The following is a 57,671-nucleotide window of genomic DNA, read 5'->3' on the forward strand; positions in this document are numbered from 1 at the left end:
GTGTGGTGTTGACTCGTGTTCTCCTCCGACCCCCCCCCGCCCCCCCGGGCGGGGGCTCCGCCCCCACACCCCCGGAGGACGACGGGGGCCGCCACCACGGCCTGGCCGTGTCTAGCTCGCCTGAGAGACAGTTGACATGTTGAAGTCGGCCACGCGCAGTGCGGGCATGGCGGCGCGGGTGAAGTAGTCCGACCATTCGCGGGGCAGCGTCGGGACGGTCTCGCCGACCTCGGTGAGGCGGGACAGCAGGTCGACGGGGCTCTCGTTGAACCGGAAGTTGTTCACGGCGCCGACGACCTCGCCGTTCTCGACGAGGTAGACGCCGTCGCGGGTGAGGCCGGTCAGCAGGAGGCTCTGCGGGTCGACCTCGCGGATGTACCACAGGCAGGTGAGCAGGAGTCCCCGCTCGGTGCGGGCGATCATCTCGTCCAGGGACGCGCCGCCGGGGCCGGTCATCGACAGGTTGTCGATGGACGGGGTGAGCGGGAGTCCGGTGCGTTCGGCGGAGTGCCGGGTCTGGGTGAGCGAGGTGAGGGTGCCGTCGGTGATCCAGTCGGTGGTGCCGAGTGCGAGGCCGTTGTCGAACACGGACGCGTCGCGGCTGGAGGCGTGCGCGACGACGAACGGCGCGCATTCGAGGCCGGGTGCGGCGGGGTCGCTGGACAGCGTGACGGGCAGGCCGGCGAGCTTCTCGCCGACGCGGGTGCCGCCGCCGGGGGCGCTGAACACGGTGCGGCCGTCGGCGGCGTCCTGGGCGCCCGCGGACCAGTACAGGTAGATCATCAGGTCGGCGACGGCGGACGGCGGCAGGATCGTCTCGTAGCGTCCGGCGGGCAGGTCGACGCGGCGGGAGCCCCAGTCGAGCCGGCGGGCGAGGCCGGCGGCGAGGCCGGGGACGTCGACGTCGGCGAAGTCGCGGGTGCCGACGCCCGTCCAGGCGGAGCCGCCGGCGCCCTTGGCGTTCAGCTCGAGCAGCCCGGTCGGCTGGTCGTGGCGGAGCCGCAGCCCGGCGGAGGTGCCGAGGTAGGTGGAGGTCTGGACGTGGTTGGCGAAGCCGTAGAGCCGGTTCCCGGCGGACTCGGCGGCGGCGAACGCCTCGCCGAGGGCGGGGGCGACGCCTTCGAACACGCCGATGCCGGTCTCGGCGGGCGGGTCGTCCCAGCCGGTGGCGGCGGGCGCATCGGCGATGAGCGGCGCGGCGTCCTCGGCGGCCTCGTTGCCGGCGGCGTCGGCCTCGGCGGCGCGGACGAGGTCCTCGATGCCGTCGGCGGCGACGGCGGACCGCGACACGACTCCGGCGGCGACGCCGTCGCCGGTGCGGCGCAGCGCGATCACGGTGAGCCGGGTGGAGCGGGTGACGCCGTTGGTGGTGAGGGTGTTGCCTGCCCACCGCAGGTTCGCGGTGGTGGACTCGTCGGCGATGACGATGCAGTCGTCGGCGCGGGACAGGGCGAGGGCCCGTTCCACGGCCTCCTGCGGCCTGATGGTGCTCACTGGCCGGCCTCCTGCAGGGTGTTGAGGATGTTGACGCCGCGGAACAGCGCGGACGGGCAGCCGTGGCTGACCGGGGCGACCTGCCCGGGCTGGCCCTTGCCGCAGTTGAACGCGCCGCCGAGCACGTAGGTCTGCGGGCCGCCGACGGCCTCCATCGAGTTCCAGAAGTCGGTGGTGGTGGCCTGGTAGGCGACGTCGCGGAGCTGGCCGGCGAGCCGGCCGTTCTCGATCCGGTAGAACCGCTGCCCGGTGAACTGGAAGTTGTACCGCTGCATGTCGATCGACCAGCTCTTGTCGCCGACGATGTAGATGCCGCGGTCGACGCCGGAGATCAGCTCGTCGGTGGACGGCCCGTCCGGGGCGGGCTGCAGCGACACGTTCGCCATCCGCTGGATCGGCATGCTGGACGCGGCGTCGGCGAACGCGCAGCCGTTGGAGCGCTCCGCGCCGGTGAGGCGGGCGATGCGCCGGTCGGTCTGGTAGCCGGTGAACAGGCCGCCGGACACGATGTCGAACCGCTGGGTCTCGACGCCCTCGTCGTCGTAGCCGATGGTGGCGAGGCCGTGCTCGGTGGTGCGGTCGCCGGTGATGTTCATGACCTTGGAGCCGTACTGCAGGTTCCCGAGCTTGTCGGGGGTGGCGAACGAGGTGCCGGCGTAGGCGGCCTCGTAGCCGAGCGCGCGGTCCAGCTCGGTGGCGTGCCCGATCGACTCGTGGATGGTCAGCCACAGGTTGGACGGGGCGACGACGATGTCGTACGCGCCGGCCTCGACGCTGGGCGCGGCGAGCTTCTCGGCGAGCAGCTCGGGGATGCGGGCCAGTTCGCCGTCCCAGTCCCAGTGGGCGCCGGTGAGCCACTCCCACCCGTATCCGGCGGGCGGCGCGAGGGTCCGCATCGTGTCGAAGACCCCGTCGGCGATGCCGACGGCGTTCACGACCGGGTGCAGCCGGACCCGCTGCTGGGTGGTGACGGTGCCGGCGAGGTCGGCGAAGAACTTGTTCTCCTTGACCTGCAGCAGCGTGGCGTCGACGTGGTCGACGCGGTCGTCGGCGAGCAGCCCGCGGCTCCAGTCGGCGAGCAGCGCGATCTTGTCGCCGGTCGGCACGTCGAACGGGTCGGTCTCGTAGGAGGACACCCAGGTGCGCTCGCCGTGCGCGGGTTCGGGCGCCAGCTCGATGGGCTCGCGGTTGACGGCGCGGGCGACGGCGGCGACCTCCACGGCCTGCTCGGCGACCCGGGCGGCGCCGGCCGCGGTCAGGTCGATGCCGGCGGCGAAGCCCCAGGTGCCGTCCTTGACGACGCGGACCGACAGGCCCACGTCGTCGGCGTCCAGGGCGGTCTCCAGGGCGGCGTCGTGCAGCCGGAGGGTCTGGCTGCGGATGCGTTCGAGGCGGAAGTCGGCGTGCTCGGCGCCGAGTTCCCTGGCCCGGGTCAGGGCCGCGTCGGCCAGCGCGCGCAGCGGCAGCGCGGTGAAGGCGGGATCGATGTCATGCACCTTTCGCAACCTACCCCGGAGATCGCTCCCGCCCCACCGGTGCGGGCGGGCGAACAAAGCGGGGGTGCGGATCTTGTCGGTAAGGCACATCCTGTTCCCGCACGGGGGCCGCTAGGGTCAGGCGATGTCGTCCCAGGACGGCGACTCCGGGAGCGGCCGCCCCGACCGCGGGCGGCCCCGCGCGCACCGCGAGCCGCGCGCCGGAGCTCGGATCAACAACAGCCTACGAGAGGGTCGTGATGAGTCGCTCTGTCCTCGTGACCGGGGGGAACCGGGGCATCGGCCTGGCCATCGCCCGCGAGCTGGCCGCGGCGGGCGACGCCGTCGCCGTCACCTACCGGTCGGGCGAGCCCCCGGAGGGGCTGTTCGGCGTGCGCTGCGACGTGACCAGCGCCGAGGACGTCGAGGCGGCCTTCGCGAAGGTCGAGGCGGAGCAGGGCAAGGTGGAGGTGCTCGTCGCCAACGCGGGCATCACCAAGGACACGCTGCTGGCGGTGATGAGCGAGGAGTCGTTCACCTCGGTGCTCGACACCAACCTGACCGGCGCGTTCCGGGTCGCCAAGCGGGGCGTGAAGGGCATGATGCGGGCCCGCAAGGGACGCATCGTGCTGGTGTCGTCGGTGGTCGGGCTGCTCGGCTCGCCGGGGCAGGCGAACTACGCCGCGTCCAAGGCCGGGATGGTCGGGTTCGCCCGGTCGCTGGCCCGCGAGCTGGGGTCGCGGAACATCACGGTGAACGTGGTCGCGCCCGGGTTCGTCGACACCGACATGACCGCGGTGCTGACCGAGGACCAGCAGAAGGGGATCACCGCGGCGATCCCGCTGGGCCGGATCGCGCGGCCCGAGGAGATCGCCAAGGCCGTGCGGTTCGTGGCGAGCGAGGACGCCGCCTACATCACCGGGGCCGTGATCCCGGTGGACGGCGGCCTGGGAATGGGGCACTGACGGTCATGGGAATCCTCGAAGGCAAGCGCATCCTGGTCACGGGCGTCCTCACCGACGCCTCGATCGGCTTCCACGTCGCGCGGGTCGCGCAGGAGCAGGGCGCCGAGGTGGTGCTGACCGCCTACCCGCGGCCGACCCTCACCGCGCGGACCGCGAAGCGGCTGCCGTCCGGCCCGGAGAACCCGCCGCCGGTCATCGAGCTCGACGTGATGAACACCGAGCAGCTGAACGCGCTCGAGGGCAACCTGCGCGAGCACGGCTTCGACCACCTCGACGGCGTCATGCACGCGATCGGCTTCGCGCCGCAGACCGCGCTCGGCGGCAACTTCCTCGAGACGCCGTGGGAGGACGTCGCGACGGCGGTGCACGCCTCGACGTACTCGCTGAAGTCGCTGACGATGGCGTGCCTGCCGCTGATGAAGGGCGGCGGCTCCGTCGTCGGCCTGGACTTCGACGCGACCAAGTCGTGGCCGGTGTACGACTGGATGGGCGTGGCGAAGGCGGGCCTGGAGTCGTGCGCCCGCTACCTGGCCAAGTACCTCGGTCCGCAGGGCATCCGCGTCAACCTCGTCGCGGCGGGCCCGCTCGCGACGATGGCGGCCAAGAGCATCCCCGGGTTCGAGGGGATGACGGAGCTGTGGCCGAAGGCGGCCCCGCTCGGCTGGGACATCAAGGACAGCGAGCCGACCGCGCGGGCGTGCGTGGCGCTGCTGTCGGACTGGTTCCCCGCGACCAGCGGCGAGATCGTCCACGTGGACGGCGGCCTGCACTCGATCGGCGCGCCGGACGTGTGACCCCGCGCCTTCCGCGCGGCCCGTGCGAACGGCGAGGCCCCTTCCCCGAGCCGGGGGAGGGGCCTCTCGCGTTCAGGTTCGCGTCAGCGGCGCCGGGCGGCGGCGGACCGGCGGAGGGACCGGCCCGCGACGCTGATGTTGAGCGCGGCCACGGCGCCCGCGGCGCCCGCCGCGGCGGCGACCCAGAGCATCTGGTTGCTCTCGTGCTCCGAGGACGCGACGGGCGAGATGAGGCGCGTCTGCGGCATGGTGGCGCTGCCCGGGGCGGCCCGGTAGGCGTTCGGGTCTGCCGCGATCTCCGGGGTGGGCAGGACGCCCGGCAGCCCGGAGGAGGGCAGGGGCGCCTTGTCGTCGTAGGGCTTGAGGCCCGAGCCGCCGGTCATCGCGGACGGCCCGCTCCCCGCGCCGCCGCCCGACGGGACGGAGCCGGATCCGCCGGAGCGGGCGGGCGCCTTGGTCTTCTTCGGCGCCGGCGCCTTCGGGGCGGCGGGCTTCTTGGTCTGCTCGGTGGGCGACGGCTTCGGCGTGGGCGTCGGCGTCGGGGTCAGCGCCTTGCGCAGGTTGCCGAGGTTGCACTTCCAGTTCTCGATCGTGCTGGCCGGGTCGGTGCCCTTCTTGCAGGTCTCCGCCGCCGCCTCGCCCGCGGGCGCGGCCAGGACCAGGACCAGGGCGCCCGCCGAGACCGCGGCCGAAGCCGTACCGAGCCGCCTGAGCCGCTGGGGCATGTCGCTCCTCCGCCTACCGGTGATGCTGTTGTTGACATCTGGTCCAACGAAAGGAGGACACAGAGGTCACGGTCAAAACGCGCGCCAATTGGTCAGATCGTGCCCCATGCGCGCCCAGCCGTAAACCGCGACACGGCGGTTTCTTTACCGCATCACCAAGCGCGCCAGCCGCGTCCGCCGCTCCCGCGACCCGGTCTCCTTGACGGCCCTGGCCAGCACCGGTCCGGCCGCCTGCACCACCGACAGATGCCGGCGCGCCAGCCCGAACGCCGTGGCCACCAGCGGCCGCGACAGCCCGTCCGGAACCAGCACCGCGACGACCGCCGGACGGCGCGTCCCGCGCGCCTGCGCGACCGGCACCGCCCACCCGTGCCGCAGCCGCGCCGCGTCCGCCGGCGCGATCGTCACCGCGCCTCCCGGGAACTCCACGTCCAGCCCGTGCGGGCCGCCTCCGGTCACCACGCCGGTCTCGCCGACCGCGGCCACGGGGAGCGGCGCCGCCACCACGACCCGGTCGCCGGGGTCCATCCCGCCGAACGCGCCGGGGCCGGGGTTCAGCCGCGCCTTCAGCGCCGCGTTCAGCGCGGCGGTGCCCGCCTCGCCGCCCGCGGCCGCCGCGACGACCTGGACGTCCTCCACCGGGATCCCGAGCGCCCGGGGGATCGAGTCGGTGACCAGCTGCACCGCCCGGTGCACGGCCTCGGCCGGGTCGCCCGCGGGGACGATCACCACCTCGCGGCCCGGCGCGTCCACGGCCGCCAGCTCCCCGCCCCGCACCGCCTCGGTGAGCGCCGCGACGGGACCGGCAGGCGGCTCGGCGTCCAGCTCGACGACCGGGACGGTCTCGGACGCCTCCAGGTCGTCCAGCGGGCGGCCGGGACTGGCGGGCGGCGGCGAGCCGGGCTCGGCGCACAGGACGAGGTGCGCGCCGTCCGGGCACGCCTCGACCAGCACCGCGCACAGCTCGACGTCGAGCGCCGCCGCCTCCGTCACCACGATCAGGTCCAGCTCGAAGGGCCGCTGCTCGCCGCGCCCGTAGACGACGGCGCCGGGCGCCGCCGCGGCGCCCTCCTGCGGCTCCAGCAGGCGGTGCAGGCTCGCCACCACCGGCGCCGGCCCCTCATTGGGGAGCGCGTCGGGGAGCGCGGCGGCGAGGTCGGCGGCGAGGTCGGCGGCGGCCCGCTCGGTCGGCACGGCGACCGCCGCACGCAGGCCCCGCGACGCGGCGGCGGCCGCGATGCCCGCGGCGACCTCACCGAGGGCGCCGGGCGTGCCGCGCAGCACGCTGACGCCGGTGCGCAGCGCGGCGGTGAGCGCGAGCGAGCGGTCCTCGGGCAGCCCGGCGCGCAGCTCCTTGACGGCGGCGTCGTCGAGCAGGGGGGCGGCGGTGAGCGTCAGCCGCTGGAACCCCTCGGCCGCCGCCTCCTCCGCCAGCGCCCACCGCGCGGGCCCGAGCGTCTCCTCCGGCTCGGGCGGCTCGGCGTCCTCGTCGAAGGACTCCTCGTCGAACTCGGGCTCCTCGGTGAGCGTGACGACCTCGCCGCCGTCGAGCGCCGCCTCGACCGCGGCACGCGCGTCGGCGACCCGGGCGCGCTCCAGCGCGGACACCACGTCGGCGAGGGGGGTGACGGTGTGGCCGCGGCGGGCCGCCTCGGTGAGCAGGTGCAGGACGAGCGCGCCGCCGCGCCTCGGGTCGTCCGGGCGGGCGTCCGGGCCGAGCAGGGCGCGCGCGAAGTGGTCGGCCTGCGCCGGCTGGACGCCGGGGACGCTCAGCAGCCGCCACGGGTCCTCGCGCAGCCGCGCGGCGGCGCCCGGGCCGAGCCGCGCCGCCGTCCGGGCGGCGAGAGCGGCGGGGACGCCCGCGGAGGCGAACAGCTCGTCGAGCGCGGCCCGACCCTCGCGGGCGTCGGCGGGAGCGGCGGCGGGAGCGGCGGCAGCCTGCGGGCGGGCGGGCTCCTGCCACCCGGACTCCTGCGGGCCGGCGGGGCCCTGGGGGCCGGGGCCCTGCGGGCGGGCGGTACGCCCGGCGCGGGCGGCCTCGGCGGCGCGGGCCCCGGCGGCCTCCGCGGCGCGCAGCGCCTCGGCGGCGCGGGCGGCGCGCTCCTGCGGGGACTCGGACGAGGGGCGGTCGATGTCAGGTGGGGTGTCGGTCACGGGCTTCCCGTCGCGGCTTCTCACGGTTGGCGGTGGACCGTCCCGAGCGTGCCACGGACGGCCCGCCCGGTCACGGAGGCGGGCGCGCGAGCGGTCACGGCACGGACGGTCACGGGCGGGATATGGTCACTGGTGCGCCGGGGACATGTCGGAGACGTCGTCCAGCGCGGACCGGATCTCGTTCGGCAGCGTCAGGTCCTCGCTGTCCAGGATGGCCTCCAGCTGCGCGGCGGTGCGGGCGCCGACGATCGGGGCGGCCACCCCGGGCCGGTCCCGCACCCAGGCCAGCGCCACGCTCAGCGGCGACACGCCGAGCCCCTCGGCGGCGGTCACCACCGACTCCACGATCCGCGCGCACTCCTCGTCCAGGTACGGCTGGACGAAGTCGGCGAAGCGCGGCGCGGCGGCCCGCGACCCGGCGGGGATGCCGGTGCGGTACTTGCCGGTCAGCACGCCCCGCCCGAGCGGCGAGAACGGCAGCAGCCCGGCCCCGGCGTCCAGCGCCGCCGGCACCACCTCCCGCTCGATGTCGCGGCTCAGCAGCGAGTACTCCAGCTGCGCCGACACGATCGGGGCGCGCCCCGGCCAGGCGCGCTGCCACGCCGCCGCCTTGGACACCTGCCAGCCCGCGTAGTTGGACACCCCGACGTACCGGGTCCGGCCGGACGCCACCGCCTCGTCCAGCGCCGACAGCGTCTCCTCCAGCGGCGTCGCCGGGTCGTACACGTGCAGCTGCCACAGGTCGACGTGGTCGAGGTCCATCCGGTCCAGGGACGCGTCCAGGGCGCGCAGCAGGTGCCGCCGGGACCCGTCGTAGCGGCCGTTCGGCCGGATCGCCGCCTTCGTGGCGACGACCAGGGAGTCGCGGTCGACGACCTCGCGCAGCAGGGCCCCGAGGATCCGCTCGCTGTCGCCGTCGCTGTAGACGTCGGCGGTGTCCACCAGCGTGCCGCCGGACTCCGCGAACGCCACGAGCTGCGCCGCGGCCTCGTCCGGCTCGGTGTCCTGGCCCCACGTCATGGTGCCCAGCCCCAGCCGGGACACCAGCAGCCCGCTCCGCCCGAGGTGACGCTCCTTCATAGGCGGTCAATGTAGCGGTCATCGCGGGCCTCCCACGGCGCCGTCACCGTCCGCATCGGCCCGGTGACGTGCGCGGAGACGGGTGGACGGCGGGTGACGGGAAGGTGAGCATGATCCGTCCCGCAGGTGACGGGCGGGGGTGTCGCCGCAGGTGGCCGGGGATGCCGGGCGGGCGGCGGGGGCGGGCCGGATCCGGGGCGCGGCGCGCGGCGGATACGCTTCACCGGGGTCGGCGCCGTGGCCGATCTCGCATTCGGAGGGAACCCGCCGCTCGTGAACGTCGTGGAAGCGACCGTGCTCGGGATCGTCCAGGGGCTCACCGAGTTCCTGCCGATCTCCAGCTCCGGCCACCTGCTCATCGTGCCCAAGCTGCTCGGCTGGAAGGACCCGGGCGCGGCCTTCACCGCCGTCATCCAGCTCGGCACCATGGCCGCGGTCGTCATCTACTTCTGGCGCGACCTCGTCCGCATCCTCACGACCTGGACGAAGAGCCTGTGGACGCCGGAGCTGCGCCCGCAGCAGGACGCGCGGCTCGGCTGGTACATCGGCCTCGGCACCGTCCCGGTGGCCGTCATCGGCCTCGCCCTCAACGGCTTCATCGAGGGCGGCGCCCGGAACCTGTGGCTGAACGCGTCGTCGCTGATCGTCCTCGGGCTGCTGCTGATGGTCGCCGAGTGGGCCGGCATCGGCAAGCGCGAGGTCGCCGACCTGAACATGCGGGACGGCCTGATCATCGGCGGGTTCCAGGCGCTCGCGCTGATCCCCGGGTCGTCGCGGTCGGGGTCGACGATGACCGGGGCGCTGTTCCTCGGCTACACCCGCGAGGCCGCCGCCCGGTACTCCTTCCTGCTGTCGATCCCCGCCGTGGTGCTGTCGGGTCTGTTCGAGCTGCGCAAGGCGTTCGACGGGTCGCTGCAGGTCGTCCCGACCGCGATCGCGACCGCGGTGTCGTTCGTGGTCGGCTACGCGTGCATCGCCTGGCTGCTGAAGTTCCTGACCCGGCATTCCACGAACGTGTTCGTGTTCTACCGGGTGGCGCTCGGCGGCGTCCTGCTCGGCCTGCTCGCGGCCGGCGCCATCTCCGCGACCTGACGCCCGCGGCGCCGCTCCCGCGCCGTACCCGCCGCCGCCCGGCCCGGCCGGACGAATCGGCGGCACGAAGATCCTGGTGGGATCTGTTCCGGCGGGTCGCCACCGGGCTAAAGTGCCGGGCCATGGCCCCACCCCCGTACTCCAAGCACCTCCCGGAGGGCGACGGCGGCCCGTCCGCCGACCCGGTGTTCGGCGCCGGTCCCGGCGACGACCCGGGCTACCTCGCCTCGCTCCGGGACGCGACGGTGCTGGGGCGGATGCGGCTGATGATGCTGGTGCTCGTCGTCGCGCCGGTGCTGATCCTGGCGCTGACCCCGCTGATCGTCGACAATCGCGGCGGCGCCGCGGGGGACGCCCCGCCGTGGATCTACGCGCCGCTGCTGCTCGCGGCGGCGGTCGCCGCCCTGGCCGGGCCGCGCGCCCCGCTGGCGATGGCGCCGGGCGCCGAGCCGCCGGCGGCGGCGCGGCTGGCGCTCACGCAGTTCCGGCAGGCGGTGCTGCTGCGGTTCGCGCTGGCCGAAGGCGTGATCCTGCTGGGCCTGCCGCTGGCGATGATCGGGCACGCCGTCGTGGTGTTCGCCGCCGGGTTCGCCGTCGGCTACCCGCTGCTGCTGTGGCTGGCGCTGCCGACCAGGGGCGGGGTGGAGCGGGTACGCCGCCGGCTGGAGTCGCAGGGCGCCGAGTCGCACCTGTGGGCGGTGCTGCTGGCCGCGCCGCCGCCCGAGCTGCTCCCCGGCAGGACGCCCGGCCGCGACGCCGCGTAGCAGCCCCGGGCGGGTCTTACAGCCAGCCGCTCTTGCGGAGCCTGAGGTAGAGCAGGACGCACACGGCCGCCATCACCACCAGCACGACCGGATAGCCCCACGACCATTTCAGCTCCGGCATGTGCGTGAAGTTCATACCGTAGATCCCGGCGATCGCGGTCGGCACCGCGATGATCGCCGCCCACGCGGAGATCTTCCGCATGTCCTCGTTCTGCCGCTTGCCGAGCAGCGCCAGATGCGCGTTCAGCACGCTGTTCAGCAGCTCGTTGTGCGCGTCGACCTGCGCGTCCACCCGCAGCAGGTGGTCGAGGACGTCGCGGAAGTACTCCCGGGTCCCGGCGCACTCCGACACCCGGCCCTTCACGATTTCCTGCAGCACCGGGACCAGCGGGTCCTCGGCGGTGCGGAACTCCAGCACCTCCCGCTTGAGCGAGTAGATGTCGGCGGTGACGTCGCGGGCCCGCGGGTCGAACACCGCCCGCTCCAGCCCGATGATGTCCACCTCGACCTCGTGCGCGACCAGCCCGTACCGGTCCACCACCTCGTCGCACACCGCGTACAGCACGGCGGTCGCGCCGTGCTTGAGAAGGTCCTTGTCCTCCTCCAGCCGCCGGCGGACGGGCCCGAGCGGGTTCCCGGCGCCGTGCCGGACGGTCACCGCGAAGTCCGACCCGAGGAACACCATGATCTCGCCGACCTCGATGTCGGAGGTCTCGTCGACGTAGGCGAGCGTCTTCAGCACCACGAACAGGGTGTCGTCGTAGCGCTCCATCTTCGGCCGCTGGTGCGCCGACACCGCGTCCTCCGCGGCGAGCGGATGCAGCCGCAGCTCGTCCTTGACGAGCTCGAACTCCTCCTCGTCCGGCTCGTAGAGACCGATCCACAGGAAGCAGTCGCCGTCCGCGCGCGCCAGGTCGAAGGCGTCGCTGATGTCGCCGTCGATGTCGCTGCGGACGCCGCCCGCGTAGATGGCCTTGTCCACGATCACGCTAGGCATTGTCGCGCATGCGGCGCGCCGCGCGGAATCGCGCCGGTGATCACATCCGGTCCGCGCATCTCCTACAGTGGCCAGTTGTGACGACCCTTCTCCTGGTAAGGCACGGCCTGACCGCTATGACCGGGCCGGTGCTCGCCGGCTGGACCCCCGGCGTGCGGCTGGACGGGCGCGGCCGCGCGCAGGCCGCCGCGGTCGCCGGGCGGCTGGCGGCGCTGCCGCTCGCCGCGGTCGTCTCCAGCCCCCTCGACCGGTGCGTCGAGACCGCCGAGTCGGTCGCCGCCCCGCACTCCCGCGACGCCGGCGGCACCGTCGACAAGGTGGAGATCGACGAGCGGTTCGGCGAGGTCCGCTACGGCGACTGGACGGGCCGCCCGCTCAAGGAGCTGGCCGAGGAGCCGCTGTGGCGGGTCGTGCAGGCCCACCCGAGCGCCGCCCGGTTCCCCGGCGAGGACGGCGAGGCGATGGCCGACGCCCAGCACCGCGCGGTCGCCGCCGTCCGCGACTGGAACGAGCGCGTCGCCGCCGCGCACGGCCCGGACGCCCTGTACGCGGTGTGCAGCCACGGCGACATCATCAAGGCGATCGTCGCCGACGCGCTCGGCCTCCACCTGGACCAGTTCCAGCGCATCCAGGCCGACCCCGCGTCGGTGACCGCGATCCGCTACACCGAGCTGCGGCCGTTCGTCGTCCGCGTCAACGACACCGGCGGCGACGTCGCGGGTCTGCTGCCCAAGCCGGACGAGGGCGATGACGGGAAAACCGGATCCGGGGCGAGTGACGCGGTCGTCGGCGGCGGCGCGTAGGGTCGATGCCATGCCCGTCATCTCCTACGACCTGCCGGAGCGGTTCGTCGCCGGCGCCGTCGGGCGCCCCGGCGACCGCGCCTTCTACCTGCAGGCCCGCGCGGGCCGCCGGGTCACCAGCGTCGGCCTGGAGAAGTTCCAGGTGACGCTGCTGGCGGAGCGGCTCGAGGAGCTGCTGGACGAGGTGCTGCGGCGCAGCGGCGGCGAGGCCCACGTCCCCGCGGTCACCCCGTCGGAGCTGCGCGACGACGGCCCGCTGGAGCAGCCGGTGGAGGAGGAGTTCAAGGTCGGCACGATGGCGCTGGCCTGGGACCCCGACGACGAGCGGGTCGTCATCGAGGCGCAGGAGGTCACCGAGGGCGAGGACGACGCCGAGGTCGGCGAGGACGACCCGGCCATCGCGGTGCTGCGGGTGCGGATCAGCGCCGCGCAGGCCCGCGCGTTCGCCGAGCGGGCGCTGCAGGTCGTCGCCGCCGGGCGGCCCCCGTGCCCGCTGTGCGGGCTGCCGCTGGACGCCGAGGGCCACGTGTGCCCCCGCCAGAACGGATACCTGGGCTGAGATGGGCGCGGTCGGCACGCCGGGCCGGGTCGCGGCCGCCCCGGACCGGGACCCGCACTGGATCAAGGACGGGCCGCCCGGGAGAATGAGCGCATGACGCAGTCCTCCCGGGACCGGGCCCCCGCCGGCGAGCCCGCCGGCGACCGGGTCTCCCCCCGCGACGTCCCCGCCGCCGAGCGGCTGCTGCTGGGCGGCCGGCTGGCGATCGAGGGCCGCCTCGTCCAGGCCTCCAACGCCACCCTGTACTGCACGGTCGAGCTGGACGGCGTCAGCGCCGCCTGCGTCTACAAGCCCGTCGCGGGCGAGCGGCCGCTGTGGGACTTCCCCGACGGCACGCTCGCCGAGCGCGAGGTCGCCGCCTACGAGGTGTCCAAGACGATGGGCTGGGGGACCGTCCCCCCGACCGTCCACCGCGACGGCCCGTACGGGCCGGGCATGGTGCAACTGTGGGTGGAGCCCGACCCCGACATCGACCTGGTCGCGCTGTCGCGCTCCGACGACGACGCGATCCGCCGCATGGCGGTGTTCGACGCCGTCGTCAACAACGCCGACCGCAAGATCGGGCACCTGCTGCCGCCCGGCGACGGCCTCGTCTACGGCTGCGACCACGGCGTCTGCTTCTCCGTGGAGTACAAGCTGCGGACGGTGCTGTGGCAGTGGCGCGGCAAGCCGCTGACCTCCGAGGCGGTAGAGGCCCTCACCCGCGTCGACCGCGCGCTGCGCGACGGGCCGCTCGCCGCCCGCCTCGCCGAGCTGCTCACCGGGGAGGAGGTCAACGCGACCCGCCGCCGCGTCGAGCTCATGCTCAAGCACCGCATCCACCCGTACCCGCCCGAGGACTGGCCCGCCATCCCCTGGCCGCCGCTGTAGTCCCCGGACCCCGGCGTCCGGGTGGGTTCGGGGGAAGTGCTCCAATTGGGGGCATGTGCACGGCGATCATCAGTGTCGACCCCTCAGCCGCCGTCCCCGTGCTCGTCGCGGGCGTGCGGGACGAGTTCATCGCCCGCGAGTGGGAGCCGCCGGGACGGCACTGGCCCGACCGGCCCGGCCTCGTCGCCGGCCGCGACCTGCGGGCCGGCGGCACCTGGTTCGCCGTGGACCCGGCCGCCCCGCGCGTCGCGCTGGTCCTCAACGGCCGGGGCCGGATGGCGCCCGAGGACGGCCGCGCCACCCGCGGCGAGCTGCCGCTGCGGATGGCCGCCGACGGCAAGCTCGGCGAGCTGGAGCTCGCCGCGTTCGACCCGTTCCACCTCGTCGGCGCCGAACCGGACCGGGTGCGGCTGTGGAGCTGGGACGGCCGCGACCTCACCGAGCGCGGCCTCGGACCCGGCCTCCACATGATCGTCAACAGCGGGCTCGAGGGCGAGGGCCAGCTGGAGGGCGAGACCGAGGACGCCTACATGGCGGCCCGCCTCGCCCACTTCCGCCCCCGCCTGGCCGCCGCCGCAAGGCCCGAGCCCGGGCCGGCCGAGGACGTCCGGGCGGCGTGGGGCGAGTGGCTGCCGCTGCTGGAGGGCGACGGCCTGCCGCGCGCCGACCACCGCGCCCTGCTGCCGATGCTGGACCTGGGCGACGGCCGCGTCTGGGGCACCACGTCCGTCAGCCTCGCCGCGCTCACCCCCGGCGCCGTCCGCTACGACTTCTCCGCCGCCCCCGGCGACGCGGCGGCCTGGTCGCGCGTGCTCTGACCGGCGCCCCGCCGCGGCGTTTTCCTCCCCGCATCCTCGCGATCATGACGCTGGGTGCTAATTTGACTACCTAATGCGATCTTCGCGGCCGCCCGCGCGGGCCCGGCCCCGCGGATCGCCCGGGCAGTCGGTCATCAGCAGACGGGGGAGTGCGCAGATGACAGCAGTGAGACGGGGGGCGGCGGTCTCCGCCGGGCTCGGCGCGGTGGTGCTCGCGCTGGCGTCCTGCGGAAGCGGCGGCGGTGGCGGCGGCGGAGGGAGCGCCGGCGGGACGCTGAAGGTCGTCGGATCCTCCGACGTGGACCACCTGGACACCTCCAGCGTCTACACGACCTGGGGCAACATGCTCGCCCGCCAGTTCGCCCGGACGCTGTTCGGGTTCAAGGCCGCCAACAACTTCGACGACGCCATCAAGGTGCAGCCGGACGTCGCGCAGGAGCTCCCCACCACCCAGAACGGGGGCCTGAGCCAGGACGGCAAGACCTACACCATCAAGCTGCGCACCGGCGTGCTCTGGAACACCAACCCGGCCCGCGAGGTGACCGCGCAGGACTTCGTCCGCGGCATCAAGCGGGTCTGCAACCCCGCCAAGCCGTCCGGCGGCAAGGCGTACTACAGCGAGACCATCGTCGGGATGAGCGCGTTCTGCAAGGGCTACGGGAGCGTCGACCCGAAGAGCGCGTCCGCCATGGCCGCCTACCAGAACGACCACGACGTGCCCGGGCTGACGGCCAAGGACGACAAGACCCTCGTCATCAAGCTGACCCAGCCCGCGAGCGACTTCACCAACATCCTCGCGCTGGAGTTCGCGGCGGCGGCCCCGGCCGAGTACGACGGGTACATCCCCGACAGCCCCCAGTTCCGCCAGCACACGGTGTCCGACGGCCCGTACCAGATCGTCTCGTACACGCCGAACAAGCAGTACGTCCTCGACCGCAACAAGAACTGGAAGGCCGCCTCCGACCCGACGCGGGCGCAGAACCCCGACCGGATCCAGGTCACCATGGGGCAGGACTCGCCCGACGTGGTCCAGCAGCAGATGGAGCAGGGCTCCGCCGATCTCGCCTGGGACCAGCCGGTGCCGACCTCGCGGATCCCGAGCCTGAAGTCCAACCCGAACTTCAAGATCATGGAGGGGTCGACGAGCAACCCCTACATCGTCTTCAACACCCTCAGCCCGAACAACAACAAGGCGCTGAGCAAGGTGCAGGTCCGGCAGGCGATCAACTACGCGGTCGACAAGACCGCGCTGATCCAGATCTACGGCGGCCCGGACGTCAGCGAGGTGCTGAACCAGGTCATCCCGCCGCGCAGCGTCGGCTACCAGCCGTTCAACCTGTACCCGACGCCCGGCAACGCCGGCGACCCGAACAAGTGCAAGCAGCTGCTCGCGCAGGCCGGGTACCCCAACGGGCTGACGCTCAAGTTCCCCTACCGGGTGTCCAGCAACCACCCGAAGGTCGCGCAGTCGGTCCAGGCGAACCTGAAGGCGTGCGGGATCACCGCGAACCTCACGCCCGACACCAACGGCACCTTCTACAACACCACGCTGGTGACGCCCGCCGACGCCAAGGCCGGCAAGTGGGACATCGCCGGCCCCGGCTGGGTGCCCGACTGGTACGGCAACAACGGCCGCACCAACATCGTGCCGCTGTTCGACGGCCGCCAGTACGGCCCGAACTCCACCAACTACGGCGACTACAACAACCCGAAGGTCAACGCGCTCATCGACCAGGCGCTGAAGGCCAAGGACGTCAACACGGCGGCCGGGTTCTGGGCGCAGGCCGACAAGCAGATCATGCAGGACGCCGCGGTCGTGCCGCTGATGAACCAGAAGTACCCGATCTTCCACTCGTCGCGGGTGAAGAACGCGCAGTACCTGCCGCAGTACCAGGCGTACGACCTGAACCAGGTCAAGCTCTCGTAGCCGGCGGCGCCCGGGCGCCCCGCCGGCGGCGCCGCGCCCGGGCACCGGCCCGTCCCCGCCCGCGCGGGCGCGGGCCGCCGGCCGGCCGGATGCAGGACGCGAAGGGGCGTCGATGAGTCTTCTCGAGGTGACCGACCTGCGGGTCTCCTTCAGCACGCCGGACGGGGTGGTGCGCGCCGTGCGGGGCGTCTCGTTCGAGGTGGACCGGGGCCGCACGCTCGGCATCGTCGGGGAGTCCGGCTCGGGGAAGAGCGTCAGCACCCAGACGCTGATGGGCCTCACCCCGGGCGCGAAGGTGACCGGGCAGGCCCTGTTCGAGGGCGCCGACCTGCTCACCGCGGGAGAGCGGCGGATGCGCCAGATCCGCGGCGCCGAGATCGGCATGATCTTCCAGGACCCGCTGTCCAGCCTGCACCCGCTGTACAAGGTGGGCCGGCAGATCGAGGAGATGATCCGCGCGCACGAGCCGGACACCGGCCGGGACGCGGCCCGCAAGCGGGCGGTCGAGATGCTCGGCACCGTCGGCATCCCGCAGCCGGCGCGGCGCGCCGAGGAGTACCCGCACCAGTTCTCCGGCGGTATGCGGCAGCGCGCCATGATCGCGATGGCGCTGGCGCTGAACCCGAAGCTGATCATCGCGGACGAGCCGACGACCGCGCTGGACGCGACCGTCCAGGCCCAGATCCTGGACCTGATGCGGCGGCTCCAGCGCGAGTACGACACCGCCCTCATCATGATCACCCACGATCTCGGCGTGATCGCCGACATGGCCGACGACGTGCTGGTGATGTACGGCGGGAAGGCGGCGGAGAAGGCGCGGCGGCGCCCGCTGTACTACCGGCCGCACCACCCGTACACCAAGGGGCTGCTGCAGTCGACGCCGTCGGCGGCGGCCGGCGCGGACCGGCTGCGGCCGATCCCCGGGCAGCCGCCGAGCCTGATCAACATCCCGTCGGGGTGCGTGTTCCATCCGCGCTGCGAGTACGTGATGGACCGGTGCGTCACCGACGAGCCGGTCCTGGACCCGGTCACCGGCGACGACGACCCGACACACGTGTCGGCGTGCTGGCTGCCGCTGGAGGCCCTCGGGCTCGGCGAGGACGCCGAACGGCTGCGGCAGAGGGCGGTCGAGGAGGGACGCGTGCGGGCGCGCCCCGCGGCTGCGGCGCGGAACGGCGCCCCGGAGGCCTCCGGCGCGGTCGACGCCACCGCCGGCGGCGAGGACACGGGCGCGGGCGGCCGGGACGGCCCGGCGGAGGGCGACGACGACGGCGGGACGCGCGGGGACGGAGGCGCCGCATGAACGGCGACATGAGCGACGTCCTGGTCTCGGTCGAGGACGTCTACAAGCACTTCCCCATCAAGCAGGGGATCGTGTTCAAGAAGGAGATCGGCCGCGTCCACGCGGTCGACGGTGTCGACCTGCAGGTCCGGCGCGGCGAGACGCTCGGCATCGTCGGGGAGTCCGGCTGCGGGAAGTCGACGCTGGCGCGCTGCATCACCGGGCTGCACCAGGTGACGGCGGGCCGGATCCTCTTCGAGGGTGACGACATCACCCGGCTCGGCAAAGCCGGCCTGAAGGCGTTCCGCCGCGACGTCCAGATGATCTTCCAGGACCCGTACGGGTCGCTGAACCCGCGCCGCCGCGTCGGCTCCATCATCGGCGACCCGTTCGCGGTCCACTCGATCGCGGGCGGCGCCGAGCGCAAGCGCCGGGTGCAGGAGCTGATGGAGCTCGTCGGGCTGAACCCCGAGCACTACAACCGGTTCCCCGCCGAGTTCTCCGGCGGGCAGCGGCAGCGGATCGGGGTCGCGCGGGCGCTGGCGCTCAAGCCGAAGCTGATCGTGTGCGACGAGCCGGTGTCGGCGCTCGACGTGTCGATCCAGGCGCAGGTCATCAACCTGCTCAAGGACCTGCAGGACGAGCTGGGCCTGACGTACGTGTTCATCGCGCACGACCTGTCGGTCGTCCGGTACGTCAGCGACCGGGTCGCGGTGATGTACCTCGGCAAGGTCGGCGAGGCCGCCGAGGCGGAGGTCCTGTACGGCCGGCCCCGGCACCCCTACACGGCGGCGCTGCTGTCGGCGGCGTCGATCGCCGACCCGGACGAGGCCGAGCGCGCCGAGCGGATCGTGCTGACCGGGGACGTCCCGTCGCCGATCGAGCCGCCGTCCGGCTGCCGGTTCCACCCGCGCTGCCCGAAGGCCGCGGACCGCTGCGTCCGGGAGGACCCGCCGCTGATCCCGCGCGAGGGCGACCCGGAAGACCACGTCACCGCCTGCCACTTCCCGGTGGAGCCGGGCGAGCGCCTCGCGCACAAGCACGCCGCGATCGCCCAGGTCTCCACCCAGCCGGAACTCCCGGAGGTCGAGGAATGAGCAGCTACACCGATCTCGAGGCACAGGAGGTCGACCCGACGGCGGGCACCGCGCCCGCCCGCGTGCAGGGCCGCACCCCGTTCCAGCTGGCGTGGGCGCGGTTCCGGCGCGACCGGCTCGCGGTCGCGTCCATCGTCGTGCTGATCCTGATCGCGATCTACGCGATCCTCGCGCCGGTCTGGGCGCACCTGACCGGCCACCCCTACGACGCGACGTTCCCCAAGACGGGCCTGGACGTCAACGGGCAGCCGCGCGGCCCGTCCGGGACGTTCTGGCTCGGCGCCGACCAGCTCGGCCGCGACGTGCTGGTCCGCGCCGCCTACGGGGCGCGGATCTCGCTGCTGGTCGGGATCCTGTCGGCGGTGCTCGCGTCGATCGTCGGGACGCTGGTCGGGGTGCTCGCCGGGTTCGTCGGCGGGGCGATGGACACGCTGCTGGCACGGCTGATGGACATGACCCTCGCGCTGCCCTACCTGCTGGTGGCGATCATGCTGGCGACCACGTTCCAGATCTCCTCGGTCGGCGCCAGCCTGACCCTGACGATCCTGGTGATCGCGTTCTTCTCGTTCGCGGCGTTCGGCCGGATCATCCGCGGGCAGGTGCTGTCGCTGAAGCAGAAGGAGTTCGTGGAGGCGGCCCGCTCGCTCGGCTCCTCCAACGCGCGGATCATGTTCGTGGACATCCTGCCGAACCTGGTCGCGCAGGTCACCGTGCTGACCTCGCTGCTGATCCCGACGTCGATCGTGTTCGAGGCGACGCTGTCGTTCCTCGGCGTCGGGGTGCGGCTGCCGATGCCGTCGTGGGGGTCGATGCTCGGCGAGGGCAGCGACGTGTTCCAGACCGCGTGGTGGCTGCTCGCGGTGCCCGGCGTCCTGCTGCTGCTGACCACGCTGTCGTTCAACCTGCTCGGCGACGGGATCCGGGACGCCCTGGACCCGCGCGGCGACCGGGCCACCGGGGGGAAGTGAGCGCCTGTGATCCGCTTCGTCATCCGCCGCCTGCTGTACGCGATCGTCGTGCTGTGGCTGGTGTCCACGCTGGTGTTCGTGTTCCTGCACGTCTCGCCCGTCCCGGTGGAGCGGGTCATCGGCGGGCCGCGCGCCACCACCGACACCCTCAACCAGATCCGCCGCAACCTCGGACTCGACCAGCCGGTGATCGTGCAGTACGGGCAGTTCCTCGGCCGGCTGCTGCACGCGAACCTCGGCGACTCCTACATCAACGGGGAGCCGGTGACGACGCTGATCGGGGACCGGCTGCCGACCACGCTGTGGCTGGTGTTCGGCGCCGGGATCATCTGGTTCGTCGGCGGCGTCGTCACCGGGGTGCTGTCGGCGACCCGGGCGCGCAGCCTCTCCGACCGGTTCGTCACGGTGTTCGTCCTGATCGGGCTGTCGACGCCGCCGTTCGTGATGGCGCTCGTGCTGCTGTACCTGTTCTCCACCAAGCTGAGCGAGGCGGGCATCTACTTCTTCGAGGCGGGCCCGCCGCTGCAGATGCACTTCTGGCGCCGGATGATCCTGCCGTGGATCGCGCTGGCGTTCCTGATGGTCGCGGCGTACACGCGGCTGACGCGCGGCGCGATGCTGGACGTGCTGGGGGAGGACTACGTCCGGACGGCCCGCGCCAAGGGCCTGTCGCGGCGCCGCGTCGTCTACCGGCACGGCCTGCGGGCGGCGCTGACCCCGGTCGTCACCCAGTTCGGCATCGACCTCGGCGCGCTGATCGGCTCCACGATCGTCACCGAGAAGGTGTTCGGCCTGCAGGGGGTGGGGCAGCTGGTGTACCAGTCGATCGCGCTGGGCGACACCCCGGTGATCATCGGCGTGACGCTGATGGTGACGTTCTTCGTGATCGTGGCGAACCTGCTGGTGGACATCGGCTACTCGTTCCTGGATCCGCGGGTCCGGCTGTCCTGACGGCGGTCCGGGGGCCCGCGGCGCGGCCGGGCACGGGCCCGGGCCGGGTCACGATGCGGACACTCGGGACGGTCAACGCGATCTCGGAGTAATGCCGCGAGGTGCGCATGGATAAGCTTTCCGTATGCGATCGTGGCCCGCTTCCGACGTCCCCAGCCTCACCGACGCGGGACTCCCCGCCGCGGCGCGGCGGCTCAGCCTGTACGACACCGGGACGGCCGAGGTGCGGCCCACGGAGCCCGGCGAGACCGCCCGGATGTACGTCTGCGGGATCACCCCCTACGACGCGACGCACCTCGGGCACGCCAACACCTACCTGACCTTCGACCTCGTCAACCGGGTGTGGCGCGACCTCGGCCACGAGGTCCACTACGTGCAGAACGTCACCGACGTCGACGATCCCCTCCTGGAACGTGCCCAGCAGACCGGCGAGGACTGGCGGGAGCTCGCCGAGCGGGAGATCCAGCTGTTCCGCGACGACATGACGGCGCTGCGGATCCTGCCGCCGGAGCGCTACGTCGGCGCGGTCGAGGCGATCCCGCTGATCGTCGAGATGATCGAGAAGCTGCGCGGCCGGGACGCCACCTACGAGGTCGACGGCGACGTGTACTTCCCGATCACCGCGGACCCCGCGTTCGGGCAGGTCAGCCGGCTGACGCAGGAGCAGATGGCGCCGCTGTTCGCCGAGCGCGGCGGCGACCCGGACCGGCCCGGCAAGCGCGACCCGCTGGACGCGCTGGTGTGGATGGCGCGGCGGCCCGGGGAGCCCGGCTGGGAGTCCCCGTTCGGGGAGGGCCGCCCCGGCTGGCACGTGGAGTGCTCGGCGATCTCCATCGAGTACCTCGGCATGGGCTTCGACGTGGAGGGCGGCGGGTCGGACCTGGCGTTCCCGCACCACGAGATGGGCGCCTCGCACGCGCAGGTCGCGACGGGGGAGCGCCCGCACGCCCGCGCCTACGTCCACGCCGGCATGGTCGGCCTGGACGGCGAGAAGATGTCGAAGTCGCGCGGGAACCTCGTGTTCGTGTCGAAGCTCCGCGAGGCGGGCGTCGACCCGATGGCGGTGCGGCTGGCGCTGCTGTCCCACCACTACCGGTCCGACTGGGAGTGGACGGACGCGGAGCTGCGCGGCGCGGGCGCCCGCCTGGGCCGGTGGCGCGCCGCCGTGGCGCGCCCGTCCGGGCCGCCCGCGGGACCGGTCGCCGACACGGTCCGCGAGCGCCTCGCCGACGACCTCGACGCCCCCGCGGCGCTCGCCGCGATCGACGCGTGGGCCGCCGCGGACGGCGCCGACGCGTCCTCGCCCGCGCAGGTGCGCGCGCTCGCCGACGCCCTGCTCGGCATCGCCCTCTGACGCGGCCCCGGCACCCGCCCTCACAGCAGCCCGGCGAGCTTGTAGAGGACGAGGGACCCGGCGACGGCGACGTTGAGGCTGCTGCCGTCGCCGACCATCGGGATCTCGACGGCCGCGTCCAGCAGGTCGAGGGCCTCGGCGGGGATGCCGTGCCGCTCGTGGCCGAGGACGGCGACGGTCCGGGTCCGCGCGGCGGGCAGGTCGGCGAGCCGCACCGCCTCGTCGGCCAGCTCGACCCCGACGACGCGGGTGCCGGGGTCGTCGCGGGCCCGCTCCAGCCAGCCGACCGGGTCGTTCACCCAGTGCACGCACGCGGGGCGGCGCAGCGTGTTGCCGCGCTCCAGCGCGGCCGGCACCCACGGGAACCGCGGCACGGCGAGGCAGGCGCCGACGGCGTCGCAGGTCCGCAGCAGGGTGCCGAGGTTCGCGCCGTGCAGCGGCCACAGCGGCGCGGCGATCAGATGGTCCCAGCAGGAATGGGCGCGGCCGCGGCGCTGCCGCCGCAGCTCGCGGGGGGTCCGCACGCGGATCGCGGGCGGCCGGGCGGCGCGGCTCACCGCCTCCGGGGGACGCCGCCCCTCACGTCGCTGATGCTCATGGTGGACGCACTTGTCGGCGTGCGCGGGCCATCACCGGCGGGTCGCTTACCCCCGCGAGTGTAGCGGGGTAGAGTCCGGCGCATGCGCATGGAACTGGTCTGGCTGATGCTGCCCGGCGTCCTCGTCGCACTGATCGTTTTCGCGTCCGTCAAGCGCCCGGACGAGCCGGGGGACTGACCGGCCGCCGCGGGTCAGCCGGGGTCGCGGCGCCGCAGGTACCGCTCGAACTCGCGGGCGATCGCGTCGCCGCTCGCCTCGGGCAGCTCGGTGGCGTCCTTCTGCTCCTCCAGCGTCCGCACGTACTCGGCGACCTCGGAGTCCTCCTCGGCGAGCTCGTTGACGCCGTTCTCCCAGGCCCGCGCCTCCTCGGGCAGCTCGCCGAGCGGGACGGTGACGTCCAGCAGGTCCTCGACGCGGCGCAGCAACGCCAGCGTCGCCTTCGGCGACGGCGGCTGCGCGACGTAGTGCGGGACGGCGGCCCACAGCGACACGGTGTCCAGGTCGGCCTTGGCGCAGGCGTCCTGCAGCACCCCGAGGATCCCGGTGGGGCCCTGGTAGCGGGCGGGCTCGAGGTGCAGGGTGCTGACCAGCCCGGCCTCGGACGCGGCGCCGGTGACCGGGACGGGGCGGGTGTGCGGCGCGTCGGCGAGCAGCGCGCCGAGCAGCACCACGTTGCGCACGTCCAGCTCCAGCATCAGCCCGACCAGCTCGCGGCAGAACGACCGCCACCGCATGTTCGGCTCGATGCCGTGGATCAGCACGACGTCCTTGCCGTTGGGGAGCCGCGCCCAGGAGATCCGCGTGGTGGGCCAGGTGATGTCGCGGGTCTCCCCGTCGACCATCTCCACGATGGGGCGGGTGACCTGGAAGTCGTAGTAGTCGTCGGGGTCGAGCTCGGCGATCGGTACCGCGTCCCAGCTGGACTCCAGGTGCTGGATGACCCCGCTGGCGGCCTCCCCGGCGTCGTTCCATCCCTCAAAGGCGGCCACGAGCACCGGTTCGACGAGCTCCGGCACGCTCTCCAGCTCGATCACGCGCTGCCTCCTTCCGACGCCTGGGTACAGCGTCACCGGCGGGGGTCTCATTCCCGGGGTCGGGGGCCCCGCTCATGATCGGTGGCTGTCAGCCTACGTCCTGACAGTGACCTACCCCACCGTTCCGCCGCCAGACCCCCGCGCTGTACGCCCGCGGCGGAACGGAGGTCACGATCGGATCACTTGCCGTCGGTGGTGTGCACGATCAGCACGTCGCACGGGGAGCGGTGCGACAGGTTCGCCGGGACGGACCCGAGGATGCGGCCGGCGAGGCTGTTGAGGCCGCGGTTGCCGATCACGACCAGCTCGGCGCCGCGCTCCTTGGCGAGGCGGCTGATGACGTCGACGGCGTCGCCTTCGACGGACTCCTGCTGGATGTCCCGGGCGCCCGCCGCGACGGCCCGCTCCCGCGCCGCGCGCAGCGCGTCGTCGGCGGGGGTGGAGCCCTGCACCTTGTAGGCCAGGTCGCCGAGCCGGTCGGCGGCGCTCGCGCGCTCGCGCTCGGGCATCGGGCTGTAGGCGGAGGCGAGCAGCAGGGTGGCGCCGGTCGCGGCGGCCAGCTGCGCGGCCCGGTCGACCGCGCGGAACGAGGAGTCCGAGCCGTCGGTGCCGACGAGGATCATGCGGTACGCGCTCATGCCGTTCCTTACCCGTTGGTAGTAACTGGGGGCACGTTATCGGTCGGGTGACCCATCCGTCACCGTCTTCTTGCACGGCCCGTCCAACGCACACGCGGGCCGGCGGGCCCGGGCGGGGGCGTGTTCCGCCATGTGGACGGATCGGAGGGCTCCGGAGGCCCGCGGATAGTCTGGGATCCCATGAGCACTCCCGTTCCGCAGTCCCTGCGTCAGGCCCTGAAGGAGCGCGTCGTCGTGGCCGACGGGGGCATGGGGACGATGCTCCAGGACGCGGGACCCTCCCTGGAGGACTTCCAGGGCCACGAGGGCTGCAACGAGATCCTCAACGTCACCCGGCCCGACATCGTCCGAGCGGTGCACGAGGCGTACCTTGCGGCGGGCGTCGACTGCGTGGAGACCAACACCTTCGGCGCCAACCTCGGCAACCTCGGCGAGTACGGCATCACCGACCGGATCTTCGAGCTGGCGGAGGCGGGCGCCCGGATCGCCCGCGAGGCCACCGGCTCCTTCGCGACGCCGGACCGGCCCCGCTGGGTGATCGGGTCGGTCGGCCCCGGCACCAAGCTCCCCACCCTCGGGCACGTGGCGTTCGCCGAGCTCCGCGACGCCTACCAGCGGGGCGTCGAGGGCCTGCTGGCCGGAGGCGTCGACGCGGTCCTGGTGGAGACCTGCCAGGACCTGCTGCAGGCCAAGGCGGCGCTGATCGGCGCGCGCCGCGCCATCGCCGCCGCCGGCGGCGACACGGTGCTGATCGGGCAGGTGACGATCGAGCAGAACGGCGCGATGCTGATGGGCTCGGAGATCGGCGCCGCGCTGACCGCCCTGGAGCCGCTCGGCATCGACCTCATCGGGCTGAACTGCGCCACCGGCCCTGCCGAGATGAGCGAGCACCTGCGCTACCTCGCCCGGCACGCCCGGATCGGGCTGTCGTGCATGCCGAACGCGGGGCTGCCGGAGCTGACCGCCGACGGCGCCCGCTACCCGCTCACCCCCGGGCAGCTCGCCGACGCGCACGACGCGTTCACCCGCGACTACGGGCTGTCGCTGGTCGGCGGCTGCTGCGGCACCACCCCCGAGCATCTGCGGCAGGTCGTCGACCGGGTCCGCGGGCGGGAGGTCGCCGAGCGGCGGCCCCGCCCCGAGCCGGGCGCCTCGTCGCTGTACCAGCACGTCCCGTTCCGGCAGGACACGTCCTACCTGGCGATCGGGGAGCGCACCAACGCCAACGGGTCCAGGGCGTTCCGGGAGGCGATGCTGGAGCGCCGCTGGGACGACTGCGTGAAGATCGCCCGCGACCAGGCCCGCGACGGCGCGCACCTGCTGGACCTGTGCGTCGACTACGTCGGCCGCGACGGCGTCGCCGACATGAAGGAGCTGGCGTTCCGGCTCGCGACCGCCGCGACGCCGCCGATCGTGCTGGACTCCACCGAGGTCCCGGTGATCGAGGTGGGGCTGGAGATGCTCGGCGGCCGCGCCGTCGTCAACTCCGTCAGCTTCGAGGACGGCGACGGGGCGGGCTCCAAGCTGCGGCGGCTGATGCCGGTCGTCCGCGAGCACGGCGCCGCGGTCGTCGTGATGTGCATCGACGAGGAGGGCCAGGCCCGCACCGCCGCCCGCAAGGTCGCGATCGCCTCCCGGATGATCGACGAGCTGACCGGCCGCTGGGGGATGCGGATCGAGGACGTCGTCGTCGACTGCCTCACCTTCACCATCGGCACCGGCCAGGAGGAGTCGCGCCGCGACGCGCTGGAGACGATCGAGGCGATCCGCGAGCTGAAGCGCCGCCACCCGGACGTGCAGACCACGCTCGGGCTGTCGAACGTGTCGTTCGGCCTGAACCCGGCGGCGCGGATCGTGCTGAACTCGGTGTTCATGCACGAGTGCGTCGACGCGGGGCTGGACTCGGCGATCGTCCACGCGTCCAAGATCCTGCCGATGGCGCGGATCCCCGAGGAGCAGCGCAAGGTCGCCCTCGACCTGATCTACGACCGCCGTTCGGACGGCTACGACCCGCTGCACGCGTTCATGCAGCTGTTCGAGGGCGTCGACACCGCCGCGATGAAGGCCGACCGCGCCGCCGAGCTGCTCGCGCTGCCGCTGTGGGAGCGGCTGAAGCGCCGCATCGTCGACGGCGAGCTCGACGGCCTCGACGCCGACCTCGCCGAGGCCTTGACGCAGCGCCCCGCGCTGGAGATCGTCAACGACGTGCTGCTGGACGGGATGAAGACCGTCGGCGAGCTGTTCGGGTCGGGGCAGATGCAGCTGCCGTTCGTGCTGCAGTCCGCCGAGGTGATGAAGACCGCCGTCGCCCGCCTCGAACCGCACATGGAGAAGACCGAGGACGGCGGCAAGGGCCGGATCGTGCTCGCCACCGTCAAGGGCGACGTCCACGACATCGGCAAGAACCTCGTCGACATCATCCTGTCCAACAACGGCTACGACGTCGTCAACATCGGCATCAAGCAGCCGGTGTCGGCGATCCTGGAGGCCGCCCGCGAGCACCGCGCCGACGTGATCGGCATGTCCGGGCTACTGGTGAAGTCCACCGTGGTGATGAAGGAGAACCTCGAGGAGCTGAACGCCCGCGGCCTGGCGGGGGAGTGGCCGGTGCTGCTCGGCGGCGCCGCCCTCACCCGCGCCTACGTCGAGCAGGACCTCGCCGGCCTCTACGATGGCGAGGTCCGCTACGCCCGGGACGCGTTCGAGGGGCTGCGGCTGATGGACGCGTTCATGGCCGTCAAGCGCGGCGTCGAGGGCGCGAGCCTGCCGCCGCTGCGCGAGCGGCGGGTGCGGCGGGGCGCGACGCTCCAGGTCACCGCGCCGGAGGACATGCCTGCCCGGTCCGACGTCGCGACCGACAACAAGGTCCCCGAGCCGCCGTTCTGGGGCGACCGGGTCGTCAAGGGCCTCGCCCTCGCCGACTACGCCGCCTTCCTCGACGAGCGCGCCACCTTCATGGGCCAGTGGGGGCTGAAGCCGTCCCGCGGCGGCGACGGCCCCACCTACGAGGAGCTGGTGGAGGCCGAGGGGCGGCCCCGGCTGCGGATGTGGCTGGACCGTGTCCAGACCGAGGGCCTGATCGAGGCCGGAGTCGTGTACGGGTACTTTCCGGCCGTGTCGGAGGGCGACGACCTGGTCGTCCTCAACGACGACGGCTCGGAGCGGCAGCGGTTCACGTTCCCGCGCCAGCGCCGCGACCGGCACCTGTGCCTCGCCGACTTCTTCCGGCCCCGCGAGTCCGGCGAGACCGACGTGGTCGCGCTGCAGCTCGTCACCATGGGCCCGCGGATCGCCGAGGCGACCGCGGAGCTGTTCGCCAAGAACGCCTACCGCGACTACCTGGAGCTGCACGGGCTGTCGGTGCAGCTCACCGAGGCGCTGATGGAGTACTGGCACGCGCGGATCCGCGCCGATCTCGGCTTCGGCGGCGAGGACTCCGGCGACCTCGAGGACTTCTTCAAGCTCGGCTACCGCGGCGCCCGGTTCTCCTTCGGCTACGCCGCCTGCCCCGACCTGGAGGACCGCGCCAAGCTCGTCGGGCTGCTGGACCCGGGCCGGATCGGGGTGACGCTGTCGGAGGAGCTGCAGCTGGCGCCCGAGCAGTCGGCGGACGCGCTGGTCGTCCACCACCCCGAGGCGAAGTACTTCAACACGTGACGGCGCGCGGGGCGCGCGCCGGCGGCGACGAGGAGGGATGGACGATCTTGGGGGACGGTCACGGGGGCCTTCAGGCCGTGCTGTTCGACATGGACGGGCTGCTCGTCGACTCCGAGCGGGTCTGGCTGGAGGTCGAGTCGCAGGTGGTCGCGTGGCTCGGCGGGGAGTGGGGCGAGGAGCACCAGAAGGCGCTGGTGGGCGGGTCGCTCACCGTCGCCGCCGACTACATGCTGAGGCTGACCGGCGCGGACGTCCCGGCCGAGGAGGTCGGGCGGCGGATGCTGGACGGCATGCACGAGCGGCTGAGCGAGAGCGTGCCGCTGATGCCGGGCGCCAAGGAGCTGCTGGTGGAGCTGAAGGACGCGGGCGTCACCGCCGCGCTGGTGTCGTCCAGCCACCGGCGGCTGATCGAGCCGGTGCTGGACGCCGTCGGCCGGGAGTTCTTCGCGCTCAGCGTCGCGGGCGACGAGGTCGCGCGGACCAAGCCCGACCCGGAGCCCTATCTGACCGCGACGGCGCGCCTCGGCGCGGAGCCGGGCCGCTGCGTCGTGCTGGAGGACTCCCCGAACGGGGTGGCCGCGGGGGAGGCGGCGGGCTGCGTGACGGTCGCGGTGCCGAGCGTCCTGCCGATCCCGCCGGCGCCCGGACGCACCGTGGCGGCGTCGCTGCGCGAGGTGACCCTGGAACGGCTGTTCTCGCTGGTCGGATGAGGTTCCGGCGGCCGCCGGGACGGCCCGCTCGACCGGTTCGACGTCCAACCGTTGCGCGATGTTGATCTCTGCCGGGCGGGTACGCCGGCGGGAGCACCGGCCGCGCCGCCGCCTGCTCCCGTGGCGGCAGGGCGCGCCCGCGACCCCGGGGGGCGGTCCCTAGGGGACGGATCACGCCGGAGGAGGAGACCGCAATGTCCGGAAACCGTCCGCCGGGAGGAGCGTGATCGGCGCCCGGACGTGTGACGATGGAGGGAGCAGCGCCGGCAGAGCAGCACCGTACGGAGTGAGGGGCCGACATGAGCGACACGGCGATCGATCTGATCAGCCTCGGGGTGACCCTGGTCGGGCTGGTCATCAGCTGGGGGGTCTACCGGCGCCGCGGGGCGGCGTCGGGGATGCGCGGCGCCGCGCTGTCGCTGGTGCCGCTGGCCGCGGCGATGACCGGGGTGACCGAGTTCTTCGTCGACCTGGCGTTCAGCCCGGTGAAGTGGGCCGGGGTCGGGGTGGCGGGGCTGGCCGTCCTGCTCTACCTGACCTCGGGTGCGATGCTGAGCCGCCGCGCCGGGTCCGGCGACGCCGGCGGGAAGGCCGCGGCGCCCGGCGCGGGCGAGCCGAAGGCGGCGGGCCGCGCCGGCCGCAAGCCCAAGGGCGCGGTGGGCGGCGCGCAGCCGTCCGGCGACCCCGAGATGGCGGAGATCGAGAAGATCCTGCGCGACCGCGGCATCTCCTGACGCCCGGTCCCGGCGGGCCTCGCGGCGGGCCGGGACGTCCCCAGCAGGGGGCGTCCCGGCCCGCCGTTTCTGCGTTCCGGGGCGCTGACCTGCGGACGATCGATCTCAGAACGGACTCAGTACGGTAAAGCTTGCCGGTCTAGACCGCGTTCGTGTTGCGGAGCACGCCACAGGCGAACGTACTATTCGGGCGATTTGTCCGACGTGATGCCGAGCACGTGTGCCCGAGATGACGACGAGATCACAACTCAGATACGGGTACTGGCGCAGCCCGTCTCACGGATGGACAGTCGTGGCCGAGGGGCTACCTTTCCCTTCAGCAAACGCGGCGTAACGGGCACGGGGTCAGCGGATGATCTCCGCGACCGCCGGTCACCGCGCCGGCGGCGGCATGGCCGAACCAGTGGCCGGACGGTAGGAGGTACAGAGCGTGGCCGCACCCCTTGAGGTGACCGGGTCCGACACCGAGGCGCAGCCGGAAGCGGTCCTCGCCGGTGTCGACGGCAAGGCGATCCAGGGACGCTCCCTGGGACAGATCGCCTGGATGCGACTCAAGCGCGACAAGGTCGCGCTCGCCGGCGGCGTCATCGTGATCCTGCTGATCCTCCTGGCGATCTTCGGGCCGCTGCTGGTGCAGTCGCCGCTGGCCTACCACCAGAACCTGATCGACCCGACGTACAACCGGCCGAAGACCGGCATCTGGCACACCGGCATCAGCGCCGACCACCTCCTCGGAGTGGAGCCCGGCACCGGCCGGGACCTGCTCTCCCGGATCGTGCACGGCGCCCGGATCTCGCTGCTGGTGTCGTTCCTCGCGACGCTGCTGTCGGTGGTCATCGGCACGATCCTCGGCATCACCGCCGGCTACTTCGGCGGCTGGGTCGACATGCTCATCAGCCGGGCGATGGACGCCTTTCTCGCGTTCCCCCTGCTGCTGTTCGCGATCGCGCTGGTCGCCGTCATCTCCGACGGCTCGTTCGGGCTGACCGGCAACGGGCTGCGCATCGGCGTCCTCGTCGTCGTCATCGGCTTCTTCAACTGGCCCTACATCGGCCGCATCATCCGCGGCCAGACCCTCTCGCTGCGCGAACGCGAGTTCGTCGACGCGGCCCGCAGCATGGGCGCACGGAACTCCTACATCCTGTTCAAGGAGATCCTGCCGAACCTCGTCGCGCCGATCCTGGTCTACGCGACCCTGCTGATCCCGACGAACATCCTGTTCGAGGCGGCGCTGTCGTTCCTCGGCGTCGGCGTCATCCCGCCGACGCCGTCGTGGGGCGGCATGCTGACCCTCGCGGTCCCGATCTACTCCTCGGACCCGATGTACATGATCGTCCCCGGTGTGGCGATCTTCATCACCGTCCTCGCCTTCAACCTGCTCGGTGACGGGCTGCGGGACGCTCTCGACCCTCGGGCCAAGTGACCTCGGGTTCATCCGACCCGGCGAAATGAATGGGGTGCGCCTGCACATGAACAAGATGAGACCAATCGCGGCCCTCGCCGCCGGCGTGCTCGCCGCGGCGGGCCTCGCCGCCTGCGGCGGCGGTGACTCGGGCGGCTCGGGGAGCGGGCCGGGCTACGGCGCGGCCATCGACAAGATCGTCAACCAGTCGGACAAGAAGGGCGGCACGCTCCGCCTCGCGATGTCCGACGACTTCGACTCGCCGGACCCGGGCAACCAGTACTACGCGTGGGACCAGAACTTCTCGCGCCTGTACGGCCGCGGCCTGATGACGTTCAAGCCCGCCGCGGGCAAGGACAGCCTGAACGTCATCCCCGACCTGGCGACCGCGCCCGGTCAGATGGCCGACGGCGGCAAGACCTGGACCTACAAGCTCCGCACCGGCGTGAAGTACGACGACGGCACGGCGGTCACGTCCAAGGACGTCAAGTACGCCGTCGAGCGCAGCAACTTCACCGACGAGATGCAGCTCGGTCCGAAGTACTTCAAGACCTACCTCGTCGACAACAAGCCCGCGTACAAGGGTCCCTACAAGGACAAGAGCGACGAGGGCCTGAAGTCGATCGAGACGCCTGACGACAACACGATCGTCTTCCACCTGTCGAAGCCGTTCGCGGAGTTCGACTACCTGGTGGCGATGTCGCAGACGATCCCGGTGCCGAAGGCCAAGGACACCGGCCTGAAGTACGAGTCGTCGATCGTCTCCAGCGGCCCGTACAAGGTCGACAACTACACCCGCGGCAAGTCGATGACGCTGTCCCGGAACCCCAACTGGGACCCCAGCACCGACCCGATCCGCAAGGCGCTGCCCGACAAGATCGAGCTGCAGCTGAAGCAGAACGCCGACGACATCGACAACCGCCTGCTGGCCGGTTCGCTCGACATGGACGTCGCGGGCGTCGGTGTGCAGTCCGGCACGCAGCCGAAGGTGCTGACGCCGCAGCAGAAGCCCTACACCGACAACCCGATCCAGGGCTACCTGCGGTTCATGTCGCTGAACCAGCACGTCAAGCCGCTGGACAACATCCACTGCCGGATCGCCGTGCAGTACGCGACCGACAAGGTCGCCGCGCAGACCGCCTACGGAGGCCCGCTGGCCGGCGGTGACGTCGCGACCACGATCCTGCCCCCGTCGGTCGACGGCTACCGCAAGTTCGACCTGTACCCGCAGAAGCAGGCGGCGGGCGGCAACGGCCTGGACCAGGCCACGCTGGCGAAGGCCAAGCAGGAGCTCGCGGCGTGCGGCAAGCCGAACGGCTTCAGCACCAAGATCTCGGCCCGGTCCGACCGGCCGAAGGAAGTCGCGATGGCGCAGGCCATCCAGCAGGGCCTGAAGAAGGTCGGCATCAACGTCAGCATCGTGCAGTGGCCGGCCGGCGACTACTTCAACAAGTACGTCGGCGTCCCGAACTACGTGCACCAGCACGGCGTCGGCATGATGCTCATGGCGTGGGCGGCGGACTGGCCGACCGGCTACGGCTTCCTCTCCCAGATCGTCGACGGCCGGGCCATCAAGCCCTCCGGCGGCAACAACCTGGCCGAGGAGGACAACCCGAAGGTCAACGACGGTCTGGACCAGGCGATCTCCAGCCCGGACAAGGCCACCCGCACCAAGCTCTACGGCGACATCGACCAGATGGTCATGCAGGACGCCGTCGAGGTCCCGCTGATCTACGCCAAGGCGCTGCTGTACCGGCCGAAGAGGGTCACCAACGTCGGTATCACCATGGGCTATGGCGGAATGTACGACTACCTCAACATGGGCGTGGAGAAGTAATTCTCCCTCCGTCCGTGCGTTCATCTGAAGGCAGGTGAAGGCGATGCCCGCCGGCCGGTACCGGGCCCACAGGTCCGGCCGGCCGGCGGGTGGGGCCGCGAAGTGTGCTCGCATACATCATCCGGCGCCTCGTCGGCGTCGTTCTCATGCTGTTGCTCATCACCCTGGTGACCTTCGGCATCTTCTTCGGGCTTCCGAAGCTGGCCGGTCAGACCACCGACCAGCTCGCGGCGTCCTATGTCGGCAAGGCCCCGACGCAGGAGGCGATCGAGGCCACCAAGGAGCGGCTCGGCCTCGACAAGCCGATCGTGGTGCAGTACGGCAACTACCTCAAGGGCATCGTCGCCGGTGAGGACTTCAAGGCCGGACCGGTCACCGACCACTGCCCCGCGCCCTGCCTCGGCTACTCCTTCCGCACCAGCCAGCCGGTGCTCCCGACGCTGATGGACCGCGCCCCGGCGACCCTGGGGCTGGCCGTGGGCGCCGCGATCGTCTGGCTGATCGTCGGCGTGTCCACCGGTGTCGTCTCGGCGCTCAAGAGAGGCAGCCTCTGGGACCGCGCCGCGATGGTGGTGGCCCTCAGCGGGGTGTCGCTGCCGATCTACTTCACCGGCCTGGTGTCGCTGGCGCTGTTCTCCTACAAGCTGGGCATCTTCCCCGGCGGAGGCAGCTATGTCGGCTTCAGCCAGGATCCGGTGAAATGGTTCGAGTCGCTGGTGCTGCCCTGGGTCACCCTGGCGTTCCTGTACGCCGCGATGTACGCACGGCTCACCAGAGCGGGCATGCTGGAGACGATGAACGAGGACTACATCCGCACGGCCCGCGCCAAGGGCTTGCCGGAGAAGACGGTCATCACCCGGCACGCGCTCCGCGCCTCCCTGACGCCGATCCTGACCGTCTTCGGCCTGGACTTCGGGCTGCTGATCGGCGGCGCGGTGCTCACCGAGAACACCTTCAGCATCCCGGGCCTCGGGCAGCTGGCGATCAGCTCGATCGGCACCGGCGACCTGCCGATGGTGCTCGGCGTCACCACCCTCGCCGCCGCCTTCATCGTCGTGATCAACCTGATCGTCGACCTGCTGTACGCCGTGATCGACCCGAGAGTGAGGCTTGGCTGATGACCGACACCACGCCGGCCACGGGGCCCGCCACGGGCGCCGGTGAGGCTCCCACGGCGTTCCTCGAGGTCCGCGACCTGAAGATCCACTTCCCGACCGACGACGGTCTGGTGAAGTCGGTCGACGGGCTGTCGTTCCAGCTGGAGAAGGGCCGCACCCTCGGCATCGTCGGCGAGTCCGGCTCCGGGAAGAGCGTCACCAGCCTCGGCGTCCTCGGGCTGCACAACCGCCACAACGCGAACGTGTCCGGCGAGATCTGGCTGGACGGCCAGGAGCTCGTCGGTGCCTCGCCCGGCGACGTCCGCCGGCTGCGCGGCCGCAAGATGGCGATGATCTTCCAGGACCCGCTGTCGTCGATGCACCCCTTCTACACCGTCGGCGCCCAGATCATCGAGGCCTACCGGGTCCACAACGACGTGTCGAAGCAGGTGGCGCGCAAGCACGCCATCGACATGCTCGGCCGCGTCGGCATCCCCAAGCCGGACAAGCGCGTCGACGACTACCCCCACCAGTTCTCCGGCGGCATGCGGCAGCGCGCGATGATCGCGATGGCGCTGTCCTGCGACCCCGAGCTGCTGATCGCCGACGAGCCGACCACGGCGCTGGACGTCACCGTCCAGGCGCAGATCCTCGACCTGATCCGGGACCTGCAGGAGGAGTTCAACTCCGCCGTCATCATGATCACCCACGATCTCGGGGTGGTCGCCGAGCTGTCGGATGACATCCTGGTGATGTACGCGGGCCGCTGCGCCGAGTACGCCTCGGTGGAGGACGCCTTCCACAAGCCGCTGCACCCCTACACCTGGGGGCTGCTCGGCTCGATGCCGCGGCTGGACCGGGAGCGCACCGAGCGGCTCATGCCGATCAAGGGCACCCCGCCGAGCCTCATCAACGTGCCGCAGGGCTGCGCGTTCAACCCGCGGTGCGCCTACAAGGACCTCAACGGCGACAAGTCGACGACGGTGCGCCCCGAACTGGTCGAGGCGGTCCCGGGCCACAAGGTGGCCTGCCATCTCCCGCTGGAGAAGAAGCAGGAGATCTGGGAATCCGAGATCCGGCCGAAGCTGTGACGAGCACGGGTGGGAACAAGACTGTGAGCACTTCTGACACCGCCGCGGCGGGGACCACCGTCCCCGGCGCCGCGGAGACCTCCGCCGACGCGGCGGCGCCCCGTCCCATCCGGGACGGGGAGATGCTGCTGGAGGTGGACAACCTCGGCAAGCACTTCCCCGTCACCGCGGGGCTGCTGCGCCGGCAGGTCGCGGCGGTGAAGGCCGTCGACGGCGTGTCGTTCTCGGTCCGCAAGGGCGAGACCCTCGGCCTGGTGGGGGAGTCGGGCTGCGGCAAGTCCACCACCGGCCGGATGATCATGCGGCTGCTTGACCCCAGCTTCGGGAAGATCACCTTCGAGGGCGAGGACATCACCACGATGTCCCAGGGGCGGCTCCGGCCGCTCCGCCGCGACCTCCAGATGATCTTCCAGGACCCGTACTCGTCGCTGAACCCCCGCAAGACGGTCGGCGCGATCGTCGGGGCCCCGTTCCGGCTGCAGAACATCGCCACCGAGAACGGCGTGAAGAAGGCCGTCCAGGAGATCCTGGAGCTCGTCGGCCTCAACCCCGAGCACTACAACCGGTACCCGCACGAGTTCTCCGGCGGCCAGCGCCAGCGCATCGGCATCGCCCGCACGCTGGCGCTCAAGCCGAAGCTGATCGTCGCGGACGAGCCGGTGTCGGCGCTGGACGTGTCGGTGCAGGCGCAGGTCGTCAACCTGCTGGAGGACCTGCAGGACGAGCTCGACCTCACCTACGTGGTGATCGCGCACGACCTGTCGGTCGTCCGGCACATCTCCGACCGGGTCGCCGTCATGTACCTCGGCAAGATCGTCGAGATCGCGGACCGCAACGACCTGTACGAGCGGCCGATGCACCCCTACACCAACGCGCTGCTGTCGGCGGTGCCGGTCCCCGACCCGAGCGAGCGCGGGAACCGGCAGCGGATCCGGCTGCAGGGCGACGTGCCGAGCCCCCTCGACCCGCCGCCCGCGTGCCGGTTCCACACCCGCTGCTGGAAGGCGCAGGACATCTGCAAGCAGGTCGAGCCCCCGCTGATCGAGCTCAGCCACGGCCACCAGGCCGCCTGCCACTTCCCGGAGAACACCACCGTGTCGGCGACCGACGAGGTCGCCAAGGCCGCGGTGGCGCCCGGCGCCGCCCCGGCCGGCGAGACCGACGCCGAGACCGGCGAGTAGCCCCCGCCCGGAAGACCGCCCTCGGGCGTGCCTCCCGCACGCCGAAGCCCCGGCCCCCGCACAGGGGGACCGGGGCTTCGCCTTGTCCCCGTGACCGGGCGCGGCCCGCGAGCCACCGGCCCGGTGCGCGCCGCCGTACGGCGAAGCCCCGGCCCCCTTTCGGGAGGGCCGGGGCTTCTGCTGCGAGCGCGACGGTCACTCGGTGGAGATGGCCTTCAGCACGTCCATCCGCCCGGCCCGCCACGCCGGCCACAGCGCCGCGAGGACGCCGATCACCGCCGCGACCACCAGGTACACCCCGAGCGTCCCGTACGGCACCGCCAGCACCCCGAGCCCCTGGCCCTTCAGCGCGTTCTGCAGCGCCGCGCCGAACGCCACGCCGATGCCCATGCCGAGCACCGCGCCGAACACCGCGATCACGATCGACTCGATCCGGATCATCCGGCGCAGCTGGCGGCGGCTGATGCCGATCGCCCGCAGCAGCCCGATCTCCCGGGTCCGCTCGATCACCGACAGCGCCAGCGTGTTGACGACCCCGACCGCCGCGATGATCACCGACATGGCCAGCAGGATCGACAGGAACGTCACGAACCCGTCCACCTGCTTGCGGGCGTCCTTCTTCAGCGACGACTGGTCCGACACCTTCAGGTTCGGGTACGCCTTCAGCGCCGACTCGATCGACGTCTTCGTCGCCGCGTCGGTCTTCGCCGCGTTCACCAGGACCGCGTCCACCGACGGCCGCACCGTGTGCCGCAGGTACACCTGCTCGGCCACGATCCGGCCACCGATCAGGTCGCTCTTGGCGAAGATCCCGGTGACCTTCAGCTGCTCGGTCTTCCCGTCGGGGAACAGCGCCGGCACCGTCGACCCGACGTGCCAGCCCTTGTCCTTGGCGGTCGACTCGTTCACCATCAGCCCGTTCGCGCCGATCGCGGTGCCGCCGGACACCATCTTCAGCCGCGCCGCCTTCGCGATCACGCCGACGTCGCCCGACATGTACGTGCCGCGGTCACCGGCGAGCTTCGCGGTGCCCTCGTAGGTCGGGGACGCCGACTCCACCCCGGGCGCCGCCTTGATCTTCTGCGTGGCGTCGGGGGTGATGTCGCCGCCGGTCGCCTGCACGAGGTAGTCCGCGCCGAACTGCGCGTCCACCTGCTGGTCGATCGACGCGCGCATCGTCGCGCCGAGCACGTTCACCGTGGTGATCAGCGCCAGGCCGATCATCAGCGCCGCGGCGGTCGCGGCGGTGCGGCGCGGGTTGCGCAGCGCGTTCTGCCGGGCGAGCCGGCCCGGCGCGCCCATCAGCCGCGCGAACGGCCACCCGAGCACCTTCACCACCGGGACGCTGATCACCGGCGCGAGCATCGCCACCCCGATGAACACCGCGAACGCGCCCGCCCCGACCGGCACCGCCGGGTTCCCGCCGTTCCCGGCCAGCCCCGCCGCGATCAGGCCCGCGCCGACCAGGGTCAGCAGCGACCCGAGCGCCACCCGGATCCGCAGCGTCCGCTGCGGCAGCGCCACGTCGTCGCGCATCGCCGCGACCGGCGGGATCTTCGCCGCGCGCCGCGCCGGGAAGTACGCCGACACGACCGTCACGACGATCCCGACGACGTACGACCAGATCACCGGTGTCGCGGTGAACGTCAGGCCGCCCGACCCGGCGTCGCCCATCTGCCCCTGCAGCAGCGCCGCCAGGCCCGCGCCGGCCGCGAGGCCCAGCGTCGACCCGACGAACCCGACCGCGACCGCCTCACCGATCACCGCCCGGGTCACCTGCGGGCGCGCCGCGCCGATCGCGCGCAGCAGCGCCAGCTCCCGGGTCCGCTGCGCCACCAGCATCGAGAACGTGTTGAAGATGATGAACGCCCCGACGAAGATCGAGATCAGCGCGAACACCAGCAGGAACGTGCGGAAGAACCCCATGATCTGCGCGACGTCGCTCTTGTTCTCGTCGCGCATCTTGGTGCCGGTGACGGCCTCCACGCCGTCCGGCAGCACCTTCGCGACCCGGTCGCGCAGCTGCGTCTCCGACGGGCCGGAGGAGCTCATCTCGATGTCGCTGTAGTAGCCGGGCTTCAGCAGCAGCTTCTGCGCGGTCGGGGTGTCGAACGCGGTGACGCTCGCGCCCATCAGGTTCCCGGTGTCGATCAGGCCGACGATCCGCATCCGCTGCGCCGCGCCCGACGACACCACCCCGACGGTGTCGCCGATCGCGAGCCGCCCCTTCTTCGCGGTCTCCGCGTCGATGATCACCTCGGCGGGGCCGTGCGGCGCCCGGCCCGACTTCAGGTCGAACGACCCGATCGTGTTCCAGTTCGTGCCGAGCTGCGGCGGGCCCTGCCCGCCCGAGCCGACGATCTTCCCGTCGCGGCCCACGACGGCGGCGTACCCGTTGACGTTGCCCTGCGGGTTCTTCACCCCGTCGACGCCCTTCAGCGCCGTCAGCACCGACGCCGGCACCGGCTGCGCCGCCTGCCCGTCGTCGTCGCCCCCGACGACCTTCTTGGCCCGCACGTCCACGGCGACGTTCTTGCCGACCCGGCTGAACAGGTCGTCGAACTGCTTGTTCATGCTGTCGGTGAAGATCAGCGTGCCGGCCACGAACGCCACGCCGAGGATCACCGCGACGGCCGTCAGCACCAGCCTGATCTTGTGCGCCGCGAGGTTGCGGCGCGTGACCTTGCCCATCATCGCGCCGCGACCTCCGGCCCGTGCCCGCCCGGCGCGGCGGCCGGGCGGCCCGCCGTCTCGAAGCCCTTCATCCGCTCCAGGACGCGCTCGGCGGTCGGCCCGGTCATCGTGTCGACGATCTGCCCGTCCGTCAGGAACAGCACCTGGTCGGCGTACGCGGCGGCGGACGGGTCGTGCGTCACCATCACGATCGTCTGGCCCATCCGCTGCACCGAGTCCCGCAGGAACGCCAGCACCTCCGCGCCGGACCGCGAGTCGAGGTTGCCGGTCGGCTCGTCCGCGAAGATGATCTCCGGGCGGGACGCCAGCGCCCGCGCGCACGCCACCCGCTGCTGCTGGCCGCCCGACAGCTCCGACGGGCGGTGCTTCAGCCGCGGCCGCAGCCCGACGGTGTCGATCACCTGGTCCAGCCACGCCCTGTCGGCCTTGCGGCCGGCGATGTCCATCGGCAGCGTGATGTTCTCCAGCGCCGTCAGCGTCGGGACCAGGTTGAACGCCTGGAAGATGAACCCGATCTTGTCGCGGCGCAGCCGGGTGAGCTGCTTGTCCTTCAGCCCCGTCAGCTCGGTGCCGCCGATGAACACCTGCCCGGAGTCCACCGAGTCCAGCCCCGCCATGCAGTGCATCAGCGTGGACTTCCCCGAACCCGACGGGCCCATGATCGCGGTGAAGCGGCCGCGGGGGATCCCCACGGTCACCGAGTCCAGCGCGACCACCTGGGCGTCGCCGCGCCCGTACACCTTGGCGATCTGATGGGCCCGTGCGGCGAAGTCGCCCGCCCCGGGCGCGGAATGCGCGTCAGCGGTCGATGGGGCGGTGTTCGTCACGTGAACTCCCCTGTGTGAGTGGATGAGGGTGGAATCGAACTGCGCGGACCGCGCTTTCGTCCCCCGGCGGTCCGTCCCTCAGAACAGTAGGAGTCCGGCGGCCCCGTGAGATGCACCCCAGGAATGGACTTATCACTCCATCCCTGGCAGGAGAGGCGGTGCCGGGGTCGTCCTCCCGGAGTAGGGGGTCCACTGGCGAAAGAAGGGACCGCTCAGGGGCCGCCCCTGAGGCCGCGCCCGTGTACCACTGCTTCAACCAGCCCCGACACCCCGCCCCGACACCTGCCCCGAACCCCGGGGACGCGTCAGGGTCACCCCGGGGGGTCAGCTCTGGCCCGGGCGGCTCAACCCCGTCTCGTAGGCGTACACCACCGCCTGCACCCGGTCCCGCAGCCCCAGCTTCGCCAGCACGTTCCCCACGTGCGTCTTCACCGTCGTCTCGCTCACCACGAGCTCCGCGGCGATCTCCGCGTTCGACTGGCCCCGCGCCACATGCGTCAGCACCTCGCGCTCCCGCTCGGTCAGCGTGTCCAGCCCCGGCGGCGGCGACGCGTCCCGCACCGCCGGCAGCCGCGTCGCGAACCGGTCCAGCAGCCGCCGCGTCACGCTCGGCGCCACGATCGCGTCACCGGCCGCCACGATCCGGATCGCCTGCACCAGGTCCTCCGGCGGCGAGTCCTTCAGCAGGAACCCGCTCGCCCCCGCCCGCACCGCTTCGATCACGTACTCGTCCAGATCGAACGTCGTCAGGATCAGGACCTTCGGGTCGTGCGACGCTGCGCCCTCCCGGATGATCCGCCGGGTCGCCTCGATCCCGTCGACCCCCGGCATCCGGATGTCCATCAGCACCACGTCCGGCAGCAGCGACCGCGTCATCTCCACCGCCGCCGCGCCGTCCCCGGCCTCGCCGACCACCGCGATGTCCGCCTCGGCCTCCAGGATCAGCCGGAACCCCGTCCGCAGCAACGGCTGATCATCGACGAGCAGCACCCGCACCGCGCTCACCCGGCCACCCCGCTTGCGTCCATCGTCCCCGCTCCTCGCCTCGCACCGGCAAACGTCACCCTATGCCCTCCCCATCCCCGCCACGCCCCCGCGGCGCCCGCCCCGCGACTCCTCAGAGCCGCCCGGAGCCGCCCGGAGCCGCACGCCGTCCCGCACCCGCGCACCGCCACCGCTCACGCCTCCAACGGGAACCGCGCCCGCACCCCGAACCCCCCGCCGACCCGCGGCCCGATCCGCAGCTCACCCCCGTACAACGCCACCCGCTCGTACATCCCCACCAGCCCGTGCCCCGGATTGTCCGTCCCGTCCGCCACGATCGTCGCCGTCCCCCGCCCGTCGTCCTCGATCTCCACCGTCAGATCCGCGTCCGTGTAGTACAACCGCACCCACGCCCGCGCCTGCGCCCCCGCGTGCTTCAACGTGTTCGTCAACGCCTCCTGGATCAACCGGAACGCCGCCACGTCCACCCCCGGCGACGGCGTCCGCGCCTCACCCTCGATCCACAGCTGCACCGACAACCCCGTCTCCCGCACATGGTCCAGCAGCTCCCCGAGATCCCCGAGGCCCGGCTGCGGCGCCAGCTCCCGCCCCGCCTGGTCGGCGTCCCGCTCCGTCCGCAGCACCCCCACGATCCGCCGCATCTCGCTCAGCGCCGTCCGACCGACCTCCTCGATCGTCGACATCGCCTCCCGCGCGCTCCCCGGATCCCGGTCGATGATCCGCCGCGCCGCCCCCGCCTGCACCGTCATCACGCTCACATGGTGCGCCACCACGTCGTGCAGCTCCCGCGCGATCCGCGACCGCTCCTCGATCCGCGCCGCCCGCGCGTCAGTCCCCCGCGCCCGCTCCAGCCGCGCCGCCCGGTCCTCCAGCTCCGCGAAGTACGCCCGCCGCAACCGCAGGTTCCGGCCCAGCACCCACACACCCGCCACCAGCGCGCAGTCGCTCACCAGCACCACCGGCGACGTCCCCACCGGCAGCATCACCAAAGACACCAGGAACGACACGAACCCCGCCACGCCCCCCAGCGCGCTCTGCGCCAGCCCCCGGTGCGCCGCCAGGCTGTAGATCGCGATCAGGAACGCCATCACGTCCGGCACCGACGGCGGATACCCCCACACCGTCAGCGCCATCTCACCCGCCACGATCACCAGCAGCACCGGCAGCGGATGGCGGCGCCGCCACGCCAGCGCCAGCGTCACCACCACGACGATCAGCCCGTTGACCGCGTCCGGCGTCCGGAACGCCGCGTAGTCACCGCTCTCCGGGAAGTCCTGCAGATACATCTGCGGGAGGCCCACCAGCAGCAGCCCCAGCGCGAGCAACGCGTCCGCCGCCTGCGGACGCGCCTGCAGCCAGGCACGAAAGGTACGAAGACCACGGATGCGGGGTGACACGACTCTCACCCTAGGAGGTCACAGCAGGTCGAGACCCATCCTGCGCGCGGATCCGCGCTCCTCCCCAAGGATGACCCCGCCCACCGCCCCCTGCGCCCCCGGACGGCCCCGCACCGGGCCCGACCCAGGTGCCGGGCAGGCGCCGGGGCAGGCGCCGGGGCCGCGCCGCTACAGGTCGTCGCGCTCCCGCACCGCCCCGACCTCCACGGCGCCCTCCAGATCCGCCGGAGACGGACGCCGCACCGGGACCGCGGGCAGCGGCGGGGGAGTGCCCCCGAACTCCGGGCACCGCTCCTTGTGATCGCACCAGTCGCACAGCCGGCTCGCCCGCGGCCGCCACTCACCCGAGTCCATCGCCCGCCGGATCGCCTGCCACAGAGCCTCCACCTTCCGCTCCGTCGCCCGCAGATCCCGCTCGTCCGGCTCGTACCGCAGCACCTCGCCGTTCCCCAGATACATCAGCTGCAGCAACCGCGGCACCCGCCCCTGCAGCCGCCACAGCACCAGCGCGTAGAACTTCATCTGGAACAGCGCCCGCGCCTCGAAATCCGCCCGCGGCGCCGTCCCCGTCTTGTAGTCCACGATCCGCACGTCACCCGACGGCGCCACGTCCACCCGGTCGATGTACCCCCGCAGCTTCAGCCCCGAATCCAGCACCGTCTCCACGAACAGCTCGCGCTCCGCCGGCTCCAGCCGCCGCGGATCCTCCAGCGTGAAGTACCGCTCCACCATCCGCTCCGCCTGCGCCAGCCACTCCGCCCGCTCCGCCGCCCCGGCCTCGTCGTCCCCGAAAAGCCCCTCCAGCTCCGGCTCCGCCGACAGCAGCCGCTCCCACTGCGGCCCCAGCAGCTCCAGCGCCGCCCCCACCGTCCGGCCGCCCGCCGGCAGGTCGTACAGCCGCTCCAGCACCGCGTGCACCAGCGTCCCCCGCGCCGCCGCCGGCGACGGACGCTCCGGAAGCCGATCGATCACCCGGAACCGGTACAACAACGGACACGTCATGAAATCACCCGCCCGCGACGGCGACAGCGACCCCACCACCTCCACCCCGCCCCCACCCCGCGGAGACGGAACGGACACCTCACCACCGGCCTCGGTCGTCGTCATGGCACAGCAGCGTAGGCGACACCCCCGACGAAATCCCGCACCCCCGCCCACCCGCCATGATCACCCCGCACCGCCCGCCGACCCGCCCCTACGGGGCCGTAGCATCGGATACGTGACCAACAGCGCGCCCCCGACCCAGGGCAAGACGCCCGCCGGCGACCCCGGCCCCCGCAACGGCGGCCCCGACACCCGGCCCGGCCTCTACATGGGCCGCCCCTTCGGCGTCCCCGTCTACGTCTCGCCCAGCTGGTTCCTGGTCGCCATCCTCGTCACCGTCATGTTCGAAGGCCAGGTCAACGGCGTCATCGACCGCCCCCTCAGCTACCTCGTCGCCTTCGCCTACGCCGTCCTGCTCTACGGCTCCGTCTTCGTCCACGAACTCAGCCACGCCGTCACCGCCCGCGTCCTCGGCCTCCCCGTCCGCTCCGTCACCCTCCACATCCTCGGCGGCGAGACCTCCATCGAACGCGAGGCCGCCACCCCCGGACGCGAATTCCTCATCGCCTTCGCCGGCCCCCTCGTCAACCTCGTCCTCGCCGGCCTCGGCCTCCTCGCCCACGCCGTCCTCCCCCTCCCCGACGTCGCCCTCCTCCTCATCGACGCCCTCACCTTCGCCAACCTCCTCGTCGGCGTCTTCAACCTCCTCCCCGGCCTCCCCCTCGACGGCGGACGCCTCGTCCGCGCCGCCGTCTGGAAGGCCACCGGCCACAGCCGCAGCGGCGCCATCTTCGCCGGCTGGGTCGGCCGCGCCGTCGCCGTCGCCTGCCTCGTCTCCGGCGCCTACCTCGCCACCTACCGCACCGACGAAGGCGGCAACGGCGGATTCGGCTGGCTCGCCCTCCTCTGGTCCGCCCTCGTCGCCTCCTTCATCTGGGTCGGCGCCACCCAGGCCATCCGCGCCGAACGCTTCCGCGACCGCGTCCCCCTCCTGTCCGCCCGCCGCCTCGCCCGCCGCGCCACCCTCGTCACCGCCGACACCCCCCTCGCCGAGGCCATCCGCCGCGCCCACGCCGACCAAGCCGGCGCCCTCGTCATCGCCGACCACGACGGCAACCCCCAGGCCCTCGTCAGCGAGAAGGCCGTCACCGCCACCCCCGAGCACCGCCGCCCCTGGATCACCGTCGGCGAACTGTCCCGCGGCCTCGAACCCGACCTCACCCTCCCCGCCGACCTCACCGGCGAGGACCTCATCACCGCCCTCCGCCGCAACCCCGCCTCCGAATACCTCCTCACCGAACCCGACGGCCGCGTCTACGGCGTCCTCGCCGTCACCGACGTCGACCGCGCCTTCGCCGGCGTCTGACCACCCTCCCCGCCCCGAACCGCCCCCCGCCCGGACGGCCTGAGCTGCGGCCTCCCGGCGCTAGCCTTGACCACCATGAGCGAACCCCAGCCCACCGAGCCCGCACCCTCCACCGGCCGCATCCCGCACGGCCCGTTCCGGCCCGGAGACCAGGTTCAGCTCACCGACCCCAAAGGCCGCATCAACACCATCACCCTCCAACCCGGCAAGCTCTACCACTCCCACAAAGGCTCCGTCCCCCACGACGACATCATCGGGAGCCCCGAAGGCACCGTCTACCGCTCCACCGGCGGCGTCGAATACCTCGCCTTCCGCCCCCTCCTCGCCGACTTCGCCGTCCGCATGCCCCGCGGCGCCGCCGTCGTCTACCCCAAGGACGCCGCCCAGATCGTCGCCATGGCCGACATCTTCCCCGGCGCCCGCGTCATCGAGGCCGGCGCCGGCTCCGGCGCCCTCAGCTGCTTCCTCCTGCGCGCCGTAGGCGAACACGGCCTCGTCTCCTCCTACGAACGCCGCCCCGACTTCGCCGACATCGCCCGCGCCAACGTCGAGAAGTTCTTCGGCGGCCCCCACCCCTCCTGGCGCCTCACCGTCGGCTCCCTCGAGGACGCCCTCACCGAGACCGAAGCCGACCGCGTCGTCCTCGACATGCTCGCCCCCTGGGAGACCCTCGACGCCGTCGCCAAGGCCCTCATCCCCGGCGGCATGGTCTGCGCCTACATCGCCACCACCACCCAGATGTCCCGCGTCGTCGAGGACCTGCGCGCCCACGGCGCCTTCGCCGAGCCCTACGCCTTCGAGACCCTCCTGCGGTCCTGGCACGTCGACGGCCTCGCCGTCCGCCCCGACCACCGCATGGTCGGCCACACCGGCTTCCTCGTCACCGCCCGCCGCCTCGCCGACGGCGTCACCCCGCCCGTCCGGCGCCGCCGCCCCGCCAAGGGCGCCCACCCCGCCCCCGAAACAGACGCGAACGCTGCGACGGGCTTGCAATAAGCACAGCGACACGCCGTGTGCCACCCCACACACCCCGAAATCGACAAACCCTCCACCCCGACACGCCCCCACACCCAAAACCCCAGGTCCGCCCAGCACAACACCACCACCAACACCACCCCCGGCCCGCCCCCCGAACACCACCCGAACCACACCCGCACGACACGAGTACCGAATGGGCAGGTTACGGAAGCCCTCCAGATAGGTAGGGTCTCAGTAGGTCGTCGGCTCTCTTCGTGAGGAGGTGACGGGGCGTGGCCGCTCGTGACGATGCTGGGGCGCGCAGGGCGCAGCACGACAAGGAGGTCAGGGACCTCCAAACGCAGATCTCCTTCCTGGAGGAGGAGATCTCCGTGCTGCGCCGTAAGCTCGCGGAATCCCCGCGCCAAGTACGTGTCCTGGAAGAACGCCTCCATGAGGCACAAGCGAACCTGGCCGCCGTGACAGGCCAGAACGAGCGACTCGTAGCGACCCTCAAAGAGGCTCGCGAACAGATCGTGGCGCTCAAGGAGGAGGTCGACAGGCTCGCGCAACCACCCTCCGGATTCGGAGTGTTCCTCGAAACCCGCGACGACGGAACCGTCGACATCTTCACCGGCGGACGCAAGCTGCGCGTCAACGTCAGCCCCGCCGTCGACGTCGACGAACTCCAACGCGGCCAGGAGGTCATGCTCAACGAGGCCCTCAACGTCGTCGAAGCGCTCAAGTTCGAAGAGCAGGGCGAGGTCGTCATGCTCAAGGAGCTCTTCGACGACGGCGAACGCGCCCTCGTGATCGCCCACGCCGACGAGGAACGCGTCATCAAGCTCGCCGAACCGCTCCGCGGCGTCCCGCTGCGCGCCGGCGACTCGCTGATGCTCGAACCCCGCTCCGGCTACGCCTACGAGAAGATCCACAAGGCCGAGGTCGAAGAGCTCGTCCTCGAAGAGGTCCCCGACATCTCCTACGAGGAGATCGGCGGGCTCGGCTCCCAGATCGAAATGATCCGCGACGCCGTCGAATTGCCCTACCTGCACGCCGACCTGTTCCGCGAGCACAAGCTCCGGCCCCCCAAGGGCGTCCTCCTCTACGGACCGCCCGGATGCGGCAAGACCCTCATCGCCAAGGCCGTCGCCAACAGCCTCGCCAAGAAGGTCGCCGAACAGACCGGCAAGGAGGGCAAGAGCTTCTTCCTCAACATCAAGGGCCCCGAACTCCTCAACAAGTACGTCGGCGAGACCGAGCGGCACATCCGCCTGGTCTTCCAACGGGCCCGCGAGAAGGCCTCCGCCGGAACCCCGGTCATCGTCTTCTTCGACGAGATGGACTCCATCTTCCGCACCCGCGGATCCGGCGTCTCCTCCGACGTCGAGAACACCATCGTCCCGCAGCTGCTCAGCGAGATCGACGGCGTCGAAGGGCTGGAGAACGTCATCGTCATCGGCGCCTCCAACCGCGAGGACATGATCGACCCCGCGATCCTGCGGCCCGGCCGGCTCGACGTCAAGATCAAGATCGAACGGCCCGACGCCGAGGCCGCCAAGGACATCTTCTCCAAGTACATCCTCAGCGGCCTCCCGCTGCACCCCGACGACCTCAAGGAGCACGGCGGCTCCGAAGAGGCCACCGTCGAGGCCATGATCCAGCGGACCGTCGAGCGCATGTACGCCGAAAGCGAGGAGAACCGCTTCCTCGAGGTCACCTACGCCAACGGAGACAAGGAAGTCCTGTTCTTCAAGGACTTCAACTCCGGCGCGATGATCCAGAACATCGTCGACCGCGCCAAGAAGATGGCCATCAAGCAGTTCCTCGACACCGGCCAGAAGGGACTGCGCGTCAACCACCTCCTCGCCGCCTGCGTCGACGAGTTCAGCGAGAACGAGGACCTGCCCAACACCACCAACCCCGACGACTGGGCCCGCATCTCCGGCAAGAAGGGCGAGCGGATCGTCTACATCCGCACCCTCGTCTCCGGAACCAAGGGCGCCGAAGCCGGCCGATCCATCGACACCGTCGCCAACACCGGCCAGTACCTGTAACCCGCACCACAATCACGGCCACGCGGCGGCCGCCCCACCACGGGGCGGCCGCCGCACGCCGTCCCGCACCCCGCCCGGCACCCCGACACGCCCCGGGAAAGACCGGCCCCATGGCTCCACCCTCCCGGCCCCGATAGGCTCGACGATATGAGTGTTCGGCGGGTGATGGGCATCGAGACCGAGTACGGCATCTCCGTACCCGGACAGCCAGGGGCCAACGCGATGGTGACCTCCAGCCAGGTCGTCAACGCCTACCTCGCGGCATCGGCGGCACGGGCCCGCAGGGCCCGCTGGGACTTCGAGGAGGAGAACCCCCTCCGCGACGCCCGCGGCTTCGACCTCGCCCGCGAGGTCGCCGACCCCACCCAGCTCACCGACGAGGACCTCGGCCTCGCCAACATCATCCTCACCAACGGCGCCCGGCTCTACGTCGACCACGCCCACCCCGAGTACTCCGCGCCCGAATGCACCAACCCCCGCGACGCCGTCATCTGGGACAAGGCAGGCGAACGCGTCATGGCCGACGCCGCCGCCCGCGCCGCCATGGTCCCCGGCACCCACCCCATCCAGCTCTACAAGAACAACACCGACAACAAGGGCGCCTCCTACGGCTGCCATGAGAACTACCTCATGCGCCGCGAGACCCCCTTCGCCGACATCGTCCGCCACCTCACCCCCTTCTTCGTCTCCCGCCAGGTCGTCTGCGGCGCCGGCCGCGTCGGCATCGGCGTCGACGGACGCGGCGACGGCTTCCAGATCAGCCAGCGCGCCGACTTCTTCGAAGTCGAGGTGGGCCTCGAGACCACCCTCAAGCGCCCCATCATCAACACCCGCGACGAACCCCACGCCGACCCCGAGAAGTACCGCCGCCTCCACGTCATCATCGGCGACGCCAACATGGCCGAGCTGTCCACCTACCTCAAGCTCGGCACCACCTCCCTCGTCCTCGCCATGATCGAGGACGGCTTCCTCACCGTCGACCTCTCCGTCGACATGCCCGTCGCCGCCCTGCGCGCCGTCTCCCACGACCCGTCCTGCAAGCACCTGCTCACCCTCCGCGACGGCCGCAAGATGACCGCCGTCCAGCTCCAGATGGAGTACCTCGAGCAGTCCCGCAAGTACGTCGAGGACCGCTACGGCGCCGACGTCGACGAGATGACCAAGGACGTCCTGGACCGCTGGGAGTCCGTCCTGCACCGCCTCGGCGACGACCCCATGCAGCTGTCCCGCGAGCTCGACTGGGTCGCCAAGCTCGCCCTCCTCGAGGGCTACCGCAGCCGCGACGGCATCGACTGGTCCCACCCCCGCCTCCAGCTCGTCGACCTGCAGTACGCCGACATCCGGCCCGACAAAGGCCTCTACAACCGCCTGGCGTCCCGCGACCGCGTCGAGCACCTCATCACCGAGGCCGAGGTCGAGCGCGCCATCGACGACCCGCCCGAGGACACCCGCGCCTACTTCCGCGGCCGCTGCCTGCGCCAGTACGCCGACTCCGTGGCCGCCGCCTCCTGGGACTCCGTGATCTTCGACGTGCCGGGCCGTGAGTCGCTGCAGCGCGTCCCGACCCTGGAGCCGCTCCGCGGCACCAAGCAGCACGTGGGCGCCCTGCTGGACCGCTGCCGCACCGCCGCCGACCTGGTGGCCACGCTGACCGGCCAGGGCTGAGCAGGCCCTCCGAGGGGCTGACACGCGGGCGCCGTCCGATCTTGGACGGCGCCCGTTGGATAGTGCCACTATCGAGTGGCGTCCCGCACTGACCTGCGACGACGGGCGATGTCGCGGTTTCGTGGCCGCTTTGCCTGTTTCACCGGTCTGCGGACGGGCGATAACCGGATCAGGCCCCCGACGCCTAGAGCGACCGGACGAAACGGACCATAAGATCCGCTCGTCTAGGAAGATCGGAGATAGGGTCGGGGTACCGGCAAGAAGCGGAGGTACGGAATGGCCACGAAGGACACCGGCGGTCAGAAGCAGACCACCCGGCGCACGGAAGAGGTCGAGGAGACCGAGGCCACGACGACCGAAGACGTCCAGGAGCGGCAGGAGAAGCTCACCGACGACGTCGATTCAATTCTCGACGAAATTGACGAAGTCCTCGAAGAAAATGCCGAGGAATTTGTTCGTGGGTTCGTCCAAAAAGGCGGGGAATGATATAGAAGCTCCGGAAATGTCCGGTTCGGGCAAAAGTGGAGCGCCTTCGGGCTGAGATAATTCAATACGAGCTAAAGGCGTGGGCGGACTGGTAAAGTCACGCCCATGCCTGCTAAACGGTGCCGTGACTGCGGCAAGGTCAAGCCGGCCGGGGAATTCTGGAAACGCAAGGCGTCCCCGGACGGCCTCGCTCTGTACTGCAAGGAGTGCTTTGGGCTGCGCAATGCTGCAGCCTATCGTGGCAAGCAAGCCGTACAGGGAAAGAAGGTGCGAGCCTATCGAAAGCGACAGAAGCTCCCGGAAGGGATGAAGTACTGCGCTCGGTGTGACACGGTGAAATCGGTTAACGAATTCGGTCGCAACCGGGCGCGCAAGGACGGAATCGCCACATATTGCCGCCCCTGCTATGCGGCGGTCATCACCGAGAACAAGCGTCGCAAGCACGGAGGCCAGCGCAACTATCTCCTCAAGCTCCGTTACGGAGTCACTGAGCAGGAGGTGAAGCGCATGATCGCAGAGCAGGGCGGAGTCTGTGTCATCTGCCTCGGAGCGGAGCCGAAGCACGTCGATCACGACCACCTCACCGGCCTTGTCCGTCGCGCCCTGTGCTTCAAGTGCAACGGAGGTCTCGGGCAGTTCGACGACGACCCGGAGCGGCTTCGGCTTGCTGCGAACTATCTCGAACTGCGCGGGCCTCATGCGCGGAGGTTGCGCATCGAGATCGGAGCGCCGGTCATGTGGCGTACCCTGAGCGAGGCCGAGTGGCGATCCGGGCCCCGGCCGAGCAGATCGCCCCAGGAGACGCGTCTCCGGCGCAAGTACGGGATCGGCGTCGAAGATGCGAAGTGGCTCCTCAAGGTTCAGGTGGGGCACTGCGCGGTGTGCGCGGACCTCCCTGCCGAGCATGTCGATCACGACCATGTGAGCGGCGCGGTGCGCGGGCTCGCCTGCACTGGGTGCAACAGCGGTATGGGACAGTTCGGCGACGATCCGATCGCACTGCGCCGTGCTGCGGATTACGTGTCCGGGCGGCTCGTCCGGACGGTGGAGACGGCGGACGGCGGGACGCGGCTGTCGCTGACGGTTCCGGACGTGGACCCGGCGACGGTGCCGAACGGCGGGTGGAAGGAGTTCTGGGAGGCGGACGGCCGGTACCGCAAGGAGACGCTGCCGTTCGACGAGGAGCTCGACATGCCGACGTGGGTGGGCTCGGACGAGGACGGTTCCTTCGTGTACGCCTGACCGTCTCCGGTGCGTGGACGGGTACGACACGCGCGCACGGCCGGCCCGCCGTGTGCGCGTGCGTTCTGTGCGGGTGGGCGGGCTTTCGCGGGGGAAGGTTCGCCGTGGGCTGACGCGGTGGTGGATCACGCGGCATGCGCCGGGTGAGGGTTGAACAGTAGGGTCGTAGGAGTCTGCGCCGGTGGGGTATGCGAGGGTCACCGGCGCCTGGTGGAGGGAAGGGAGTCGCGTGGCGTCCCACGATTCGCACACCGGACGTCTGCCGGGGCTGTTCACGAGCCCGGATACGTCTTCGTTCACGGAGTTCCTGGGGGTGTACTCGCCGGAGTTGCTGCCGGGCCGGCGCGCGGTGCCGGTGTCGCCGGCGGGGGATGAGATCCCGCATGGGACGACGATCGTCGCGGTGAGCTTCCCCGGCGGGGTGGTGATGGCGGGGGACCGGCGGGCGACGGCGGGGAACGTGATCGCGCAGCGGGACATCGAGAAGGTGTTCCGGGCGGACGAGTTCTCGGCGATCGCGATCGCGGGGACGGCCGGGATCGGGATCGAGATGGTCCGGCTGTTCCAGGTGGAGCTGGAGCATTACGAGAAGCGCGAGGGCCGGACGCTGTCGGTGGAGGGCAAGGCGAACCGGCTGGCGACGATGGTGCGGCAGAACCTGGCGATGGCGATGCAGGGGCTGGCGGTGGTGCCGCTGTTCGCGGGCTATGACGAGGAGCGGGACGGGGGGCGGATCTTCTCCTACGATCCGGCGGGCGGCCGGTACGAGGAGCGGGACTTCCACTCGATCGGTTCGGGGTCGGTGTTCGCGCGGGGTTCGCTGAAGAAGCTGTACCGGGCGGACCTGTCGGCGGAGGACGCGGCGCTGGTGTGCGTGCAGGCGCTGTACGACGCGGCGGACGACGATTCGGCGACGGGCGGCCCCGATCTGACGCGGCGGATCTTCCCGGTGGTGGCGTCGGTGACGTCGGAGGGGTATCGCCGGCTGGGTGAGGACGAGGTGGGCACGTTGGCGCAGGCCGTCGTGGATGGACGTTACGACTCGCCGGGCGGTCCGACCGCCCCGCTGCGATAGAAGGGATCCGACCGGTGTCCATGCCGTTCTATGTGTCGCCCGAACAGCAGATGAAGGACAAGGCGGACTATGCGCGCAAGGGGATCGCGCGTGGCCGCAGTGTCGTGGTGCTGCAGTACGACGACGGCATCCTGTTCGTGGCGGACAATCCGTCGCGTGCGCTGCACAAGATCAGTGAGATCTATGACCGGATCGCGTTCGCGGCGGTGGGGAAGTACAACGAGTTCGAGAATCTGCGGCTGGGCGGGGTCCGGTACGCGGACATCAACGGGTATCAGTACGACCGTCGTGATGTGACGGCGCGGGGTCTGGCGAACGTGTACGCGCAGTCGCTGGGGACGATCTTCACGGAGACGAACAAGCCTTATGAGGTGGAGTTGGTCGTCGCGGAGGTGGGCGAGGACGCGGAGACGGACCAGATCTACCGGCTGACGTTCGACGGGTCGGTGGCGGATGAGCACGGTTACGTGGCGATGGGCGGTCAGACGGAGTCGGTCGCGCAGGCGCTGAAGGACGGGTACGAGGAGGGGGCGTCGCTGGAGGTGGCGCTGCGGACGGCGGTGCGGGCTCTGGAGGCGCAGGATTCGGATCGGCGGCTGGAGGCGAAGTCGCTGGAGGTGGCGGTGCTGGACCGGAATCGGGAGCACCGGTTGTTCCGGCGGTTGCCGGCGCGGCGGATCGAGGAGTTGCTGGCGGCGGGTGACGGCGGTTCGGCGGCGGGGTCGTCGGGGTCGTCCGGTGGGTCGTCGGCGGGTCCGTCGGTGGAGGATGTGGACGACGTGTTGGGCGACGGCGAGGGCTGATCGGCCGTCGGCGGCGCCGGGGGATTGTGGCGCCGGGGTGAGTTTGGCCCGTCGTGGCCGGGTGGTGTGGTGCCGTCCGGCCGCGGCGGGTTTGTTTCGTGGGGGAATCGGTGGGCTTTTGAGACTGCCAAGTCGGGGCCGGGCCGCATAGGGTCGGGGTGTGGACAGGCGCATCTTCGGGCTTGAGAACGAGTACGGCGTCACTTGCACCTTCCGCGGTCAGCGGCGGTTGTCACCGGACGAGGTGGCCCGCTACCTGTTCCGCAGGGTGGTGTCCTGGGGCCGGAGTAGCAACGTGTTCCTGCGCAATGGCGCGCGGCTCTACCTGGATGTGGGCAGCCATCCGGAGTATGCGACGCCGGAGTGCGACAGCGTCGTGGATCTGGTGACGCATGACAAGGCGGGGGAGCGGATCCTGGAGGGTCTGCTGGTGGATGCGGAGCGGCGGTTGCGTGAGGAGGGGATCGCCGGCGACATCTACCTGTTCAAGAACAACACGGATTCGGCGGGGAACTCGTACGGGTGCCATGAGAACTATCTCGTGGGGCGGCATGGGGAGTTCGGGCGGCTGGCGGACGTGCTGATCCCGTATCTGGTGACGCGGCAGATCATCTGTGGTGCGGGGAAGGTGCTGCAGACGCCGCGGGGTGCGGTGTACTGCGTGTCGCAGCGGGCGGAGCACATCTGGGAGGGCGTGTCGTCGGCGACGACGCGGTCGCGTCCGATCATCAACACGCGGGATGAGCCGCATGCGGACGCGGAGCGGTTCCGGCGGCTGCATGTGATCGTCGGTGACTCGAACATGAGCGAGGCGACGATGCTGCTGAAGGTCGGGGCGACCGACCTGGTGCTGCGGATGGTGGAGGCGGGGGTGGTGATGCGTGATCTGACGCTGGAGAACCCGATCCGGGCGATCCGGGAGGTCAGTCATGACATGACGGGGCGGCGGAAGGTGCGGTTGGCGAACGGGCGTGAGGCGAGTTCGCTGGAGATCCAGAAGGAGTACTTCGGGAAGGCGCGGGACTTCGTGGATTCGCGGGGCGGGGACGCGACGGCGAAGCGGGTGCTGGATCTGTGGGAGCGGACGCTGCGGGCGGTGGAGACGGGCGATCTGGATCTGGTGTCGCGGGAGATCGACTGGGTGATGAAGTACAAGCTGATCGAGCGGTACCGGCGGAAGTACGATCTGCCGTTGTCGTCGCCGCGGGTGGCTCAGCTGGATCTGACGTATCACGATGTGCATCGTGATCGGGGGTTGTACTACCTGCTGGAGAAGCGGGGGTCGGTGGAGCGGGTGTCGCGGGATCTGGACATCTTCGAGGCGAAGTCGGTGCCGCCGCAGACGACGCGGGCGCGGTTGCGGGGGGAGTTCATCCGGAAGGCGCAGGAGAAGCGGCGTGATTTCACGGTGGACTGGGTGCATCTGAAGTTGAACGATCAGGCGCAGCGGACGGTGCTGTGCAAGGATCCGTTCCGGTCGGTGGACGAGCGGGTGGACAAGCTGATCGCGGGGATGTGACGGCCGGTTCCGGGGGCCGTCGCGGGGGCGGCGGCGCTTGGGGCGGGTGTGGTCGGTGCGTCTCGCGTGGTGTGGGCTACCGGCTGGTCACTTGGGGGGTAGGGTGAGCGCGCAGCAGCGCTCATCACCCCCTGAAGGACCCGTATGCGCCGTCGTGTTCTCCGTCGTGTCGTCGCCCTGCCCGCCGTCGCCGTGTTGGCGGTGCCGCTGTTGGCGGGTTGTTCGGGCGGTTCGGATGTGAAGGTGTCGGTGAAGGGTGCGTTCGGGCGTCTGCCGGAGGTGTCGTTCCCGAAGGGCGGTCCTGAGGGGTCGCTGGCGGTGAAGACGCTGAAGGAGGGGAAGGGCGCGGCGGCCCGCAAGGGTGATCTGGTGATGGCGGACTATGTGGGGTATCGCTGGAACAAGTCGGGCAAGAAGCTGGTGGCGAGCAGTTACGCGGACGGGCGGCCGGGGTTCTTCTCGACGTGGCAGCTGGTGCCGGGTCTGGTGAAGGCGCTGGAGGGGGCGCGGCCGGGGTCGCGGGTGGTGGCGCGGATTCCGCCGGAGGACGGGTTCGGGGCGGCGGGTGACGCGGGGCATCAGGTGGGTCCGGGGGACACGCTGGTGTACGTGCTGGACGTGCTGGGGGTGTATTCGGGGAAGGCGGGGCCGCATGGGGTGAAGCAGGCGCCGTTGGACGATCCGTCGTTGCCGAGGGTGTCGGACGCGCCGGCGGGGCAGGCGCCGGTGGTGACGGTGCCGAAGGTGGCGGCGCCGAAGAGGTTGCAGGTGCGGACGCTGGTGCGGGGTGACGGGCCGGTGCTGCGGAAGGGGCAGCTGCTGGCGACGCAGTATGCGGGGTATTTCTGGCGTGATGGGCGGGTGTTCAACTCGTCGTGGTCGGCGGGGCATCCGTTCGGTGTGGTGGTGGGGACGGGTCAGGTGATGAAGGGCTGGGATCAGGCGTTGCTGGGGCAGCGGGTGGGGAGCCGGTTGCTGCTGGTGGTGCCGCCGGCGTTGGGGTACGGGTCGAAGGGGTTGGCGCAGTACGGGATCCGGGGGTCGGACACGCTGGTGTTCGTGGTGGATCTGCTGGGCGCGCACTGATCGTTCAGGGGGCCGCCGGGGGGTGTTGAGCCCGCCGGCGGCCTTCGCGTTTCTATGGTCTATCCGCGCTGTTCTTAGAATGGCGGGGTGGAGGACATCGAGGCGGTGGCGCTGCTGCAGGATCCGGTGCGGCGGCGGTTGTACGAGTTCGTGGTGGGCCGGGGCCGCGAGGTGGGGCGGAACGAGGCGGCGGAGGCCGCGGGGGTGGGGCGGACGCTGGCGGCGTTCCATCTGGACAAGCTGGTGGACGGGGGTCTGCTGGAGGCGGGGAGCCGGCGGTTGTCGGGGCGTTCGGGGCCGGGGGCGGGGCGTCCGGCGAAGGTGTACCGGCGGTCGGCGGGGGAGCGTGCGGTGTCGTTGCCTGCGCGGGATTACCGGACGGTGGCGGGTGTGCTGGCGGAGGCGGCGGAGCGGGCGGGGCTGGACGAGGAGGTGCGGGAGGCGGCGCGTCGTGAGGGTGTGGCGTTGGCGGCCGGGGCGCCGTGCGGTGATCTGGACGGGTTGGCGGCGGTGCTGGAGGAGCGCGGTTACGAGCCGGTCCGCGAGGACACCGAGCACGCCGACGACGCTGAGCACGCCCAGGACGCCGAGCGCGTCGGGGGTGGTGGCGGGGCGGTGCTGCGGATGCGCAATTGCCCGTTCCACGCGGTGGCGGAGCGGTTCCCGCCGCTGGTGTGCGGGATGAACCTGGCATTGCTGGAGGGCCTGGTGGAGGGGGCGGACGGGGTGCGGGTGCGGATGGATCCGCGGCCTGGGTGGTGCTGCGTGGTGGCCGAACCTTCTAAAAACAATGAGGATTGACATAGAAGCGGCGGCCGTGGTGGAGTGGCGCCATGAGCGATCATGAGGATCTTCGCGCCGGCTTCCATCTCGCCCAGTTCAACGTGGGCACGCTCCGGTTCCCCCTCGAGGACCCGCGCACCGCGGACTTCGTGGCGGCGCTGGACCCGGTGAACGCGCTCGCCGACGGCGCGCCCGGGTTCGTGTGGCGGCTCGTGGAGGAGGGGCAGGCGGACGCGACGGGTCTGCGGCCCGCCGGCGACGACGTGATCATCAACTACTCGGTGTGGGAGTCGCAGGAGGCGCTGTGGGACTTCGTCTACCGCACCGCGCACCTGGAGACGATGCGGCGGCGCCGCGAGTGGTTCCAGCGGCACGTCGAGGCGCACCTGGTGCTGTGGTGGATCCCGGCGGGGTACGTCCCGACGGTGGACGAGGCGCTGGAGCGCCTGGCGCTGCTGCGCGCGCAGGGGCCGTCGCCGCGCGCGTTCACGTTCTCGTCGTCGTACACGGCCGCGGAGGCCGCGGAGGCGGAACGGGCCGAGGCGGAACGGAGCCAGGCGGAGGCGGAACGGGCCGAGGCGGAGCCGGCGGCCTAAGGCGCGGGCGCCCGCCGGCCCCGCGGCGTCAGCCGAGGAGGGCGGCGGTGTGGCGGCCCGCGGCGGCGGCCGTGAGGAAGTAGGGGAGGTCCTCGTCGAGGCGGCGGCCCATGGTGGACAGCCGGACGCCCCAGTCCTTCTCGGCGGCCCTGAGCGTGTCGTGGAGGCCGTCGACGGGGACGGGGACGAGGGTGTGGCGGTCGCCGAGCGGGGCGGCCGCGGCGGCGACGCGGGCGCCGAACGCGCCGCCGAGCTCGGGGACGGGGACGTCGGCGCGGGCGAGGGCGACGCGGCCGTAGGCGGTGAGGGAGTGGTGGGAGACGCCGATGTGGCGTTCCCGCTTGTCGCCCTCGCTGACGCGCAGGGACGCGACGGGGCGGCCGTCCAGCACGGACGCGGCGTTGACGGCCTCGCCCGCCGAGACGCCGGAGAAGCCCCATTTCGTGCCGGTGCCGAGGTTGCCGGGGCCCTGGGCGAGGACGACGGCGTCGGCGCCGAGCACCAGCCGGGCCGCGAGGAGGCCGGTGTGGACGGTGACGGCCTCCAGGTCGCCGCCGAACGCCTGCCCGGCGGTGACGGTGGCGGCGAGTGCGCCGGCGTCCTTGAGGCGGGCGATGGACATGGAGAACCAGGACGGCAGCGCGCCGCCGTCCGGCATGAGGTAGACGATCCGGGCGGCGGGGCGGGCGGCGAGCAGTCCGGCGAGGATCGGCGCGAGCGCGGAGTGCAGGTCGGCGATGACGACGGGCATGCCGCCGAGGGAGTCGGCGTCGCGGAGCGTCTCGTGGTGGGGGGAGTCCTGCTCGTCGGCGCCGAGGACGGTGGCCTGCAGCGGGGTGTAGCGGGCCTTGACGAGGTGGCCGGGGCCGGCCGGGTCGGGTGGGAGCCGGTCGGGGACGGCGACGACCATGGCGTAGCCG

General features: G+C 71.9%; 49 protein-coding genes (1 of these 49 running past the window's edge). 34 read left to right on the forward strand and 15 right to left on the reverse strand.

Annotation, left to right across the window (positions count from 1 at the left end; translation table 11 throughout):
• Positions 1 to 111: 111 nt before the first annotated feature.
• Both AB0C78_RS32835 and AB0C78_RS32840 read right to left on the reverse strand, forming a co-directional pair.
• A complete protein-coding gene (locus AB0C78_RS32835) occupies positions 112 to 1,485 on the reverse strand; it encodes a metallopeptidase TldD-related protein (protein WP_360755644.1) in 1,374 nt (457 codons plus the stop codon).
• Between the two features lie 5 nt (positions 1,486 to 1,490).
• Complete coding sequence (locus tag AB0C78_RS32840) at positions 1,491 to 2,990, reverse strand: TldD/PmbA family protein (protein WP_360755518.1); 1,500 nt, start codon at positions 2,988 to 2,990, stop codon at positions 1,491 to 1,493.
• A gap of 239 nt (positions 2,991 to 3,229) precedes the next feature.
• Between AB0C78_RS32840 and AB0C78_RS32845 the strand changes: the two genes are divergently transcribed.
• Positions 3,230 to 3,934, forward strand: coding sequence for a beta-ketoacyl-ACP reductase (locus AB0C78_RS32845; protein ID WP_360755520.1), 705 nt, complete (start codon positions 3,230 to 3,232; stop codon positions 3,932 to 3,934).
• 5 nt (positions 3,935 to 3,939) lie between these two features.
• Positions 3,940 to 4,728, forward strand: a complete 789-nt coding sequence (gene fabI, locus AB0C78_RS32850; protein ID WP_151546706.1) for an enoyl-ACP reductase FabI — start codon at positions 3,940 to 3,942, stop codon at positions 4,726 to 4,728.
• 83 nt (positions 4,729 to 4,811) lie between these two features.
• Here fabI and AB0C78_RS32855 read toward each other — a convergent pair whose 3' ends face one another.
• The 3 genes from AB0C78_RS32855 to AB0C78_RS32865 all read right to left on the reverse strand — a co-directional run bounded on the left by AB0C78_RS32855 (position 4,812) and on the right by AB0C78_RS32865 (position 8,687).
• Complete coding sequence (locus AB0C78_RS32855; protein WP_360755523.1) at positions 4,812 to 5,453, reverse strand: hypothetical protein; 642 nt, start codon at positions 5,451 to 5,453, stop codon at positions 4,812 to 4,814.
• Between the two features lie 144 nt (positions 5,454 to 5,597).
• Positions 5,598 to 7,607 carry a helix-hairpin-helix domain-containing protein gene (locus AB0C78_RS32860; RefSeq protein WP_360755526.1) on the reverse strand — a complete coding sequence of 670 codons (2,010 nt, stop codon included), beginning with the start codon at positions 7,605 to 7,607 and terminating at the stop codon, positions 5,598 to 5,600.
• A 126-nt stretch (positions 7,608 to 7,733) separates the two neighbouring features.
• Positions 7,734 to 8,687 (reverse strand): aldo/keto reductase, encoded by a 954-nt coding sequence (locus tag AB0C78_RS32865; protein WP_151547291.1) that lies wholly within the window; start codon positions 8,685 to 8,687, stop codon positions 7,734 to 7,736.
• Between the two features lie 273 nt (positions 8,688 to 8,960).
• On the opposite strand from AB0C78_RS32865, the gene AB0C78_RS32870 reads away from it, so the two are divergent.
• Both AB0C78_RS32870 and AB0C78_RS32875 read left to right on the forward strand, forming a co-directional pair.
• The gene (locus tag AB0C78_RS32870) at positions 8,961 to 9,779 is read left to right on the forward strand and encodes an undecaprenyl-diphosphate phosphatase (protein WP_151547292.1); all 819 of its coding nucleotides are present in this window, start codon (positions 8,961 to 8,963) and stop codon (positions 9,777 to 9,779) included.
• Positions 9,780 to 9,901: 122 nt separating this feature from the next.
• Positions 9,902 to 10,543, forward strand: coding sequence for a hypothetical protein (locus AB0C78_RS32875; RefSeq protein ID WP_360755531.1), 642 nt, complete (start codon positions 9,902 to 9,904; stop codon positions 10,541 to 10,543).
• Between the two features lie 16 nt (positions 10,544 to 10,559).
• Here the strand turns inward: AB0C78_RS32875 and corA are convergent, their stop codons facing one another.
• Positions 10,560 to 11,531 (reverse strand): magnesium/cobalt transporter CorA, encoded by a 972-nt coding sequence (gene corA / locus AB0C78_RS32880; protein ID WP_360755533.1) that lies wholly within the window; start codon positions 11,529 to 11,531, stop codon positions 10,560 to 10,562.
• An 86-nt stretch (positions 11,532 to 11,617) separates the two neighbouring features.
• Between corA and AB0C78_RS32885 the strand changes: the two genes are divergently transcribed.
• The 10 genes from AB0C78_RS32885 (at position 11,618) to mshC (ending at position 22,169) form a co-directional block, all read left to right on the forward strand.
• Complete coding sequence (locus AB0C78_RS32885) at positions 11,618 to 12,343, forward strand: histidine phosphatase family protein (RefSeq protein ID WP_360755536.1); 726 nt, start codon at positions 11,618 to 11,620, stop codon at positions 12,341 to 12,343.
• Between the two features lie 10 nt (positions 12,344 to 12,353).
• Complete coding sequence (locus tag AB0C78_RS32890) at positions 12,354 to 12,902, forward strand: DUF3090 domain-containing protein (RefSeq protein ID WP_360755538.1); 549 nt, start codon at positions 12,354 to 12,356, stop codon at positions 12,900 to 12,902.
• 93 nt (positions 12,903 to 12,995) lie between these two features.
• Positions 12,996 to 13,772 carry an SCO1664 family protein gene (locus AB0C78_RS32895; protein ID WP_360755540.1) on the forward strand — a complete coding sequence of 259 codons (777 nt, stop codon included), beginning with the start codon at positions 12,996 to 12,998 and terminating at the stop codon, positions 13,770 to 13,772.
• A gap of 53 nt (positions 13,773 to 13,825) precedes the next feature.
• Positions 13,826 to 14,590: an NRDE family protein gene (locus AB0C78_RS32900; protein ID WP_360755543.1), complete on the forward strand. Its 765-nt coding sequence runs from the start codon at positions 13,826 to 13,828 to the stop codon at positions 14,588 to 14,590.
• A gap of 157 nt (positions 14,591 to 14,747) precedes the next feature.
• Entirely contained in the window at positions 14,748 to 16,517 is a 1,770-nt protein-coding gene (locus AB0C78_RS32905; RefSeq protein ID WP_360755546.1) for an ABC transporter substrate-binding protein, read from the forward strand.
• Between the two features lie 112 nt (positions 16,518 to 16,629).
• Positions 16,630 to 17,820: an ABC transporter ATP-binding protein gene (locus AB0C78_RS32910; RefSeq protein WP_360755549.1), complete on the forward strand. Its 1,191-nt coding sequence runs from the start codon at positions 16,630 to 16,632 to the stop codon at positions 17,818 to 17,820.
• Positions 17,817 to 18,896, forward strand: a complete 1,080-nt coding sequence (locus tag AB0C78_RS32915) for a dipeptide ABC transporter ATP-binding protein (RefSeq protein WP_360755551.1) — start codon at positions 17,817 to 17,819, stop codon at positions 18,894 to 18,896. Before AB0C78_RS32910 ends, AB0C78_RS32915 begins: the two co-directional genes overlap by 4 nt.
• The gene (locus tag AB0C78_RS32920) at positions 18,893 to 19,864 is read left to right on the forward strand and encodes an ABC transporter permease (RefSeq protein ID WP_360755554.1); all 972 of its coding nucleotides are present in this window, start codon (positions 18,893 to 18,895) and stop codon (positions 19,862 to 19,864) included. The genes AB0C78_RS32915 and AB0C78_RS32920 overlap by 4 nt, the downstream gene beginning before the upstream one ends.
• Before the next feature lie 6 nt (positions 19,865 to 19,870).
• Positions 19,871 to 20,815 (forward strand): ABC transporter permease, encoded by a 945-nt coding sequence (locus AB0C78_RS32925; protein WP_151541548.1) that lies wholly within the window; start codon positions 19,871 to 19,873, stop codon positions 20,813 to 20,815.
• Between the two features lie 124 nt (positions 20,816 to 20,939).
• Positions 20,940 to 22,169 carry a cysteine--1-D-myo-inosityl 2-amino-2-deoxy-alpha-D-glucopyranoside ligase gene (gene mshC, locus AB0C78_RS32930; RefSeq protein WP_360755556.1) on the forward strand — a complete coding sequence of 410 codons (1,230 nt, stop codon included), beginning with the start codon at positions 20,940 to 20,942 and terminating at the stop codon, positions 22,167 to 22,169.
• Between the two features lie 20 nt (positions 22,170 to 22,189).
• Here mshC and AB0C78_RS32935 read toward each other — a convergent pair whose 3' ends face one another.
• The 3 genes from AB0C78_RS32935 to AB0C78_RS32945 form a co-directional block, all read right to left on the reverse strand.
• Positions 22,190 to 22,726, reverse strand: a complete 537-nt coding sequence (locus AB0C78_RS32935; protein ID WP_360755559.1) for a TrmH family RNA methyltransferase — start codon at positions 22,724 to 22,726, stop codon at positions 22,190 to 22,192.
• Positions 22,727 to 22,959: 233 nt separating this feature from the next.
• Positions 22,960 to 23,802: a PAC2 family protein gene (locus tag AB0C78_RS32940; RefSeq protein WP_151541551.1), complete on the reverse strand. Its 843-nt coding sequence runs from the start codon at positions 23,800 to 23,802 to the stop codon at positions 22,960 to 22,962.
• A 179-nt stretch (positions 23,803 to 23,981) separates the two neighbouring features.
• A complete protein-coding gene (locus AB0C78_RS32945; RefSeq protein ID WP_151541552.1) occupies positions 23,982 to 24,440 on the reverse strand; it encodes a universal stress protein in 459 nt (152 codons plus the stop codon).
• A gap of 180 nt (positions 24,441 to 24,620) precedes the next feature.
• Here AB0C78_RS32945 and metH point away from each other — a divergent pair, with 180 nt between their 5' ends.
• The 8 genes from metH to AB0C78_RS32985 all read left to right on the forward strand — a co-directional run bounded on the left by metH (position 24,621) and on the right by AB0C78_RS32985 (position 36,149).
• Positions 24,621 to 28,097, forward strand: a complete 3,477-nt coding sequence (gene metH, locus AB0C78_RS32950; RefSeq protein WP_360755563.1) for a methionine synthase — start codon at positions 24,621 to 24,623, stop codon at positions 28,095 to 28,097.
• Positions 28,094 to 28,807, forward strand: a complete 714-nt coding sequence (locus AB0C78_RS32955) for an HAD family phosphatase (RefSeq protein ID WP_360755565.1) — start codon at positions 28,094 to 28,096, stop codon at positions 28,805 to 28,807. Before metH ends, AB0C78_RS32955 begins: the two co-directional genes overlap by 4 nt.
• 299 nt (positions 28,808 to 29,106) lie before the next feature.
• Positions 29,107 to 29,541: a hypothetical protein gene (locus tag AB0C78_RS32960; RefSeq protein WP_151541554.1), complete on the forward strand. Its 435-nt coding sequence runs from the start codon at positions 29,107 to 29,109 to the stop codon at positions 29,539 to 29,541.
• Positions 29,542 to 29,971: 430 nt separating this feature from the next.
• Positions 29,972 to 30,964, forward strand: coding sequence for an ABC transporter permease (locus tag AB0C78_RS32965; protein ID WP_360755568.1), 993 nt, complete (start codon positions 29,972 to 29,974; stop codon positions 30,962 to 30,964).
• Between the two features lie 55 nt (positions 30,965 to 31,019).
• Entirely contained in the window at positions 31,020 to 32,780 is a 1,761-nt protein-coding gene (locus AB0C78_RS32970; RefSeq protein WP_360755571.1) for an ABC transporter substrate-binding protein, read from the forward strand.
• A 104-nt stretch (positions 32,781 to 32,884) separates the two neighbouring features.
• Positions 32,885 to 33,898, forward strand: coding sequence for an ABC transporter permease (locus AB0C78_RS32975; protein ID WP_360755573.1), 1,014 nt, complete (start codon positions 32,885 to 32,887; stop codon positions 33,896 to 33,898).
• Positions 33,898 to 34,968, forward strand: coding sequence for an ABC transporter ATP-binding protein (locus AB0C78_RS32980; protein WP_360755576.1), 1,071 nt, complete (start codon positions 33,898 to 33,900; stop codon positions 34,966 to 34,968). The genes AB0C78_RS32975 and AB0C78_RS32980 overlap by 1 nt, the downstream gene beginning before the upstream one ends.
• A gap of 122 nt (positions 34,969 to 35,090) precedes the next feature.
• Positions 35,091 to 36,149, forward strand: coding sequence for an ABC transporter ATP-binding protein (locus AB0C78_RS32985; RefSeq protein ID WP_360755647.1), 1,059 nt, complete (start codon positions 35,091 to 35,093; stop codon positions 36,147 to 36,149).
• A 195-nt stretch (positions 36,150 to 36,344) separates the two neighbouring features.
• Here the strand turns inward: AB0C78_RS32985 and AB0C78_RS32990 are convergent, their stop codons facing one another.
• From AB0C78_RS32990 to AB0C78_RS33010, 5 genes are all read right to left on the reverse strand, one after another.
• A complete protein-coding gene (locus AB0C78_RS32990) occupies positions 36,345 to 38,843 on the reverse strand; it encodes an FtsX-like permease family protein (protein ID WP_360755578.1) in 2,499 nt (832 codons plus the stop codon).
• Complete coding sequence (locus AB0C78_RS32995; RefSeq protein ID WP_360755581.1) at positions 38,840 to 39,670, reverse strand: ABC transporter ATP-binding protein; 831 nt, start codon at positions 39,668 to 39,670, stop codon at positions 38,840 to 38,842. The genes AB0C78_RS32990 and AB0C78_RS32995 overlap by 4 nt, the downstream gene beginning before the upstream one ends.
• A gap of 324 nt (positions 39,671 to 39,994) precedes the next feature.
• Entirely contained in the window at positions 39,995 to 40,675 is a 681-nt protein-coding gene (locus tag AB0C78_RS33000) for a response regulator transcription factor (protein ID WP_225991774.1), read from the reverse strand.
• Positions 40,676 to 40,848: 173 nt separating this feature from the next.
• Entirely contained in the window at positions 40,849 to 42,072 is a 1,224-nt protein-coding gene (locus AB0C78_RS33005) for a sensor histidine kinase (protein WP_360755584.1), read from the reverse strand.
• Between the two features lie 168 nt (positions 42,073 to 42,240).
• Entirely contained in the window at positions 42,241 to 43,119 is an 879-nt protein-coding gene (locus AB0C78_RS33010; protein WP_360755650.1) for a PD-(D/E)XK nuclease family protein, read from the reverse strand.
• A 172-nt stretch (positions 43,120 to 43,291) separates the two neighbouring features.
• On the opposite strand from AB0C78_RS33010, the gene AB0C78_RS33015 reads away from it, so the two are divergent.
• From AB0C78_RS33015 to AB0C78_RS33070, 12 genes are all read left to right on the forward strand, one after another.
• Positions 43,292 to 44,482, forward strand: coding sequence for a site-2 protease family protein (locus AB0C78_RS33015; protein ID WP_151541563.1), 1,191 nt, complete (start codon positions 43,292 to 43,294; stop codon positions 44,480 to 44,482).
• Positions 44,483 to 44,557: 75 nt separating this feature from the next.
• Entirely contained in the window at positions 44,558 to 45,478 is a 921-nt protein-coding gene (locus AB0C78_RS33020; RefSeq protein ID WP_360755587.1) for a tRNA (adenine-N1)-methyltransferase, read from the forward strand.
• Positions 45,479 to 45,732: 254 nt separating this feature from the next.
• On the forward strand, positions 45,733 to 47,496 hold the full coding sequence (arc, locus tag AB0C78_RS33025; protein WP_360755589.1) for a proteasome ATPase: 1,764 nt from the start codon (positions 45,733 to 45,735) through the stop codon (positions 47,494 to 47,496).
• Positions 47,497 to 47,643: 147 nt separating this feature from the next.
• Entirely contained in the window at positions 47,644 to 49,161 is a 1,518-nt protein-coding gene (gene dop, locus AB0C78_RS33030; protein WP_151541566.1) for a depupylase/deamidase Dop, read from the forward strand.
• A 276-nt stretch (positions 49,162 to 49,437) separates the two neighbouring features.
• On the forward strand, positions 49,438 to 49,647 hold the full coding sequence (locus AB0C78_RS33035; RefSeq protein ID WP_344274853.1) for a ubiquitin-like protein Pup: 210 nt from the start codon (positions 49,438 to 49,440) through the stop codon (positions 49,645 to 49,647).
• 105 nt (positions 49,648 to 49,752) lie between these two features.
• On the forward strand, positions 49,753 to 50,889 hold the full coding sequence (locus AB0C78_RS33040; RefSeq protein ID WP_360755594.1) for an endonuclease VII domain-containing protein: 1,137 nt from the start codon (positions 49,753 to 49,755) through the stop codon (positions 50,887 to 50,889).
• 229 nt (positions 50,890 to 51,118) lie between these two features.
• Complete coding sequence (gene prcB / locus AB0C78_RS33045) at positions 51,119 to 51,964, forward strand: proteasome subunit beta (protein ID WP_360755597.1); 846 nt, start codon at positions 51,119 to 51,121, stop codon at positions 51,962 to 51,964.
• Between the two features lie 20 nt (positions 51,965 to 51,984).
• Positions 51,985 to 52,767: a proteasome subunit alpha gene (prcA, locus tag AB0C78_RS33050; protein WP_360755653.1), complete on the forward strand. Its 783-nt coding sequence runs from the start codon at positions 51,985 to 51,987 to the stop codon at positions 52,765 to 52,767.
• Positions 52,768 to 52,927: 160 nt separating this feature from the next.
• Positions 52,928 to 54,286 carry a Pup--protein ligase gene (gene pafA, locus AB0C78_RS33055; RefSeq protein ID WP_151592999.1) on the forward strand — a complete coding sequence of 453 codons (1,359 nt, stop codon included), beginning with the start codon at positions 52,928 to 52,930 and terminating at the stop codon, positions 54,284 to 54,286.
• Positions 54,287 to 54,430: 144 nt separating this feature from the next.
• On the forward strand, positions 54,431 to 55,372 hold the full coding sequence (locus tag AB0C78_RS33060) for an FKBP-type peptidyl-prolyl cis-trans isomerase (protein WP_360755601.1): 942 nt from the start codon (positions 54,431 to 54,433) through the stop codon (positions 55,370 to 55,372).
• Positions 55,373 to 55,459: 87 nt separating this feature from the next.
• The gene (locus AB0C78_RS33065; protein ID WP_360755603.1) at positions 55,460 to 56,173 is read left to right on the forward strand and encodes a transcriptional regulator; all 714 of its coding nucleotides are present in this window, start codon (positions 55,460 to 55,462) and stop codon (positions 56,171 to 56,173) included.
• Positions 56,174 to 56,205: 32 nt separating this feature from the next.
• Complete coding sequence (locus AB0C78_RS33070) at positions 56,206 to 56,751, forward strand: DUF3291 domain-containing protein (protein ID WP_360755605.1); 546 nt, start codon at positions 56,206 to 56,208, stop codon at positions 56,749 to 56,751.
• 28 nt (positions 56,752 to 56,779) lie between these two features.
• On the opposite strand, the gene AB0C78_RS33075 is transcribed toward AB0C78_RS33070, so the two are convergent.
• Positions 56,780 to 57,671: the 3' portion of a DUF3866 family protein gene (locus AB0C78_RS33075; RefSeq protein ID WP_360755607.1), read on the reverse strand. Its footprint extends 191 nt past the window's final position; the window shows 892 of its 1,083 coding nt (coding positions 192-1,083); its start codon lies off the right edge, out of view; it ends in the stop codon at positions 56,780 to 56,782.

The organism is Actinomadura sp. NPDC048394, from assembly GCF_040651755.1.
GTDB lineage: Bacteria > Actinomycetota > Actinomycetes > Streptosporangiales > Streptosporangiaceae > Spirillospora > Spirillospora montaniterrae.

Excerpts from the sequence above, each read along its gene's own strand:
- AB0C78_RS33060 (WP_360755601.1), top strand. The coding sequence starts at position 54,431 with ATGCGCCGTCGTGTTCTCCGTCGTGTCGTCGCCCTGCCCGCCGTCGCC.
- dop (WP_151541566.1), top strand. The coding sequence starts at position 47,644 with ATGAGTGTTCGGCGGGTGATGGGCATCGAGACCGAGTACGGCATCTCC.
- prcA (WP_360755653.1), top strand. The coding sequence starts at position 51,985 with ATGCCGTTCTATGTGTCGCCCGAACAGCAGATGAAGGACAAGGCGGAC.
- AB0C78_RS32890 (WP_360755538.1), top strand. The coding sequence starts at position 12,354 with ATGCCCGTCATCTCCTACGACCTGCCGGAGCGGTTCGTCGCCGGCGCC.
- mshC (WP_360755556.1), top strand. The coding sequence starts at position 20,940 with ATGCGATCGTGGCCCGCTTCCGACGTCCCCAGCCTCACCGACGCGGGA.
- AB0C78_RS33040 (WP_360755594.1), top strand. The coding sequence starts at position 49,753 with ATGCCTGCTAAACGGTGCCGTGACTGCGGCAAGGTCAAGCCGGCCGGG.
- AB0C78_RS32960 (WP_151541554.1), top strand. The coding sequence starts at position 29,107 with ATGAGCGACACGGCGATCGATCTGATCAGCCTCGGGGTGACCCTGGTC.
- AB0C78_RS32920 (WP_360755554.1), top strand. The coding sequence starts at position 18,893 with ATGAGCAGCTACACCGATCTCGAGGCACAGGAGGTCGACCCGACGGCG.
- AB0C78_RS32865 (WP_151547291.1), bottom strand. The coding sequence starts at position 8,687 with ATGAAGGAGCGTCACCTCGGGCGGAGCGGGCTGCTGGTGTCCCGGCTG.
- AB0C78_RS32855 (WP_360755523.1), bottom strand. The coding sequence starts at position 5,453 with ATGCCCCAGCGGCTCAGGCGGCTCGGTACGGCTTCGGCCGCGGTCTCG.
- fabI (WP_151546706.1), top strand. The coding sequence starts at position 3,940 with ATGGGAATCCTCGAAGGCAAGCGCATCCTGGTCACGGGCGTCCTCACC.
- AB0C78_RS32980 (WP_360755576.1), top strand. The coding sequence starts at position 33,898 with ATGACCGACACCACGCCGGCCACGGGGCCCGCCACGGGCGCCGGTGAG.
- AB0C78_RS33070 (WP_360755605.1), top strand. The coding sequence starts at position 56,206 with ATGAGCGATCATGAGGATCTTCGCGCCGGCTTCCATCTCGCCCAGTTC.
- AB0C78_RS33035 (WP_344274853.1), top strand. The coding sequence starts at position 49,438 with ATGGCCACGAAGGACACCGGCGGTCAGAAGCAGACCACCCGGCGCACG.
- AB0C78_RS32985 (WP_360755647.1), top strand. The coding sequence starts at position 35,091 with ATGCTGCTGGAGGTGGACAACCTCGGCAAGCACTTCCCCGTCACCGCG.
- AB0C78_RS33020 (WP_360755587.1), top strand. The coding sequence starts at position 44,558 with ATGAGCGAACCCCAGCCCACCGAGCCCGCACCCTCCACCGGCCGCATC.
- AB0C78_RS32990 (WP_360755578.1), bottom strand. The coding sequence starts at position 38,843 with ATGATGGGCAAGGTCACGCGCCGCAACCTCGCGGCGCACAAGATCAGG.
- AB0C78_RS32845 (WP_360755520.1), top strand. The coding sequence starts at position 3,230 with ATGAGTCGCTCTGTCCTCGTGACCGGGGGGAACCGGGGCATCGGCCTG.
- AB0C78_RS32900 (WP_360755543.1), top strand. The coding sequence starts at position 13,826 with ATGTGCACGGCGATCATCAGTGTCGACCCCTCAGCCGCCGTCCCCGTG.
- AB0C78_RS32905 (WP_360755546.1), top strand. The coding sequence starts at position 14,748 with ATGACAGCAGTGAGACGGGGGGCGGCGGTCTCCGCCGGGCTCGGCGCG.
- AB0C78_RS32895 (WP_360755540.1), top strand. The coding sequence starts at position 12,996 with ATGACGCAGTCCTCCCGGGACCGGGCCCCCGCCGGCGAGCCCGCCGGC.
- AB0C78_RS32875 (WP_360755531.1), top strand. The coding sequence starts at position 9,902 with ATGGCCCCACCCCCGTACTCCAAGCACCTCCCGGAGGGCGACGGCGGC.
- AB0C78_RS32945 (WP_151541552.1), bottom strand. The coding sequence starts at position 24,440 with ATGAGCGCGTACCGCATGATCCTCGTCGGCACCGACGGCTCGGACTCC.
- AB0C78_RS32915 (WP_360755551.1), top strand. The coding sequence starts at position 17,817 with ATGAACGGCGACATGAGCGACGTCCTGGTCTCGGTCGAGGACGTCTAC.
- AB0C78_RS32970 (WP_360755571.1), top strand. The coding sequence starts at position 31,020 with ATGAGACCAATCGCGGCCCTCGCCGCCGGCGTGCTCGCCGCGGCGGGC.
- AB0C78_RS32910 (WP_360755549.1), top strand. The coding sequence starts at position 16,630 with ATGAGTCTTCTCGAGGTGACCGACCTGCGGGTCTCCTTCAGCACGCCG.
- metH (WP_360755563.1), top strand. The coding sequence starts at position 24,621 with ATGAGCACTCCCGTTCCGCAGTCCCTGCGTCAGGCCCTGAAGGAGCGC.